The organism is Acidovorax sp. KPB24-07 (assembly GCF_057543315.1).
In genome coordinates, this window is the sequence record NZ_BAAJYS010000009.1 from 1 (window position 1) to 54,625 (window position 54,625).

The 54,625-nt window shown below is 62.6% G+C and carries 42 protein-coding genes and 6 pseudogenes; 12 read left to right on the forward strand and 36 right to left on the reverse strand.

The window, feature by feature from the left end:
- A pseudogene (locus AC27IQ_RS02630) lies at nt 1–456 on the reverse strand (dihydropyrimidine dehydrogenase); the annotation flags it as partial.
- 316 nt (nt 457–772) lie between these two features.
- On the opposite strand from AC27IQ_RS02630, the gene AC27IQ_RS02635 reads away from it, so the two are divergent.
- From AC27IQ_RS02635 to AC27IQ_RS02645, 3 genes are all read left to right on the forward strand, one after another.
- Nucleotides 773–1,501, forward strand: a complete 729-nt coding sequence (locus AC27IQ_RS02635) for a TetR family transcriptional regulator C-terminal domain-containing protein (RefSeq protein WP_487088013.1) — start codon at nt 773–775, stop codon at nt 1,499–1,501.
- Nucleotides 1,502–1,670: 169 nt separating this feature from the next.
- Nucleotides 1,671–3,668 carry a tetratricopeptide repeat protein gene (locus AC27IQ_RS02640; protein ID WP_487088016.1) on the forward strand — a complete coding sequence of 666 codons (1,998 nt, stop codon included), beginning with the start codon at nt 1,671–1,673 and terminating at the stop codon, nt 3,666–3,668.
- 74 nt (nt 3,669–3,742) lie between these two features.
- On the forward strand, nt 3,743–5,521 hold the full coding sequence (locus AC27IQ_RS02645; protein WP_487088072.1) for a glycosyltransferase: 1,779 nt from the start codon (nt 3,743–3,745) through the stop codon (nt 5,519–5,521).
- A gap of 61 nt (nt 5,522–5,582) precedes the next feature.
- On the opposite strand, the pseudogene AC27IQ_RS02650 reads toward AC27IQ_RS02645, so the two are convergent.
- From AC27IQ_RS02650 to AC27IQ_RS02750, 21 genes and pseudogenes are all read right to left on the reverse strand, one after another.
- Nucleotides 5,583–6,353 (reverse strand): annotated as a pseudogene (locus tag AC27IQ_RS02650) (acyltransferase family protein); the annotation flags it as partial.
- A gap of 37 nt (nt 6,354–6,390) precedes the next feature.
- A complete protein-coding gene (locus tag AC27IQ_RS02655) occupies nt 6,391–6,717 on the reverse strand; it encodes an acyltransferase family protein (protein ID WP_487088018.1) in 327 nt (108 codons plus the stop codon).
- A gap of 9 nt (nt 6,718–6,726) precedes the next feature.
- A complete protein-coding gene (locus AC27IQ_RS02660; RefSeq protein WP_487088020.1) occupies nt 6,727–7,806 on the reverse strand; it encodes a glycosyltransferase in 1,080 nt (359 codons plus the stop codon).
- Entirely contained in the window at nt 7,803–8,945 is a 1,143-nt protein-coding gene (locus AC27IQ_RS02665; protein ID WP_487088022.1) for a glycosyltransferase, read from the reverse strand. The genes AC27IQ_RS02660 and AC27IQ_RS02665 overlap by 4 nt, the downstream gene beginning before the upstream one ends.
- 4 nt (nt 8,946–8,949) lie before the next feature.
- The gene (locus AC27IQ_RS02670; protein WP_487088024.1) at nt 8,950–10,134 is read right to left on the reverse strand and encodes a glycosyltransferase family protein; all 1,185 of its coding nucleotides are present in this window, start codon (nt 10,132–10,134) and stop codon (nt 8,950–8,952) included.
- Nucleotides 10,112–11,998, reverse strand: a complete 1,887-nt coding sequence (gene asnB, locus AC27IQ_RS02675) for an asparagine synthase (glutamine-hydrolyzing) (RefSeq protein ID WP_487088026.1) — start codon at nt 11,996–11,998, stop codon at nt 10,112–10,114. The genes AC27IQ_RS02670 and asnB (AC27IQ_RS02675) overlap by 23 nt, the downstream gene beginning before the upstream one ends.
- Before the next feature lie 2 nt (nt 11,999–12,000).
- Nucleotides 12,001–12,966 (reverse strand): glycosyltransferase, encoded by a 966-nt coding sequence (locus AC27IQ_RS02680; protein ID WP_487088028.1) that lies wholly within the window; start codon nt 12,964–12,966, stop codon nt 12,001–12,003.
- A gap of 107 nt (nt 12,967–13,073) precedes the next feature.
- Entirely contained in the window at nt 13,074–13,937 is an 864-nt protein-coding gene (locus AC27IQ_RS02685) for an NAD-dependent epimerase/dehydratase family protein (RefSeq protein ID WP_487088030.1), read from the reverse strand.
- Nucleotides 13,934–14,881, reverse strand: coding sequence for a glycosyltransferase (locus tag AC27IQ_RS02690; protein WP_487088032.1), 948 nt, complete (start codon nt 14,879–14,881; stop codon nt 13,934–13,936). Before AC27IQ_RS02690 ends, AC27IQ_RS02685 begins: the two co-directional genes overlap by 4 nt.
- Nucleotides 14,882–15,203: 322 nt before the next feature.
- Nucleotides 15,204–16,724, reverse strand: coding sequence for a glycosyltransferase family protein (locus AC27IQ_RS02695; protein ID WP_487088034.1), 1,521 nt, complete (start codon nt 16,722–16,724; stop codon nt 15,204–15,206).
- Nucleotides 16,717–18,606: an asparagine synthase (glutamine-hydrolyzing) gene (asnB, locus tag AC27IQ_RS02700; protein ID WP_487088036.1), complete on the reverse strand. Its 1,890-nt coding sequence runs from the start codon at nt 18,604–18,606 to the stop codon at nt 16,717–16,719. The genes AC27IQ_RS02695 and asnB (AC27IQ_RS02700) overlap by 8 nt, the downstream gene beginning before the upstream one ends.
- 10 nt (nt 18,607–18,616) lie before the next feature.
- On the reverse strand, nt 18,617–19,612 hold the full coding sequence (locus tag AC27IQ_RS02705; RefSeq protein WP_284429877.1) for an NAD-dependent epimerase/dehydratase family protein: 996 nt from the start codon (nt 19,610–19,612) through the stop codon (nt 18,617–18,619).
- Between the two features lie 70 nt (nt 19,613–19,682).
- Nucleotides 19,683–20,786 (reverse strand): DegT/DnrJ/EryC1/StrS family aminotransferase, encoded by a 1,104-nt coding sequence (locus AC27IQ_RS02710; RefSeq protein ID WP_487088039.1) that lies wholly within the window; start codon nt 20,784–20,786, stop codon nt 19,683–19,685.
- Between the two features lie 25 nt (nt 20,787–20,811).
- The gene (locus AC27IQ_RS02715; RefSeq protein ID WP_284429875.1) at nt 20,812–21,396 is read right to left on the reverse strand and encodes an acyltransferase; all 585 of its coding nucleotides are present in this window, start codon (nt 21,394–21,396) and stop codon (nt 20,812–20,814) included.
- Between the two features lie 22 nt (nt 21,397–21,418).
- The gene (locus tag AC27IQ_RS02720) at nt 21,419–22,168 is read right to left on the reverse strand and encodes an ABC transporter ATP-binding protein (RefSeq protein WP_487088041.1); all 750 of its coding nucleotides are present in this window, start codon (nt 22,166–22,168) and stop codon (nt 21,419–21,421) included.
- 2 nt (nt 22,169–22,170) lie between these two features.
- Nucleotides 22,171–22,986, reverse strand: a complete 816-nt coding sequence (locus AC27IQ_RS02725; RefSeq protein ID WP_284429874.1) for an ABC transporter permease — start codon at nt 22,984–22,986, stop codon at nt 22,171–22,173.
- A gap of 4 nt (nt 22,987–22,990) precedes the next feature.
- Nucleotides 22,991–23,941: a Gfo/Idh/MocA family oxidoreductase gene (locus AC27IQ_RS02730; RefSeq protein ID WP_487088044.1), complete on the reverse strand. Its 951-nt coding sequence runs from the start codon at nt 23,939–23,941 to the stop codon at nt 22,991–22,993.
- A gap of 20 nt (nt 23,942–23,961) precedes the next feature.
- A complete protein-coding gene (locus tag AC27IQ_RS02735) occupies nt 23,962–25,257 on the reverse strand; it encodes a nucleotide sugar dehydrogenase (RefSeq protein ID WP_487088046.1) in 1,296 nt (431 codons plus the stop codon).
- A 119-nt stretch (nt 25,258–25,376) separates the two neighbouring features.
- A complete protein-coding gene (locus AC27IQ_RS02740) occupies nt 25,377–26,861 on the reverse strand; it encodes a mannose-1-phosphate guanylyltransferase/mannose-6-phosphate isomerase (protein ID WP_284429871.1) in 1,485 nt (494 codons plus the stop codon).
- Nucleotides 26,858–27,007, reverse strand: coding sequence for a DUF2304 domain-containing protein (locus AC27IQ_RS02745; RefSeq protein ID WP_487088048.1), 150 nt, complete (start codon nt 27,005–27,007; stop codon nt 26,858–26,860). Before AC27IQ_RS02745 ends, AC27IQ_RS02740 begins: the two co-directional genes overlap by 4 nt.
- Before the next feature lie 85 nt (nt 27,008–27,092).
- Nucleotides 27,093–27,302, reverse strand: a pseudogene (locus AC27IQ_RS02750) (hypothetical protein); the annotation flags it as partial.
- 291 nt (nt 27,303–27,593) lie between these two features.
- On the opposite strand from AC27IQ_RS02750, the gene AC27IQ_RS02755 reads away from it, so the two are divergent.
- The gene (locus AC27IQ_RS02755) at nt 27,594–27,884 is read left to right on the forward strand and encodes a co-chaperone GroES (protein ID WP_011804151.1); all 291 of its coding nucleotides are present in this window, start codon (nt 27,594–27,596) and stop codon (nt 27,882–27,884) included.
- Nucleotides 27,885–27,936: 52 nt separating this feature from the next.
- Nucleotides 27,937–29,589, forward strand: coding sequence for a chaperonin GroEL (groL, locus tag AC27IQ_RS02760; protein WP_272567476.1), 1,653 nt, complete (start codon nt 27,937–27,939; stop codon nt 29,587–29,589).
- A 128-nt stretch (nt 29,590–29,717) separates the two neighbouring features.
- On the opposite strand, the gene AC27IQ_RS02765 is transcribed toward groL, so the two are convergent.
- The 3 genes from AC27IQ_RS02765 to tal all read right to left on the reverse strand — a co-directional run bounded on the left by AC27IQ_RS02765 (nt 29,718) and on the right by tal (nt 34,600).
- Entirely contained in the window at nt 29,718–31,808 is a 2,091-nt protein-coding gene (locus AC27IQ_RS02765) for a TonB-dependent siderophore receptor (RefSeq protein ID WP_487088051.1), read from the reverse strand.
- Between the two features lie 245 nt (nt 31,809–32,053).
- Entirely contained in the window at nt 32,054–33,649 is a 1,596-nt protein-coding gene (pgi, locus tag AC27IQ_RS02770) for a glucose-6-phosphate isomerase (protein WP_487088053.1), read from the reverse strand.
- Between the two features lie 3 nt (nt 33,650–33,652).
- A complete protein-coding gene (tal, locus tag AC27IQ_RS02775; RefSeq protein WP_487088055.1) occupies nt 33,653–34,600 on the reverse strand; it encodes a transaldolase in 948 nt (315 codons plus the stop codon).
- A gap of 169 nt (nt 34,601–34,769) precedes the next feature.
- Here tal and zwf point away from each other — a divergent pair, with 169 nt between their 5' ends.
- The gene (zwf, locus tag AC27IQ_RS02780) at nt 34,770–36,236 is read left to right on the forward strand and encodes a glucose-6-phosphate dehydrogenase (protein ID WP_284410876.1); all 1,467 of its coding nucleotides are present in this window, start codon (nt 34,770–34,772) and stop codon (nt 36,234–36,236) included.
- Nucleotides 36,237–36,410: 174 nt separating this feature from the next.
- On the forward strand, nt 36,411–37,256 hold the full coding sequence (locus AC27IQ_RS02785) for a MurR/RpiR family transcriptional regulator (RefSeq protein ID WP_272551228.1): 846 nt from the start codon (nt 36,411–36,413) through the stop codon (nt 37,254–37,256).
- Nucleotides 37,257–37,341: 85 nt separating this feature from the next.
- On the opposite strand, the pseudogene fabF reads toward AC27IQ_RS02785, so the two are convergent.
- Nucleotides 37,342–38,609, reverse strand: a pseudogene (fabF, locus tag AC27IQ_RS02790) (beta-ketoacyl-ACP synthase II).
- On the opposite strand from fabF, the gene AC27IQ_RS02795 reads away from it, so the two are divergent.
- From AC27IQ_RS02795 to AC27IQ_RS02805, 3 genes are all read left to right on the forward strand, one after another.
- On the forward strand, nt 38,584–38,778 hold the full coding sequence (locus AC27IQ_RS02795) for a hypothetical protein (protein ID WP_487088074.1): 195 nt from the start codon (nt 38,584–38,586) through the stop codon (nt 38,776–38,778). The pseudogene fabF and the gene AC27IQ_RS02795 overlap by 26 nt on opposite strands.
- Nucleotides 38,775–39,371 (forward strand): TetR/AcrR family transcriptional regulator, encoded by a 597-nt coding sequence (locus AC27IQ_RS02800; protein ID WP_487088058.1) that lies wholly within the window; start codon nt 38,775–38,777, stop codon nt 39,369–39,371. The genes AC27IQ_RS02795 and AC27IQ_RS02800 overlap by 4 nt, the downstream gene beginning before the upstream one ends.
- Nucleotides 39,372–39,507: 136 nt before the next feature.
- Entirely contained in the window at nt 39,508–39,942 is a 435-nt protein-coding gene (locus AC27IQ_RS02805; RefSeq protein ID WP_487088060.1) for a DoxX family protein, read from the forward strand.
- A gap of 117 nt (nt 39,943–40,059) precedes the next feature.
- Here the strand turns inward: AC27IQ_RS02805 and AC27IQ_RS02810 are convergent.
- The 9 genes and pseudogenes from AC27IQ_RS02810 to AC27IQ_RS02850 form a co-directional block, all read right to left on the reverse strand.
- Nucleotides 40,060–41,134, reverse strand: a pseudogene (locus AC27IQ_RS02810) (ABC transporter ATP-binding protein).
- On the reverse strand, nt 41,131–42,108 hold the full coding sequence (locus tag AC27IQ_RS02815; protein WP_272567463.1) for an ABC transporter ATP-binding protein: 978 nt from the start codon (nt 42,106–42,108) through the stop codon (nt 41,131–41,133). Before AC27IQ_RS02815 ends, AC27IQ_RS02810 begins: the two are co-directional and overlap by 4 nt.
- A 9-nt stretch (nt 42,109–42,117) precedes the next feature.
- Nucleotides 42,118–43,029: an ABC transporter permease gene (locus tag AC27IQ_RS02820; protein WP_284405054.1), complete on the reverse strand. Its 912-nt coding sequence runs from the start codon at nt 43,027–43,029 to the stop codon at nt 42,118–42,120.
- Between the two features lie 108 nt (nt 43,030–43,137).
- Entirely contained in the window at nt 43,138–44,709 is a 1,572-nt protein-coding gene (locus AC27IQ_RS02825; protein WP_317352778.1) for an ABC transporter substrate-binding protein, read from the reverse strand.
- 53 nt (nt 44,710–44,762) lie between these two features.
- Nucleotides 44,763–45,983, reverse strand: coding sequence for a M20 aminoacylase family protein (locus AC27IQ_RS02830; protein WP_487088063.1), 1,221 nt, complete (start codon nt 45,981–45,983; stop codon nt 44,763–44,765).
- Between the two features lie 3 nt (nt 45,984–45,986).
- Nucleotides 45,987–46,965, reverse strand: a pseudogene (locus tag AC27IQ_RS02835) (ABC transporter permease).
- Between the two features lie 121 nt (nt 46,966–47,086).
- A complete protein-coding gene (locus AC27IQ_RS02840; RefSeq protein ID WP_487088065.1) occupies nt 47,087–48,667 on the reverse strand; it encodes an ABC transporter substrate-binding protein in 1,581 nt (526 codons plus the stop codon).
- Between the two features lie 261 nt (nt 48,668–48,928).
- Complete coding sequence (locus AC27IQ_RS02845) at nt 48,929–50,050, reverse strand: porin (protein WP_487088067.1); 1,122 nt, start codon at nt 50,048–50,050, stop codon at nt 48,929–48,931.
- Between the two features lie 209 nt (nt 50,051–50,259).
- Nucleotides 50,260–51,294 (reverse strand): porin, encoded by a 1,035-nt coding sequence (locus AC27IQ_RS02850; RefSeq protein ID WP_284396449.1) that lies wholly within the window; start codon nt 51,292–51,294, stop codon nt 50,260–50,262.
- Nucleotides 51,295–51,599: 305 nt separating this feature from the next.
- Here AC27IQ_RS02850 and coq7 point away from each other — a divergent pair, with 305 nt between their 5' ends.
- A complete protein-coding gene (gene coq7 / locus AC27IQ_RS02855) occupies nt 51,600–52,217 on the forward strand; it encodes a 2-polyprenyl-3-methyl-6-methoxy-1,4-benzoquinone monooxygenase (protein ID WP_284429859.1) in 618 nt (205 codons plus the stop codon).
- Nucleotides 52,218–52,265: 48 nt separating this feature from the next.
- Here the strand turns inward: coq7 and AC27IQ_RS02860 are convergent, their stop codons facing one another.
- Nucleotides 52,266–52,715, reverse strand: coding sequence for an OsmC family protein (locus tag AC27IQ_RS02860; RefSeq protein ID WP_284396445.1), 450 nt, complete (start codon nt 52,713–52,715; stop codon nt 52,266–52,268).
- A 306-nt stretch (nt 52,716–53,021) separates the two neighbouring features.
- On the opposite strand from AC27IQ_RS02860, the gene ilvA reads away from it, so the two are divergent.
- Entirely contained in the window at nt 53,022–54,587 is a 1,566-nt protein-coding gene (gene ilvA / locus AC27IQ_RS02865; protein WP_487088070.1) for a threonine ammonia-lyase, biosynthetic, read from the forward strand.
- Nucleotides 54,588–54,625 lie beyond the last annotated feature (38 nt).

The following is a 54,625-nucleotide window of genomic DNA, read 5'->3' on the forward strand; positions in this document are numbered from 1 at the left end:
CGCGCCCACCACGGCCACCCGGCGGCCCGTGGGCGCGGCGCGGGTGAACAGGGGCGCGCCCGGGTCGGCAAAGTACGCATCGGTGGCGTGGCGCTGCAGCGCGCCGATCTCCACCGGCTTGTCGTCATGCGAGTTGCGCACGCAGGCCTGCTCGCACAGCACCTCGGTCGGGCAGACGCGGGCGCACATGCCGCCGAGCGGGTTGGCCTCGAGAATCGCTCGGGCCGCGCCGCGGTCGTTGCCCTGGGCGACGCGGTGGATGAATGCGGGAATGTCGATGCCGGTCGGGCACGCCGTGGCGCACGGCGCATCGAAGCAGTAGTAGCAGCGCTCGGCCTCCACCAGAGCCTGCGCCTTGGTGAGCGGCGGATGCGCGTCGCCGAAGTTCACGGCGTAGTCGGCCAGGTTCAGGCGTGCGGCATGAATGCCGCACGCGCGGCTTGCGGTCGTTTCCATCGGTAGTCCTCGGGGCGAAGGGTCAGGGACGGGAGATCAGGGACGGGAAAGGGGCGCGCGAACGCGGCGTGGCGCGTGGGCGTGGCGCTTGCGGCGTTGGCGGGGCCAGGCGCAGGCGGCCGGGCGGCCGCACATCGGAACAGTCTGCAGAGGTTTCATCGGGGGGCCTCGCTGTCGTGGTGCAGGTGTCTTCGGCGGTGCCGTGCCCTGCTGGTTTTCAATTTACCAATCAGTAAAAATTTACCAATCGGTAAAATCCCCTAGTGCAAACACCGTGCCAGCGAAAACACCCCGCAGTCGTTCCACAATGGTGCAAATGAGCCCTTCGCCCAAGCCCTCCCGCCCCGCACCTGTGCGAACGCGCACCGCCCTGCAGCCCCCCGCGCCCGATGGAGCGCCCGCCGACCCGGGGCGCCCGCCCACCGCCTCGCGGCTCAAAAAGGAACAGGCCATCCTCACCGAGGCGGAGACGCAGTTTGCGCAGTTCGGTTTCGAGGGCGCGTCGCTGGAGAGCATCGCCGCGGCCATCGGGCTGAGCCGCCACAACCTGCTGTACTACTTTCCGAACAAGGAGGCGCTGTACCTGCGCGTGCTGGACGACGTGCTCAACCAGTGGCTGGCCGGCATGGAAGAGATGTCCCATGGCGATGATCCGCACGAGGCGCTGCGCCGCTACATCCGCGCCAAGCTGCGCTCGTCGCTGGAGCGGCCGAACGCCGCCAAGGTGTTCGCCAAGGAGGTCATCGCCGGTGCGCCGCGCTACGCGGGCGTGATCGCCGAACGCGTGGGCCCCGTGCTCAAGAACGATGTGCGCACCTTCGAGCGCTGGGCGCGCGAGGGCCGCATCGCCAAGGTGAATTTCACCCACCTCATGTTCATCATCTGGTCCGTGACCCAGGCCTACGCGGACCAGCAGGCCCAGTTCGCGCTGCTGCTGGGCAAGCCCGCGCTGACCGAGCGCGACTACGACAAGGCGGAGGAATTGCTCTGCCACCTGGTGCTGCGGGGCCTGGAACCCGGGCCGGCGGCGCCCGCCCAGGACTGAAATCGGGCCGCTGCGAGCCCCTGCGTGCCGCTGGAAAATGGTCGGGCCTGGAGGCATCCCGCATCCGGCGGTGCCAAGCGGGTGCGAAAATTCCATCGCTTAGACTTCCCGGCTGCCTGCGCGCACTGCCACGCACCGCTGCGCCCGTCCACCTGCTTTCTATCCGCCCATGGCCAAACCGTCCATTTCCCTTGCTGTATTCGGCATCGCCGTTCTGGCGGCCGTGCTGGCCATCTACCTGCCCGGCTGGAACCATGCGTTGCTGTTCGACGATCTGCGGCTTTCCGACGGCGCGATCTTCGGTAGCTACGGCAGCCTGCTCACCTTCAAGCAGCGGATGCTGTCATATGGCAGCTTCATCTGGGTGGACTCCTTGGCTGGCCCCGGCTGGGGCAAGCAGCGGCTCGTGAACATTGCACTGCACCTGGCCACGGTGGCCGCGCTGTATGCGCTGGTGCGTGACCTGCTGGCCCGCACGCGCTTCCCGGAGGAATTCGAATCGCAGCCGCATTTCGGCCTGTCGCAACAGGCGGCGGTGCGGGTGGGCGTGGCACTGTTCGCGGTCAATCCCATGGCGGTGTATGCCGTGGCGTACCTGGTGCAGCGCTCGATCGTCATGGCCACGCTGTTCTCGGTGCTGGCGTGCTGGTGTTTCGTGCGGGGCCTGTCCGGCCGGGGCGTGCTCTGGTATGGCCTGGCCCTGCTGAGCTACGTGGCGGCGGTGCTGTCCAAGGAACATGCGGTCATGGTCGCCGCGATGAGCGTGCCGCTGTATATCCATGTCCGCCGCCCGAGCTGGAAGACGGTCGCCACGCTGGCTGGCGCATCCGCCGCGCTGATCGCGGTGGCAGCGGTGGTCTTTTTCGGCATCTACGGCGAATTCATCGGCAAGCTCTTCGACCAGCGCTCGCTGGACTTCGCCCAGCAGCTGGAGCGCCTGAGCCCGGGGATCACGCAGCGCATGTACCCGCTCAGCATCCTGAACGAGGCGGCGCTCTTCTTTGCCTACGGGTTCCTGTGGTTCTTCCCCAACGTGATGTGGATGTCGGTGGACCTGCGGCCGGCGTTCCCGCTGTCGTATGCCGCGTTCCCGCAGATCCTGGGCATCTTCGGCTATTTGGCGCTGTGGGCCGCCGCGCTCTGGGCCGTGCTGCGCCGCCGCGGGGCGTTGAGCCTCGTGGGCGTGGCGCTGATGTTCCCGCTGCTGCTGTACGTGACCGAGTTCGCGACCGTGTGGGTGCAGGATCCGTTCGTGCTCTACCGCAGCTATCTCTGGGCCATCGCCGTGCCGGTGCTGGTCGCCATCGTGCTGACCGGCTTCAAGCCAAAAACCATTTACGTGCTGGGCTGCATGGTGGGCCTGGTGTTCAGCCTGCTGGCATTCGAGCGGGTGGAATCCCTGCGGGACGACTACGCCGCCTGGGGCGATGCGGCCGAAAAGATCGACCTGCAGGCATCGCCGAGCGCCGTGGGCCGCTGGCGTCCGTTCCTGAACCTCGGGGCCTACCACCTCGATCGCGGTTCGGTGGCCGAGGCCCAGAAGAGCTTTGCCACCGCCGAGGCGCTGGGATCGCTGCAGGGCTCCGCCCGCTTCAATATCGGCGTCGCGCTGCAGCAGCAAAAAAAGCACACCGAAGCCTTGGCGGCCTTCGCAGAAGCGGAAAAGCAGGGATTCACCGACCTGCCGCTGTACTACCACCGGGGCGAATCGGCCTTTGCGCTGGGGCAGTTCGCCGCGGCGTATGACGCCTTCACCCAAGGCATGACACGCGCAGCCGAAGGCATCACCGACAAGGAGGTCGAGCGCATGCGCGAATCCATGCGCATGCGCCGTGCCGAAGCCGCCATCGGCGCGCAACGGTACGACGATGCCATCAGCGATTTCACCGCGTTGATGAAGGCCAGCCCCAACAACCAGCGCCTGATGCTGGGCCTGGGCATGGCGCAGGTGGGCAAGGGCGATGCGAAGGCGGCGATCGCGCTGTTCGACCAGATCATCGCGCGCACCCCCAACGCAGCGCCGGCGTACTACGGGCGGGCCATGGCCCACCGCGCGGCAGGCCGCCTGGACGACAGCCTCAAGGACCTGGACCGCGCCATCGCGATCGATCCGCGCAATCCGCAGTACCCGCAGGTGCGTGCCCAGGTGGCGGCCCTGAAGAAATAGCCTGAGGCAGCGAGACCCCTGTGGCACTGCGCGTCCTGCACATCGGCAAGTTCTTTCCGCCCTATCTGGGCGGCATGGAAGTGTTTCTGGCCGACCTCATCGAGGCCCAGCGGGCCCAGGGCATCGAGGCGTTCGCGCTGGTGCACGGAACGCCCTTGCCGGACGACCCGACCTGGCTGGTGCGGGTGCCGGTGCAGTTCAACCTGGTCTATGCCCCCATCGCCCTGGGCTTTCGCTCGGCGCTGGGAAAGGCCATCCGGCACTTTCAGCCCGATGTGCTGCACCTGCACCTGCCCAACAACTCTGCGCTGTGGGCCCTGACACTGCCTGCGGCCCGCAAGGTGCCGTGCGTGGTGCACTGGCATTCCGACATCGTCGTCTCGGACATCAAGTTGTCCGTGGCGATGGCGTATTTTCTGTACCGCCCGTTCGAGCACGCGGTGCTGGACCGGGCGCAGTTGATTTTCGCCACGTCGCCCCCCTACCTGGAGGCCAGCCGGGCGCTGCAGCCGTGGCGCAGCAAGTGCGAGGTCATTCCGCTGGGCATCAACCTGCACCGCCCTCCCCCGCCCACCGCCTTGCGCAGTGGACTGCAATGGAGACCCGAAACCCAGCTGCGGCTTCTGTCCATCGGTCGGCTCACCTACTACAAGGGGTTCGAGACACTGATCCAGGCCGTGCAGGCCATGCCGGGGGTTGAACTTTTGATCGCCGGCGAAGGCGAGTTGCGGGTGTCGCTGGAGGCCCTGATCCGGGATACCACGCCCGCCGGCCGTGAACCTGCAGTGCGCCTGGTCGGCTCGGTGCTCGATGCGGAAAAACACGCCTTGCTGGAAGGCTGCGACGTCTTTTGCCTGGCGTCGCGCGAGCGCACCGAGGCGTTCGGTATCGTGTTGCTGGAGGCCATGATGCACAAGCGCCCCTGCGTGGTGACGGACCTGCCCGGCTCCGGCATGCCCTGGGTGGTGGCCTACGCCCGTGCCGGGCTGCATGTGCCCATCGAAGACGTGGAGAGCTGGCGCAGTACCCTGGCGCGCCTGCAGCACGACACGCGGCTGCGCATCCAGTTCGGCGAGGCGGGCTACCAGGCGCTGCTCCAGCATTTCGACATTGCCCAGTGCGAACGCGCACTGGCGCACCAATACCAATACCTGGCCCTGGGCAGCACGCCGGCCGCGCCCAATCCACGCGTGCTCGTGGTGATCTCCACCCGCAACCATGCGGCAAGCATCCAGCACCTCATCCAGCGCGTTCGCGCGCTGGTGGGGGCCGACGTGCTCGTGGTGGACAACCGCAGCACGGATGGCACCTGCCATCTGGCCGAAAGCACAGGAGCGCGGGTGCTGCGTCCTTTGCTGGCGATGACCACCTGGGGGAGCTTGCAAACGGGGCTTCGCTACGGACTGGCCCGCGGCTATGACGCGGTGATCACCATCGACGCGGAAGGCCGCTATGAGGTGGAAGAAATTAAAACACTCCTGGATCAGCGGTATCAGGGAGACGTCGTCGTAGGCTTTTTCCCAGCGCGCATGAGTTGGATTCGCCGACTCGCCTGGCAGTGGTTTCGCTGGATCACAGGATTTGCGCTACGGGATTTCGTGTCCGGCTTCCGGCTCTATAACCGTCGTTCACTGGAGGCAGCCACCTCGACAGAGGCCACTTTGCTCGACTACCAAGACATCGGAACGCTGTTGCTCCTGCGGCGCCGTGGTCTTCGCATTGCAGAAGTAGCGCTGTCCATGCAGACCTTGAAGGTGGACAAATCGAAGATTTTTCAATCTTGGGCGAACGCCGTTCGATACATAGCCGTATCGTCTCTGCTATCCATTGCGCACTGGCGCTCCAAGTCTTAATTATTGACCGACGGTAGGCCTTTGCGAGAACTGCCTGCGCAGTTCGATGGCATCCCGTCAATTAGACGGGCACCGCCCGCGCGGCGCCTTGCCACCGTTGTGCGAGAACGCGGCCTCGTTCGCGCAACGGCTTTTCAATGAGTTGATAAGACATTTCGGCAGCGACAAAGATCAACACTATCGTTCCAAATATCTGGTACTCCATTATTTTCTGAGGTGCCCAATGGGTCCCCAGAAGCGAGTCCGCACTGAGAAGCAAAAAAGCGACCGGAATATGGCACAAGTAAATCGCATACGATCGCTTACCCAGGTAGCCGAAGACCTTTCCTGCCCAGGCGCGGAATTCAAACGCCTTGAGTTGCAGCACTGAAATTGCAACGATCAAGCAACAACAAATATCCAACACCCCCACCATGAACCATACGCCCCGCATGTGAACAGGTATGGCCATGATCGCAAGAAGCAGCAGAATTTGAACGGCAAACAGCAACTGCGACCTATTTTCCAACCTTCCCCTCACATTCAAATAGTGGCTTGTGAACGTCCACAGATAGATAAAGCAACCCAGTATCAGCGCGTCATATCTCACCATGAATATTATTTTTGACTGGTCGACGGGACGAGGAAGCAAAAGCTGTACAACCGCCGCCACCAGCAAAACGGCAAACACCTTTTTTCTTGGCAAGAAGATCAGCAGAAGTGGAAGAATAATATAAAACTGCTCTTCTATCGACAGCGACCAATAAATTGACAGCTGCGGAATCACATCAAAAGTCAGATATATATTCTCCACAGAGAGAATGGATGCCCAAAAATGCCATATGACTTTTGAAACATCTCCAAATTTACCAACCCCCTGAAAATACCAACTAAAGAAGAGAACGACAGCCGCCCAGAAAAAAAGCCTGCGGAAATATTCTGAAAAATCGTTTTACAAAGAAAATCTTAAGCCCATCGGCGTTGGCGCTCCATCCATCGCCAACGCGCAACAAGGCATGCAGCTGCTTGGAGATGACAAAACCGGATATGACGAAAAACAGATCCACGCCACCCCAAAACTGGGCCACATTTTGAATGACATACGCATACCACTCATTATTTTCATGGGTAAAAAAACCCAGGTGCGCCACCAATGTCATGACAATGGCCACGGCCCTCAGGTTGTCAACCTCTTTAATATGGTGATTCGAACTCATTAATACCAGCTATCTCAAATGCTTTTTCATTGATTGAATGAACTGCCTTTCGCTGAACAATACCGCTCGCCGCCGGCACAGTTCCGAGAGCGTAGGCCCCACAGAAATTTCCATTTCTTCCACCGCGTCGATCAGCGCTTCGATGCTGGGCGGCGGATTCAATAGCAGTCCAGTCTCTGCCGGAACGACGGTTTCCAACAACCCCCCTTCGGCCACACCGATCACGGGTTTGCCTGCAGCCATGGCCTCCACTGGCGACATGCCAAAGTCCTCGTCCACCGGCAGGTAAATCACGCAGCGAGCGTTGCCTACCCAGCGCCGCAGCGCGTCATCGGCCTGCCAGCCGGTGAACCGGATGTTGGGCGACTCTCCGGCGATCGCTTTCAATCGCTCCAGCTCCGGCCCGCCAGAGAGCACCACCAGGGAGCGCTCGGGCATCTGAAGGAAAGCTCGCACGATCACATCCACCCGCTTGTTGGGCACCAGTCGTGCGGTAGAGAGGTAGTAGCCCTCATCGGCCAAAAACCGAAAGTGCTGTGTGGCCACAGGGGGGTAGACCACCTCGGCATCCAACCCGGTATACCGCTGGAGCCGTGCGCGAACGTTCTCCGAGTTCACAAAAATGCGATCCATCCGGCCGATGGCCGCTTCGTACTGCTTGCGAAACCACCGCACGAAGATTGCGTAGAACGGCCGAAGCCACCACGGAAAACCCGCCAGCGTGCTGTCGTACAGGTCGTAGGCGAATCGGGGGATGGTGTGGCAATAGTAAAAGCGCCGGCCAGACCGCTGCTGGTAGACCGCCAGCGGGGCATAGAAGCCGCTGTAGAGCACGGTGTGGGCATCGTGCAACCGTCCGGCCCGAAACCGGAAGCACCACATGCTTTCCAGAATGCGCGGCAGGCGCGCAGACCAGCCACCCCGCAACTCCTGCACTTGGGCAGTGGAGGCATCCAGCAAGGGTTGGGCGTCAGGGTAGCACCGGCTGACCAGGGTCTGAAAGTCCGGAAAGGCCTCAGCCAGCGTGAGCGTGACCCGTTCCGCGCCTCCGGCCACCTGCATGAAGTCGTAGAGAAGGTAGTTTTTCATGCCAGCAACATCTCCAGACGGGCCAGCATGGTCTGTGCGCGCGTACTCCAGTCGTGGGCTTGCACGAAGTCTTTCGCGAAGCTCGCAGGGCGAACCTGCGCCTGCTCCCGGGCCTGAACGATGGCATCGGCGAATGTCCGCGCATCGTTGCCGTAGCAGGCCAGATCACCCATTCCGTGGCGCAAAGCGCCCAGATCGGTGCTGGCCACGCCCAATCCGGCTGCGATGTATTCATAGAACTTCAGAGGGCGCTCGACATAGCGCATGCGGCCCTCGGCCTCGCAAAAAGGAATCAGACCCACTTCATGGCTTTGGAGAACCGCTGGCAGTTCCGCACGGCCAACGCTGCCGCGCCATTGGAGGTTGGGCGGCCATCCGTGCTGCGGGGGCGTACCAGGGGCGTACACCGCAAAGGTCCAATCGGGAAGCAAACGCGCGGCCTGGGCGAGCAAGCCGGTGTCCAGCCAAGCCGTGAGCCCGCCGACATAGACCGCGCTGCGCGGCTGTCGCGCCACAGGGCTTTGCGTGGCAGGCATCAAAAGACGGGCCTCTACCCCATTGGGAATGTGCACCACCTCACCCTGCGGGTTCAGCGCACGGGCATATTCCGCCAGGGGTTCAGAGACGGCCCACACTTCATCAAAATCGGGGCCACCCACCATGGAACCCAGCGCGTTGATGAGCACCGGGTGCAGATCGCGAGCGAACCCCTGCGGCCAATCGTTGAGGCGGCAGATCTTGGCGCGGGCCGTGATCTGGTGCAGCAGCAACATGTTGGGTGCGACATCGGCGATGCATGCGTCGAACGGCACGTCGCGCAATGGCGACGGGCAGCGTTGGCCATACGCCGCCAATTGCCAAGGCCAACGCAGAAAAAGCCGATGCGCGGGAAACATCGATTGAAGGCTCCACTCGGTGAGACCTTGCGAAATGCCCACTGCTCGCTGCGGCATCCCATGTCCCCATGCTCTCGCCAGCCGGGCATGGCGCTGGCGGCCCACCACGTCCAGCGGGGAGGAGAGCGTGGGCACATAGTCGACCGACCAGCCCGCCGCCGCCAGCGCGTGCGCCAGATGCTGAGAACCCACCTTGGTGCCGCCGTCGATGAACGACTGGGTTCCGAGAACAATCGCGCGCATGGCGTCAATGCACCGGGCAGGCACGGTCGGCCAGCAAGCCGCGCACCTCGTCACGAAGCCATTGGCGAGTGGCCGCCGCATTGAACCGCTGGCTGGCCAAGTCCGAAGCGCGCTTCATGGCATCGATGTCCTGGGGTGTGAGGCGCTGGAGATGCGCGGCCAAGTCTGCTGCCTCGAAACTGCCGCTGACCACGCCGCAACCAAGCTCGGTCACCAGCGCTTGCATCTCAGGCGACGGACCGATGGCGATGGCCAGGCGTGCCTGCATGAATTCGAAGAACTTGTTGGGCAGTGCATGCAGGTAATTGAAATTGGTGGGAGGCAGCAGGAACAACCCGATGTCATAGCCGTTGGTGTGCGCGGCAATATCGCGCATGGGCACTGGCGGAATGAACCGTATGCGCGAATGCGGGGCCGCCCGATGCTTCAACGCGGCGAGGTAAGCAGGATCTTGCTCCATCAGCATCAGGTCGAGGCTGAAGCGATCGTCCAGATGGTCCATGAGGTCGATCATCACCTCGATCTTGCGCGAGGCGATGGCTGCGCCGTGGTGGATCAGCCGAATACGGTCAGCATGCGTTGGCTTCACCGGCAAGTTCTCTGGCTCGGGGCAATTGGGCATGACGGATACCGCAACGCCGTAGCACCGCTCGTATTCGCGCGCGATGCCTGCACACACGGTGCTCATGCGCGCAACCCGTGGCAGCGCATCGCGGCAGGTGGCATCGAAGAAAGGCCCCAGCAACGTGCGCCACGCCCAAAGGTCTTCGAATTCCCGCGGCGCGTACTCGTGCGCGTCGAGCCACACGGGCGCACTGCCCGCCAACCGCAGCGCCATAGGCAGAGCCATGACATCGTTGGCCAATACCAGGTCGAAACCCGCTGGCACCTGCGCTGCGGCCTTTTCCAGCGCGCGGATCTGAGGGTGTTGCCAGTAATAAGCGTCGTAGCGTCGAAAGGCCAGACGCAGCGCATTGCGCAAAACCCCTTTGCGATCCGCACGAGGCTGTTCGACGGAGGTGAAATGCAGCATCCCGGGTGGGCATTCTCCGAACCCCAGCACATGGACTTCATGCTCGTCCTTCAGCGCCCCGTACTGGCGCATCACGCGGGGATCGGAGGCAATGGGTGAAAGCGACAACAGCAGCAGACGGGCCACGGCCACCTCATCCAGCAAAATGCCGCGCATGCCAGCGCGTGAAGTTGATCCAGCGCCACACTTGCCAACTGAACGGACGCTGCCCGGCAACGACCTGATCGAACGCTTTCAGCACCTCGTCCTGGCGAAAGAACGGCAAACCCAGCGGGTACCGCAACCATTCCCGCACCTGCGGCGCCATTTGCAAAAGCCACGCTTGTTCAGGCGTGGCGAAGCCGATCTTGTCCCGGCGATCCAGCACTTCCTGCGGCACCAGGCCACGCATTGCTCGGCGCAATAGATGCTTGGTCTCACCTTGGGGCGACACCAGGTATTCCTCAGGCAGCGTCAGCAGAAAATCGGCCAGCCCCGTCGTAAGGAACGGGACCCGGCTTTCCACCGAGAACCGCATGGAATTGCGATCACCATGGCGCAAAAGCCCAGGCAGGCCGACGCCATGCAGCGAGCGGGCCAACTCTGCCACCAAACGGCGTCCCGGTGCCGTCTGGGGAGGCAGTTCTCGTGGGAAACGCAGCGCCACGCCTGCATCGGCCAGTACCTGTCCATCCAGCCAAGGCGGGCAGGCCTTCGCACCGTTCACGCGGCGCAGCGTTTGGTAGGCGGAATCGCTGGTGTATTCCGCTACTGCAGCCTTGAACCCGTCCAGCGACGCCCTGCCAGGCCAACGCCCCCAATCCCGCAAGAACGCAGCCGCACCCAGCCACTGCCCTTCGTCCAGGAGACTGCGTACGCGCGGCCCAGGATAGCCGACATAACCGCCGCACAGTTCATCCGCGCCTTGTCCATCGAGCGTCACGGTCACACCGTGCTCCCGTGCCAGCTGAAACACCCGGTATTGGGCATAAATGCTGGTGCTGCCGAAGGGCTCACCCTGCGTCTCGATCATGTCGTCCAGATCGGCTGCAAGCTCCTGCGGCGTGATGCTCAGCTTGTGCGACACCGCACCAACGTGCGCAGTCATGCGGTCGACCCACTGCTCTTCCGAAACCGAGTCCCCGGCCGCAACGAAGCTGAACGTGTGGATGGTCGCTTCGGGCTCAAGGTGCCGCATGCAACCCACGATCGTGGAGGAATCCAGGCCACCTGATAACGCGGCCCCCAGGGGCACATCGCTGCGCAGATGAAGCCGCACGCTGTCCAACAGATGGCTGCGAAGCGCTTGCGCCGCGTCGTCGATCGTCAGCCGTTGAACAGGGGCAATTTTTGGCGACCACCAGCGCTGCAGATCCAGACGCTGGGAGTCCAGGTCGTAGGTGAAACGGTGTCCCGGTGGCAGCGCACGGACTTCGGCAAAGAAGGTGCGTTCGCCAGTGTCATAAGCACCATGCGCCAGATAGTCATAGGCGATCTGCCAGTCAAGTGCCGGGGTGAACGATCGCAATGCCTGGACCGCCGGGATTTCGGAGGCGAAACAGAAATTTCGATCATCCTGGTGGTAGTAAAGCGGCTTGATGCCAAAAGCGTCGCGGGCACCATGCAGCAAGTTCGTTTCGCGGTCGAAGATGACGAAGGCGAACATGCCGACCAACCGGGCAAGTGCTGCCTGCCCCCATTGGGCCCAAGCCTGCAGCAGCACTTCGGTGTCGGACGCCGAGTGGACATGGCGGCCAAGAGATTGAAGTTCTGAACGGAGCTCGCGATAGTTGTAAATCTCTCCGTTGAAGACCAGCAAGAATCGCCCGTCCCGGCTCGCCATGGGCTGGTGTGCTGCATCGGTCAGGTCGATGACACTGAGACGGGTGTGTCCGAGGTGCATTTGGCCATCGGGTAACCACACGCTCGACAACCCATGATCGTCGGGGCCCCGGCGCCCCAACTTCGAAAGGCCCAGCTTGAGCCTGGCCTCGGCCTTGTCGAGACGGCCAGCGCCATACAAACCAAGAATGCCGCACATGCTTATTTCGCCTTCAACGCTTCTTCGTACTTGGCCACGGTCAATGAAGCGACATGAACGGGGTCATGCCACCTGCGGGCATATTCAAAGCAGGCTTCTGCGTGTCCGGTTAACTTTGCGGGTGAATCCAATAACCCTTCAAGAACCTCTTCAATAGTGTTCGGATCTGCCTGAATGACGGCTTGCAAAAGCTCTTCGCGCATCGGTTCAGGCACCGCATGTGCATCCCGTGCATCTATCCGCACGACGACAGGCTTTCCCAGCATCATCGTTTCGACTGCGAATGCTCCATACCAGCCTATCAATAACTGGTCCACGATGACATCCGCGGCGCCATAGATTTCCAGCGCCTCGGCATGCGATTTGCCCTCGACCAACACAAGTTCGATGGCGTCGGGATGTCGCCTGTTAATTTGTTCCACCGCGTTCAGAAGAAACGCAGTGCCCTTGATTTCGCGGTTGGTAGGGGCATGCGCGACACGCAGGCGACGCCTGCCCTCGTTCCGCTGCGGCCTCGCTTTCTCCACAATGGGCACGGCATATGGAAGGAATCCAGACCGCTGGCTGGGCAAAAAGGGGAGCAAGTCGGGATTCAACGCCCAGAGGTGCTGGGCATGGCGTTCCATCTTGATGATTCCAGCCTCACGGCTTTTGTCGAGGGCTGGTCCGCAATCCCGGACAACGCAATGCTCACAGGCGCTAAAGCCCCCCTTGGCCAGCGTGGGCAATTTCTGACGGGCATCGCACCCGTTATAGGTCGCAAACAAGGCCGCTGTGTCAGGGTAGAAAGGCAGTTCAAGGTGCTGCAGATTGATCCCACGCATCGTGAACAATGACGAGCCCCAGTTGAAGTGAAATACGTCATAGCGCGCTCTCACAGACAGGAACGCCTTGAGCAGGAGGTACCACCTTCCCAATGCCGTACTGGAACCGCTGAGATCGACGATCGAGTCGGCAGGGTAGTCCAAATAGGACGTCTGAGTCACCAAAGTATCGCTGTGCACACCCAATGACCGTTCACCCCTGGACAAGGCCCAGGCATTGTTGCCAATAGAGGTGGGAAGGTGAAGAACCCTCATTGCGAGGCTTCTAGCACCTTTTGAATGCCCTCTTTGAATGGGGTCAGCGGAGGGGTGTAGTGAGAGCGGAACAGGGACGTGTCCCCGATCAGATCTCCTGCCCGCTCACGATCGCTCACGGCCACCTGCGGCGAGGTACCAGCCACCTCGCCAATGATTTCCACCATCTGCCGGATCGAAAGCACTTCATCGCCTGCAAAGTTCATGACCGGCACACCGCGAATCCCAGCCACCATTTCGATGGCCCGCACAGTGTCATCGATATAGATGGGATTGGTTCTCAACCCTTCAGGCTGGGCCTCCGCAGCTGAGGGCTGGCGATCGACGGTCACGGTTTCACCCCGTGTCACGCGCGCTATGAGATTGGGGATGAGCTTGTCTGCTTGGCCGGGCCCGTACACGCCGAAAATCCTAAGGCATGTCAGGTCCATTCCACCGGCGGCCAGGCGCAAACCTTCCTCGCCCATTATTTTCGATAGCGAATACCAATTCCCACGTTCCAGCGTGGAATGCTCTTTGAATGCATCGAAAGATGCTTGGTAGACGTTTCCCGTCGATGCGTAAATAAACTTGGAAACGTTCGATGCCTGAGCAGCGATCGCAACATGGACCGCACTGACGCAATTGACCGCCAGAAGATGGGGGGCCCGCTGAGGTAACTGCCGATAGAACGGCGACTGAGCCAGATACACCACAACGTCGACCTGTGCCAAATCCAACTCGGGCAACAGTCCTGTGGTTGGGTCGATGCCTCCTGCCAGCGAGGAGCTAACCTTGTCGACAGAGTGCCCCTGTTTGATCAAATGCTCGCAAAGAAACCGGCCTATATAACCACCAGACCCGACAACACAATATCTCATTTAGACACTCCAAGCTCTGTATATGCCTTGCCCAAGCGTTTGGCAAAAGCATCCACAGAATAATGCTTTTCAATAAAATTGCGGCCCTGCAGGCCCCGATTGAGACGTTCCGACCGACTCGCATTCACCCATGATCGGAGTACCTCTTTGATGTTCTCCGGATTGGCATTAATAATGGGAGAGTTTTTTGCATCAATAAGATAGCGCTCCGGTTCGCGAATGAAACACACGACCGGCTTGCTCATGGCCATTGCCTCAAGAGCAAAAAACCCATGAAAACCCACCATGACTTGATCCACAATAATATCCGCCGTTTGGTAGATCTTGAGGGCCTGCTGATTTGGAACCCTCTCAACCAGCACGAGCTCCACAGCCAATCCTTCGGCAGATAATTCAGAAACAGCCGCCTCTATGAATCTCGTGCCCTTGAACATCCGATGGTTGGGAGCGTGGACAATCCGCACCAATGGCGGATTCAATTCAGAAACAGTATGGATATTTTTATATTTTTCATCACCAATATCCAGCGGCCAGAAATATAGTGTATTTACGCTTCCAGGAGTGTACTCAATCATGTCCCCCATCGAGAAAATTGCCACGCATTTATCTCGCGCATAGTCATATCGAGGTAGAAACAAGCCTTCATCACAAATACATGCTGAATTCTGAGCGGTGCAATCCGTGCAGCAGTTCGGGGCTCCCAGCGCCCGGGTGATGCGCTGGGTGCGGCAATCTCCACCATAGGTCCACGCAAACACATCTACTGCCAACAATTTATAGGTGAAAAGCTCCAATTTGTTGAAGGATCGCATCTTCGCATTCGGCAAGATACCCCCATCCAAATAAATATGGACACGATCAGCGATCAAACAAATGATCCAAAAAGCAATGTATCTATATTGCGTGTTAAAAAACTCGCCCAAGAGGAAGCCTTTGAAGATCAAAATCGAATTTATTGGTAATGAAATAGGTATGAGCAACCACCGAATAAGACTTGGCACCTGTCAACCTCTCCGCGCTGGAGTTGATTGCCATATTTAGGATGGGTGCACCAGTCCAAATACTGACAGGCGCTTGCCCTCGCACCCACTTCAATGACATCCTCAGTGCCGCAATCAAGGGCAGCAAAAGAATGGAAACCGAATTGAGGAGAAAAATCATTCCTCCACGAAAAATATACATCGGCCAACCTAAAGATCCTGAATCGACACGAACATCATGGCAATATAGCCACCTCTGCGGTCAATGAATAACTATTGCCCGGATTTATGCGGCAATTTCTTTAATCAATCCAACGAGGCGCTCGGCGATCAATCTATTGGAATGATGCTGCAAATACCATTCTCGAGATTCATTCTCAACGCCATTGCGATAGGAAATATCACTCGCGAGTTGTTGTAAACGAGCGGCAACATCAACATGCGACTCCACGCTGATGAGCGGAGGAATGACATCGAAGCAAGCCCTGTGCGGCTCCGGGTCAATATGACACAAGGTCGCCTTTCCACACATCAACGATTTAGCGGCCAAGCTCCCGAAAGCACCTACACCGATTTGATCCACCACGACGTGAGACAGACTGATCATTTCAATCATGTGCTGATTGGGTAGGACCGGTATCCACACCACGGCATCTTCAATACCCAATTTTTTGATAAGCCGTCGGCTATTCTCTATCGTCAACCCCCATTCAGTAAGGACCAAGACAGTTTTGACACTGGTTGCCTTTTTAAATCTTGCAAAGCCTGCGATGATTTTGTCATTTCCCTTTTCCCAACTGGGATCGCGATGCCTATCCCAATGGTGCCGGGCGGGATGAAAGACAATGAATTCCTGTTCGTTAAGGCGTTCGGTACAACTGGGCGGAAGCTGCACCTTCTGAACCTCCTCATTGATAGGATGAGGTATAAATCGATAGTCTTTTAGCTGCAACTTCTTTGCAGCCTTGACGTTGTCGCAGTTGGTGATAATTACTTTATCTGCGGCTTTATAAACGGCTTTGCAGATTCGCCCCAGAGCATCATCGACAAACGGAATTTTCCTGATCGTTCCATGCTCAAAGGCAATGTATTTTTTATTGCATATCAGTGGATAAATTCCATCTATGGAATATCCGATAACCGCATCATATTTCTTAAAAACCCGTTCCCACAAAGCTTGATGAAAAAAATAAGGGACTGCCTCTGAGCGCCTCAGGTCACATTTGGTACGTCTTTTGATCTGATCCAAAGTAACGCGTATTTTTGCGAACCGATCCCCTCCATTTTTTTTCAAGGCAGATTCAGCATAAAAATGCAAGCGACACATGACATGCAGAATTGGAACCGAAACCCTGGTCAGCAGGTTGACCAAGGATTTTTGTTTGTATCCGAAAAGATTCGTCCAAGCATCATTCAAAAGAAGCTCAAGTGTTCCCCCAAATGCGTGGCTGTGCGCTGTCCCGATGATTCGCGATAGACGCCCCATCTTCTGCTCTGGAGCCGCAGCGTCTCCAGCCAGTTCAGCCAGGATTTGACCTAAGGCACCCGAATGAAACCAATTTGGCCTTTGAAATCCTTGCAAATCCAGATTGGCCCAATCCGGATTGAAGTGATCGATTCCCTCAAAATCAAATACCGCATCCTCCCATTCTGGGGTGCCCATGATATGGTAATAATCTGCGCAAATTACATCTGATTCAACGCCGTGCCGAAGAAGCAATTTCGCATTCAGATAAGCATTATTAGCAATATTGCCAATATGCAGCACTTTATAGGACCTCTCTGTGGAAAGAATTCTCTTACTCATTTTTTATAAATTGTCTGATCATGGATTCCAGACTGATCAGCGACCAGATCTGCAAGCGGTGATTCATTTCCCCACTGCCGTGCTGCCGAACGATCTCATTCACATAATCACGATTCAAGTATTGATGGGTCAAAGCATTAGGGCTGAGCAAAGTACGCTTGACATAATCAATGCTTTCACCTTTGAACCAACTCGCATCTGGAGCAGAGAACCCCTGCTTTTCACGATCCGTTATCACAGGTGGCAACAATCGCTGCATCACCTGGCGTAAGAGCAGCTTTCCATCTTTGGTTTTCTGAAAATATTTGGCGGTCTTCGCCCCGGGTTCATTTTCATTCAACTTGACGACTTCACCCAAATTTCCAAGCTTCATGCGCGCTGGCAATTGCATTGAAAAATCCACGAGATCATTGTCGAGGAATGGGACTCGCGTTTCGATCCCATGGGCCATGCTCAATTTGTCTTCAACTACCAGTAACCCGTGGAGGAATGTCCTGGCCTCGAAATACAGGGAGTGATTGATATAGTCTTCCGGCCGGCCAATGTTCTGGGGCCGTTGATGAAAGACGGATTTGAACAGGTCTCGCGAATCAATGTGCTGAACCTCCGCCCATACCGGAGCCAGTGCGGTGGACATTTTCCCCTGGGGAATCAGACGCTGCCAGAAAGCGTGGTATTTATCTATATAGTGATCAAAATCATTATTGACTACCGCTCTATAGTATCGCCACGGATATCCACCGAAGAGTTCATCACCACCGGCACCAGACAGCACAACTTTGACAAATTTACTGGCCAGTTGAGCCGCATAATAATTCGGATAACTTTGTCCTACGCGCGGCTCTTCGATGTGCCACGCCAACTTGGGCATGACTCGCTCCATATCTCCCGCCTTGAGCACCATTTCATAATGCTCAGTTTTGAAGAGATAAGACATATATTCAGCCGTCGGGCGTTCATCAAACCCCAGTTCAATCCCTGAAGCCGAATTCAAATCGAAGCCGCAGGTGAATGTTTTCATGTATGGGATTTGCTGAGCGGCGACTGCTGTGATGGACCCGCTGTCCATCCCACCACTCAAATAAGATCCAATGTCTACGTCACTGACCAGTTGCCGAGAGACAGCCTGCACGAACAGGCGATCCAGTTCTTCTGCATACTCCTCCAATTTTCGCGGCGATTCAGGCTCAACGAATTGGTAGTCCCAATAACGGGTGAAACTGGCTTCCACAGATCCAGTACTGCCTCTTCTAACCGTTGCAAACGTTCCAGCAGGAAAAAGACTGATGCCGCTGAATATGGTTCGATCAGCAAGAAAATTTTGAAAACTCAAATATTCTAACAGCCCGATGGAATCGACTTTAGGATCGACAACGCCGTGTGCAAAAATGGCCTTGATTTCAGAGCCAAAAACAAATGATTTTCCAGAATTGTGATAATAAAGCGGCTTGACCCCGTAGCGATCGCGCGCGAGCGTCAAAGTCCTTTCAGCATTGTCCCAAATTGCCAATGCGAACATGCCGTTGAGGCGGCTGAAACATTTCACGCCCCACTCGACAAATGCATAAAGCAGGACTTCTGTATCGCTGTGGGTATGGAAATGGCGGCCCAAGCTCTCCAGTTCCATACGGATTTCTTTGAAATTGTAGATTTCCCCGTTGTAGGTGATAACGTATCGGCCATCTTCGGAGGCTTTGGGCTGGTGCCCCCCGGGCGAGAGGTCGATAATGGCAAGACGTCGGTGGCCCAAGGCCAACGCTTCATGAACGTAACTTCCTTCGCCATCTGGTCCCCGATGCGCAATCGCATCGGTCATGCGTTTGATCACCACCGCCGAGGCTGGGTATTGGTCCGTGTTGTAATAACCCGCGATGCCGCACACGTTGGATACCTCAGAGGCCGACGGAAGCGCGACGAGCAGCCACCTCTGCTTTATGTGACGCACGCCAATCGATCAGCTTGCGCAAGCCTTCGTCGAGATCGATCTCTGCATTGAATTGAATTTCTTTGCGAGCCTTGTCAGGACTCCCAATGCGGTTGCGCACGAGCGTGGCCTGACTACGGGGTGCATAAGTGATTTCCTTGGTTGAGCCGGTGATACGCAGAAGCTTTTCTGCCAACTCCTTCAACGACGTCCGCTTGCCGGTACCGACGTTGTAGAAAGCGTCAGTCGCGCTGGCCTTCATCGCACAGACGTTAGCCAACGCACAGTCTTCCACGGCAACAAAGTCGAACGCCTCGGAACCATCGCCCATGATGGTAGGGCTATTGCCGCTGTCGATTGCATCGAGCATTTTCATGATCACGGCAATATAGGCACCATGATAATCTTGACGGGGGCCATAAACATTCATGTATCGCAGCCCCACATAATCCAGGCCGTAGCGATGATGGTAAGCCCGCAAAAAAGCCTCACCTGCAATTTTGGTGGCTCCATAGAAATTCTTGTTATTGAATGGATGGTCCTCCGTCATGGGCTCCTCCACTGCATCGCCATAGACAGAAGCTGAAGAGGAATACACCAAGCGCTTCACCCCATTCCTCACACACGCGTCCATTACATTGAAAGTTCCCCGAACATTGGTTTCGAATGCGGTCCTGGGATATTCATGGCATTGAAGGAGCCAAAGCGCCGCCAGATGAAAAACCCCGTCGACGCCCTTGAGAGCAGCATCCAATATGTCTGTCTGCAGAATATCGCCGCCAGCTTCAAAGATTTTTACCCGTGGATCTTTGAGCGACTCCGTTAAATTCTCCATTCGACCGCGTACGAAGTTATCGTAGATCACCACTTCGGCTACGTCTTCTTTCAGTAGCCGGTCAACGGTATGGGATCCGATCAAGCCGCCACCACCGATGATGACGAAGCGTTTGTTTTTGATGTCCATGATCATTCTTTCTAACAATTGATTGGGCCTGCCGATAGGCTTCGATGCGAGGCGACTCCCGACGACGAAATCAGGCAGAGGGGTTTTCGAAATAAAACTGCTGAATAGCCCGGGCTACCAGGGACTGATCCGAGTCGCTCAGGTAAGGGCCCATGGGAAGACTTAAAACTTCATTGGCCAGCTGATCGCCAATGGGGAGTTGCTTGCTGCCATCTTCCACTGCAGGCTGCTTGTTCAGGGGCAACGGATAATGCACCGTGGTGGGTATGTCTAATTTTTTCAGTGCTTGCTGAAGGTCATCGCGATGATTCGACCGGATCGTGTATTGGGCCCAGACGCTCAGGTTGCCATTTTTGATGGATGGACAAGCTATTTGAGGAATTGGCAGCAATTTGCTTGCGTATTGATCCGCGATCATTTGGCGCTTGGCAATCTCTTCATCGAAAACCACCAGCTTTCCCAGAAGAACTGCCGCTTGCAATGTATCGAGACGGCTATTCACACCTACGCGAACGTGGTGATAGCGGCGATCCTGTCCATGACGCGAAATCTGACGGAGGACCCGAGCCAATTCCTCGTCACTAGTGAAAATGGCTCCGCCATCTCCATAGCAGCCTAAAGGTTTGCTGGGGAAAAAGCTGGCGCAAGCCAAAGTGGTGAGGTTGCAACTCTTGCGCCCTTTATAGTTGGCACCAAAACTTTGAGCCGCGTCCTCAATGACAGGAATTCGGTATTTGGCGGCTATTTCATTGATATGATCAAATTCAGCGCATTGCCCATACAGGCTGACCGGAATGATGGCCTTCGTACGGGGCGTGATGGCGGCCTCGAGTAATGAGGGATCCAGGTTGTAGGTATCCGGCGACACATCTACATATACGGGCTTCGCACCAAGCAGCGCGACCGTCTCGGCAGTGGCGATATACGTGAAACCGGGGGTGATTACCTCGTCTCCAGGCCCAATGCCCAGAGCCATCTGGGCAATTTGAAGCGCATCAGTGCCATTGGCTACCGTAATGCAATATTTGGCTCCGGTGTATGTCGCCAATTGCTCTTCCAGTTCATGCACTTCCGGGCCCAGGATGTACTGGCCATGATCCAGTACTTTCTGAATGCGCACGTCGATATCAGACTTGAGCCGACGGTATTGCGCTCTTAGATCGGTGAATTCCATTACAACTCCATGCGATGGGTGGGGATCAAGCTCGCTGCAGCTCACCATCGATCAAACGATATAAATGACCGGTTTGCGGACAATGTGCTTGCGCGTCTCCAGTCAAGGGAAGATCGAGACGCTCCCCGTGTTCGCTCATCCATCCGATTTGCCGAGCAGGCACGCCTGCAACCAGTGCATAGGCCTTGACGTCGCGTGTGATCACCGCACCAGCGCCGACGAATGCGTGGGCACCAATGGTGGTGCCACAGACCACGGTTGCATTGGCACCGAGCGTGGCCCCCTTGCAAACCCGGGTTCGCCTGTACTCGTTTTTACGCACGACGCTGCTGCGAGGGTTGTACACATTGGTGAAAACAACGCTGGGCCCGCAGAAAACATCGTCTTCCAGCGTGACCGCATCGTAGACACTGACATTGTTCTGAACCTTGACGTTGTTGCCGATCATCACGTCGTTGCCGACATAGACGTTCTGCCCGAAAGAGCAAGAAAGGCCAATCCGCGCCCCCGCTGAGATATGCACCCAGTGCCAGATGCGGGTCCCCGCGCCAATTTGCGCCCCTGCATCGACGATCGACGTCGGGTGTGCGGTATAGGATGTTTCGCTCATGCTGCCCAAAATAATAATGAAGCTAGTTGCCGTGATAGGCAGCCAGACAGTCTTCGATACTTCCCTGCATGCGGATCTGGCCCTCGTTGAGCCATATCCCTGTATTGCAGAACGTTTTCAAGATCGAGTCGTTGTGTGAAGCAAGTACCAGGATCTTGACCTTGCTCATCATGTTTTCCAGCCGAATACGTGCCTTATCAATGAATTGCGCGTCGCCCACCCCAATCATCTCGTCCATCAGTAAGATATCGGGCGCGACGGCTGTCGACACTGCGAAGGCGAGACGGAGCATCATTCCGGAAGAGTACGTTCGCACGGGCAGATGCAGGTAGTCGCCCAGTTCGGTGAACTCCTCTATATCGGGGACCAGGTCCTTGGCTTCTTTGCTTCCAATTCCCATCACGACGCACCGTGTGGCAATGAACTCGTAGCCACTGGCATCGGGATCCATGCCCAACATCAGGTCAATCAGGGAAGAGATGTGGCCATCCGCCCTCATCACGCCAGCGGTGGGTTCATACACGCTGGACAGCACCCGCAGCATGGTGGACTTGCCAGCCCCGTTACGGCCGATCAGGCCCATCCGATCCCCATCCTTGAGAGACAGCGTGATGTCTCGCAATGCACGCACTGCGATTGCGCCATGCCCGATGTCTTCGATTCGTCCCCGGTGCCCTTGTGCCTTCCCGAGCAGAGTGTTCAGCAATCCGCGTGAGCGTGATGAAAACAGCGGGAAGTCGACATTGACTCGCTCCAGTTCGATGCTTGCCATGATCAGAGCCAATACACAAGCCTGCGACGGCTCTGCAAAAACACGGTGAAAAATGCCAACAGCAATGCGAGAAAGGTGGCACCGGCCATCAGATAGCTGTAGGGATTGACGGATTCGCCCAAAACGGGGGCCCTCACCAAGTCAAGAAACGCAGCCAAAGGATTGACGTGCACGATCAATTGGGCCCGCTCACTGAGTTGCGATGCCTGCCACATGACCGGCGTGAGAAACATCGCAATCTGCATCAAGCTCGTGACAATCATGGGTATGTCGCGAAAACGCGCGCACAGGGCACCCAGGATGCAGGAAACGAGTACCGCGCACAACACCGTGAATGCGAGCCCAAACAAAAATGGGATGGGCCTCACATCATCCAGGCGCCCAAACGCCAGAAGAACGATCAAGGCAATCGGAATGTTGTGCCCCATCATCAACAGGTTGCGCCATATGACTCGCAAACCGAATGCAGTCTTGGGATAAGGTGTTTGTTTCAGGAATGCGCTGGAGCCAATAAACGTCTGGCAACTGTCGGAAATGCACTGTGAGATAAACAAAAACAGAACATGGCTGACACAGAAGAATGGCAGGTACGTCTGGATATCTATCTTGAAGACCTGCGATCCGATCAAGCCGAATGCGCCGATGAAAATAGCCGTGTTGATCGATATCCACACGGGTCCGAGAAACGAGCGGCGGTACTGCTTGAGGATGTCTTCCAATCCCAGATGCAGCCAGAAGCGCCAAAGCTTGAGCGCGCCCCGCACATCCCCGACCAGCAATTCGAACTGGGAAAGCGGCTTCAAACCAGAAGCTTGCATGCTCTCAATACCCCTTGTTGCGCACGAAGGGATGCACACGCTCATCCCCATCGGCCGCAATGGACGCGCTGCGAATCACGTCCACCGTTTCGATGCAATGCCGCGCATCCGCCAAGCCGTACCCTCGGCCCGCCAGGATTTCGCGGTAACTGGTAGTGTGCAGATCGGTGAAGCCTTCGGAAAACTCGAGTTGCTCACCGCTGACATCGATGTTCCGGTACGTGGGCTTCTTGCCTTTGACTTCTTCCGGTAGATCGCTGGCATCGATGGACAAAAACCATCGCACCCGGGCGCGTTCGTATTCCAGATAGCCGGCGGCCTTCGTTTCCTCGCTCAGGTGGATGCGATTGTCCTGAAGCTTGCCGAAGATGAAGTGCAGCATGTCGAAGAAATGCACGCCGATGTTGGTGGCCACGCCAAACGATTTGCGCGGGTCGCCCTTCCAGCTCTCCAGGTACCACTTGCCGCGCGATGTGATGTAGGTCAGTTCGACATCGAACTTGGTGTCCTTGGGTGCCGCAGCCACTTTGTCGCGCAGCTTCAGGATCGCTTCATGGTGGCGCAACTGGAGAATGTTGAATACCCGCCGGCCCGTTTCCTGTTCGATGCGCGCCAGTTCGTCCATCAATTGCGGCGTGGGAACGAGCGGTTTTTCGCAGATCACATCACATCCCAGGCGCAGGCCAGCAGCGATGTGGGCATGGTGCAGGTAGTTGGGCGAGCAGATCGACACGTAGTCAAGTGCGGTGGCTGGATCGCGCTTGAGCTGGTGCGCATGCTCCGCAAACCGTTCGAACTCGGTAAAGAAGTCGCTCTGCGGCGAAATACTGTCGATGATGCCGACCGAATCGTTGATGTCGTAAGCCACGGCCAGATGGTTGCCGGTGTCCTTGATGGCACGCATGTGGCGCGGCGCGATGTAGCCGGCGGCGCCGATGAGGGCGAAGTTTTTCATGGCGGATCCGAAGGGGAGAATTAGAGGCGAAAAACGGTGAAGCCGGCTTCGGCAGCCCGCTCGCGGTGGTAGAGGCTTTTGACGTCGGCCAGGACAGGCTGTGCGCCACGGCAGTACGTGCGAAGCTCCGCGGGCGTGGCCTGCCGGTATTCGTTATGGCCGACCGCCACCACCAGGGCATCGACCGGATGGTCGGCATCGACACGACCCAACGCCAGGCCGTACTCGTGGTCCACCTCTTGTGCGCTGGCCCAGGGATCGGCGATCACCACGTCCGCGCCCCACGCCAGGAACTCGCGCACCATGTCCACGACCTTGCTGTTGCGGATGTCCGGGCAGTTTTCCTTGAACGTGATGCCCAGGATGCCGATGCGGCAACGGGGCACGTCCATGCCGTTCTTGAGCATGAGACGAATGGTGTTGCGCGCCACGTAGCGCGCCATGTTGTCGTTGATGCGCCGCCCGGCCAGGATGACCTGCGGGTGATAGCCCACTTCCTCGGCCTTGTGGGTCAGGTAATAGGGGTCCACACCGATGCAGTGGCCGCCCACCAGTCCCGGCCGGAAGGGCAGGAAGTTCCACTTGCTGCCCGCAGCCTCCAGCACGTCGAGGGTGTCGATGCCCAGCCGCTCGAAGATGACGGACAGCTCGTTCACCAAGGCGATGTTCAAGTCGCGCTGGGTGTTTTCGATGACCTTGGCCGCTTCGGCCACTTTCAGGCTGCTGGCCTTGTGGGTGCCGGCCGTGATGATGCTGCCGTACAGCGCATCCACCGCGTCGGCCACTTCGGGGGTGCTGCCGCTGGTGATCTTCTTGATCTTCGTGAGGGTGTTGACCCGGTCGCCCGGATTGATGCGCTCCGGGCTGTAGCCGCAGAAGAAGTCCGTGTTGAAGGTCTTGCCGCTGAGCCGTTCGAGCACCGGCACGCACACTTCTTCGGTCGCGCCAGGGTACACGGTGGATTCGTAGATGACCACGGCGCCGTCCGGCATGACCCTGCCCACCGTTTCACTCGCCTTGACCAGGGGCGTCATGTCGGGGCGGTTGGCCTTGTCCACCGGGGTGGGCACCGTCACTATGAAGACCTTGCAATCGCGCAGGTCCTCCGGGTTGGCGCTGTATTGCAGGTGGCTGGCGGCTTGCAGGTTTTCCGGGGTCACTTCCAGCGTGCCGTCCTCGCCCGATTGCAACTCGGCGATGCGTGCGGCATTGATGTCAAAGCCGATGACCGGCCGCTGGCGGCCGAACTCCACCGCCAAGGGCAGGCCCACGTAGCCGAGCCCGATCACGGCAATCCTTGCTTGTTCTAGATTCATGTTTTTATGTTGGAAGAATGGGGAGGGTCAAGTGCAGGTGCCGCACTGCTCGCACGCCGGGAAATGCGTGCGCGCGGGCCTGGCAATCGTCACGCCGGTCGCGAAGGCAATCCAATCCATCATGAAACGCCTTCGGCACCGGTAGAGCGCCCGTAGATGTCGTCGAACCGGACGATGTCGTCCTCACCCAGATAGTCGCCCGATTGAACCTCGATGATTTCGAGAGGCGTCTTGCCCGGATTGGCCAGCCGATGGCGGCGGCCCACCGGAATGAACGTGGACTCGTTCTGTGCCAGCAGATAGGTGTCGTCGCCATTGGTGATTTCAGCGGTCCCCCGCACCACCACCCAATGCTCAGCGCGGTGGTAGTGCATCTGCATGCTCAGGCGCGCGCCCGGGTTCACCACGATGCGCTTGACCTGGAAGCGTTCGCCGCTGTCGACAGCGTCGTACCAGCCCCATGGCCGGTGCACCTTCCGGTGATGGTGGGCCAGCGCGTGCCCCAGCTGCTTCAGCCGGGCCACGATCCTCTTGACGTCCTGGGTGCGGCGCTTGTCGGCCACCAGGACCGCATCGGGTGTTTCGACGACCACGATGTGGTCGAGCCCCACGCCGGCCACGAGCCGGTGGGTGGACATCAACAGGGTGTCCTGGCTGTCTTCCAGCAGGGCATCGCCCACGGTGGCGTTGCCTTGGCCGTCGCGCGGCAGCACGCCCCACAGGGCATCCCAGGCACCCAGGTCGGACCAGCCGGCCTGCAGCGCGACCGCGAACGTGGGGATGCCGATCTCCGGCATCAGCGGCAACCGTTCCATCACGGCATAGTCGATGGAATCCGAAGGGCAGGCCTGGAAGGCGGCCGCGTCAGGCCGGATGAAGTCGAGATCACGCTGCGCCCCCGCCATCGCGGCCTCGCAGGCCTGGAGGATGTCGGGGCGGCAAGCACGCAGAGCGGCCAACCACTGGCTGGCGCGCACCATGAAAAGGCCGCTGTTCCAGAAATAATCACCCGCATCGAGATAGCGCTGCGCGGTCGCGGCATCGGGCTTCTCGGCAAAGCTGGCAATGCGGTGGATGCCCGCACCCTCCGGGCCCGCCGCATGGCACTGGATGTAGCCGTAGCCGGTTTCCGGCCGGTCCGGCACGACGCCGAACGTCACCAGTCCGCCCGACAGGGCCATGGAATGGGCCCGCCGGACCGCGGCGTGAAACGCGGGCAAATCCTTCACCACGTGATCGGCCGGCATGGCCAGCATGATCGGATCATCGCCTCCAGCGCATGCCTGCAAGGCGGCCAGCGTCAGTGCGGGCGCGGTGTTGCGCCCCTCGGGCTCCAGGAGTACGCGTGCCGTCCGGATGCCGACTGCCAGCAACTGGCTGGCCGCGATGAACCGGTGCTCGGTGTTGCAGACCAGGATGGGATCGGGCGCGACGCCGATCTCCGGCGCCCACCCCTGCAGCCTCAGTGCCGTGTCCTGGAGCATGGTGCGGGGACCGGCCAACGCCAGAAACTGCTTGGGATAGGCCTCCCGCGACAGGGGCCACAAACGCGTGCCCGACCCGCCGCACAGGATGACCGGCAACAACGGCTGCGCCAAGGTCATGGCTGCGTTCCATCGCCCATCACGCGCGCGCGCAGGCTTTCATTGTCGGCCTGCAACAGGGCCAGCCGCTGGTTCAGACGGCGGACATCCCTCTCGATGCGGGTGTTCACCATGTCGGTGTGCAACGACTTCACCAGCAGCACCATGCTGGCCAGCAGCAGCAGCAGCGCAGGGGGGATAGCTGATGCCCAGCAGCTTGGCCAGACGATCGATCAGTCCCGGCCAGGCCCCCAGCAAGGCAGCGGCCCCAGCCACCACCACCCAGAACAGGCCGTGCATCAGATACAGGTGATCCCTGCGGATCAGGTAAAGGATCAGCACCGCCAGGCCGATGCCCATCAGCGCGGTGGTTGCTTGCAAAGACGCCATTGGACTCCCGAATCTATGGATCTGACCCGCATCGGGCGTTTGATTGAGAGCACCGCCGGGAACAGCGCCCATCCCTGCTTGGGGACCAAGCGGACTGCGGGCGCCGAATCACCTCCGGCCTCAAGGAGGTCGGTATTGTAGGTGCACGCCTCATCCATCCCTCAGCCGCCGTCCTTCCTGTGGGCGCGCCGCACTCCCACTGCCAGTCCCCCTCTTGAAATGCGAAAGAATGCCCGTATCATTAGCACTCGACGCGACCGAGTGCTAGCAACGCTGGCGCCAAGCCGCTGAAGTCAGAAAGCGCCCGCACCCTGCGGGCGTGTTGTTGATGTCGCAATCCTTTTTTGAACCAGGAGAGATGCAATGAACCTTCGCCCCCTGCACGATCGCGTGATCGTCAAGCGCATTGAAAGCGAAACCACGACCGCTTCCGGCATCGTGATCCCCGACAACGCCGCTGAAAAGCCCGATCAAGGTGAAGTGCTGGCCGTCGGTCCCGGCAAGAAGAACGACAAGGGCGAGCTGATCGCCCTGAACGTGAAGGTCGGCGACCGCGTTCTGTTCGGCAAGTACTCTGGCCAGACCGTCAAGGTCAACGGCGACGAGTTGCTGGTGATGAAGGAAGACGACCTGTTCGCAGTCGTCGAGAAGTAAGCCTTTCGGCCCTTTTCCCGAACATCCTGTTTACTGAATCCGGAGAAATCAAATGGCAGCAAAAGACGTAGTTTTCGGCGGCGAAGCCCGCGCCCGCATGGTCGAAGGCGTGAACATCCTGGCCAATGCGGTCAAGGTCACCCTGGGCCCCAAGGGTCGCAACGTGGTGCTGGAGCGCTCGTTCGGCGCCCCCACCGTGACCAAGGACGGTGTGTCCGTGGCCAAGGAAATCGAACTCAAGGACAAGCTGCAGAACATGGGCGCCCAGCTCGTGAAGGAAGTGGCTTCCAAGACGTCCGACAACGCCGGTGACGGCACCACGACCGCCACCGTGCTGGCACAGGCCATCGTGCGTGAAGGCTTCAAGTACGTGGCCGCGGGCATCAACCCCATGGACCTCAAGCGCGGCATCGACAAGGCTGTGACGGCCCTGGTGGAAGAGCTGAAGAAGGCTTCCAAGGCCACCACGACCTCCAAGGAAATCGCCCAGGTGGGTTCGATCTCCGCCAATTCCGACGAAACCATCGGCAAGCTGATCGCTGACGCCATGGACAAGGTCGGCAAGGAAGGCGTGATCACCGTGGAAGACGGCAAGTCCCTCGAGTCCGAACTGGACGTCGTGGAAGGCATGCAGTTCGACCGCGGCTACCTGTCGCCCTACTTCATCAACAACCCCGAAAAGCAATCCGCGATTCTGGACAACCCCTTTGTGCTGCTGTTCGACAAGAAGATCAGCAACATCCGTGACCTGCTGCCCACGCTGGAGCAAGTCGCCAAGGCCGGCCGTCCGCTGCTGATCATTGCCGAAGAAGTCGAAGGCGAAGCCCTGGCGACGCTGGTGGTCAACACGATCCGCGGCATCCTGAAGGTCGTGGCAGTGAAGGCCCCTGGCTTCGGCGACCGCCGCAAGGCCATGCTGGAAGACATCGCCATCCTGACGGGCGGCAAGGTCATCGCCGAAGAAGTGGGCCTGACGCTCGAGAAGGTCACCCTGGCTGACCTGGGCCAAGCCAAGCGCATCGAAGTGGGCAAGGAAAACACGATCATCATCGACGGCGCCGGCGCCGCTGAAGACATCGAAGCCCGCGTCAAGCAAGTGCGCGTGCAGATCGAGGAAGCCACTTCCGACTACGACCGCGAAAAGCTGCAAGAGCGCGTGGCCAAGCTGGCTGGCGGTGTGGCGGTGATCAAGGTCGGCGCTGCCACCGAAGTCGAAATGAAGGAAAAGAAGGCCCGCGTGGAAGACGCCCTGCACGCCACGCGCGCAGCGGTGGAAGAAGGCGTTGTGGCTGGTGGCGGCGTGGCACTGCTGCGCGCCAAGCAAGCCGTGGGCAACTCGATCAAGGGCGACAACGCCGATCAGGACGCCGGTATCAAGCTGGTGCTGAAGGCCATCGAAGCCCCCCTGCGCGAAATCGTGAACAACGCCGGCGGCGAAGCCTCGGTCGTGGTGAACGCCGTGCTGGCCGGCAAGGGCAACTACGGTTTCAATGCCGCCAACGACACGTATGGCGACATGCTGGAACTGGGCATTCTGGACCCCACGAAGGTCACCCGCACGGCCCTGCAGAACGCCGCGTCCGTGGCCTCCCTGCTGCTGACGACGGAATGCATGATCGCTGAAGCCCCCAAGGACGACGCACCGGCCGGCGGCGGCATGCCCGACATGGGCGGCATGGGTGGCATGGGCGGCATGGGCATGTAATTGCCAGCCGCACCGGACGGGATGCACTCCCGCCCGGCTGCTCCATCAAAAAACCCCGCAGGCTGCAAGGCCTGCGGGGTTTTTCTTTGGCGGGGCCGTGGGTACGGCCCGCAGGATCGAGGGGCCGCTCAGAAACGGTAGGTCGCGCTCAGCACCACGTTGCGCCGGGGCGCCCACCAGCAATCGCCGCGCGACAGGCAGGTGCTCATGTACTGCTTGTCGGCCACGTTGTTGATGTTGAGCGCGTAGCGCCATGCCTGGCTGTCATAGGCCAGCAACGCATCTCCGACGAGCGACGATGGAACGCGCGGGCCGGAACCATCGCGGAACGCGGAGAGATACCGCACCCCGGCCCCGGCCGAGAAGCCGCGAATCCCCGCGACGGAAAATCGATACAGCCCCCACACGGCCGCCTGGTTGCGGGGCAGTCCTTCCAGGGTCGGATCCACATCGGTGTAGTTGTAGTGGGCGATCAGATCGAACGCGGTGGTCACGCGGGTCTTCAGTTCCAGCTCCAGCCCCTTGTTGCGGGTCTGGCCGGCCTGCAGCGTGTTCATCGGATTGGTCGGATCGGTGACCTTCTGGTTCTTTTCCTTCAGGTCGTACACCGAGGCGGTGAACGAGGTCGCGCCGCCTTCGGGCAGGTACTTCACCCCCACTTCGATCTGCTCGCCTTGCAGCGGCTTGAAGCGGGCCCCCGAGGTGTTGGTGCCGCTTACCGGGCTGAACGACTCCGCATAGCTGATGTACGGCGTCCAGCCGCCGGCCAGTTGGTACATCACGCCCAGGCGCTTGGTGGTGTCGCTGGTGCGGTCATCGGCCGAGCCGGCCAGGGCATTCGCCACGCGGTCATGGCGCAGGCCGGCGATGAAGATCCACCGGTCCCACTTCATCTGGTCCTGCACATAAATGCCGGTCTGGCGCTGCACGTTCCGGGGCTGCGCGGTGAGCGGCCGGTCGGTTCGCCCGCTGTACACCGGCGCGAACGCGTCGATGGGCGAATCGTAGGCATCGCCGGATTCCGCCTTGTCCTCCGACTGGCGATTCCAGTCGAGGCCCAGCAACAACTGGTGCTGCACGGCGCCCGTGGTGAGCCGGCCCAGCAGGTTGGTGTCGACCGCGGCCATGCGCGTGCGGGTCACGTTCTGCCCATACAGCCGGCCGATCAGGCGCTGGTTGACCGGGTCGGCGCCCCACCCGCCCGGATCGGTGAAGAAGTCCGCATAGTGGTAGCCGCCCCGGTTCTCGTTGCGGGCCCAGCGCAGGTTCTGGCGCGCCGTCCAGGCATCGTTGAAACGGTGTTCGAACTGGTAGCCGATGGATTGCCGATCGGTGTCGTAGTAGTCGCCCGGCTCGCCGATGAACCGGCTGGTGGGCAGCTGCCCGTTGGGATTGGGAAGCAAGGTGCCCGACCAGGGCAGGAACTGCGACGTGCTGCCCGAGCGGTCCTGCTGCCAGTGCGCCTGGAGCAGCAGCGACGTCGCCGCATTGGGCCGCCACATCAGCGACGGCGCGATCAGGCGGCGGTCGTCGGGCACGTGGTCCACCTGCGTGTCGGCGTCGCGGGCCAGCGCCACGAGGCGGTACGACCATTGGCCATCGGCCGTGAGCGGGCCGGTCAGGTCGGCCTGCAGCTGCTTGCGGTTCCAGCTGCCGATCTGCACGCCCACTTCGCGCTGCGCTTCCTGCAGCGGGCGCTTGCTCACCATGTTGACCACGCCCGCCACGGTGCCGGTGCCGAACAGCATGCCCGAAGGACCGCGCAGCACCTCCAGGCGCTCCAGCGTGTACAGCTCCGCGGGCGTGGTGCTGGTGTAGTAGTTGTAGCTCTGGCGCAAGCCATCGAGGTAGATGTCCGGGTAGCTGCCGCGCACGCGCACGCTGTCGGAGCGGCTGTCCAGACCATAGGCATCGCTGCGCACGCCCGCCGCATAGAGCAGCGCGCCCTGGAAGGTCGTCGCGCCCTGGTCGACCATCTGGTCGCGCGTGATGACGGTGACCGATTGCGGCGTTTCGCTGAGCGGCGTGTCGGTCTTGGTGGCCGTGGTGGCGCTGCGGGCGCGGTAGCCCACCACGGGGCCGGTGGCGGATTCCTTTTCTGCGTTGGCATCCACCCGCACTTCGGACAGCGTGGCGCCCACGCCCTGTGCATGCGCCCAAGGCACCAACCCCAGGGCGGCGGCCACGCAGGCAGGGCCCCGCAGATCAATGAATTTCATGGCAAATATAAATAGTATTGATAACGATTCCCATTTTAAAAATCGATCGCCTATTCGTAAGCCATTTGTTGCAATCGGGCGACATCCCGGCGCGGCATTCCCGGCATGGTGCGCAACCGCCGGCCAGGCGCCTGCCCCGCCGTTCGCCCACGAAAAATCCCCGCCGGTCTTGCAACTTGCGGGGATAGGGGGAGGCGCGGTGGATGGCAGCGCCGGCAGCAACCGCGCAGCGCCGGCCGTTCAGGTCAACGCAGTTGGCGCAACAGGCCGGCGGTCGAAGCGTCCAGCCCGTCGGTGTCTCCCGAGGACAGGCGGGGCTCCAGCTCCCGGGCCAGCACCTTGCCCAGTTCCACCCCCCACTGGTCGAAGCTGTTGATGCCCCAGACCGCGCCACTCACGAACACGCGGTGCTCGTAGAGCGCGATGAGCGCGCCCAGCGATGCGGGTGCCAACTGGTCCAGCACCAGGAACGTGCTGGGGCGGTTGCCGGTGAAGTGCAGGTGCCCGGACTCCTGCGGCCGGCCCAGCATCAGCGCCTTGGCCTGGGCCAGGGCGTTGGCCACGAGGCGCGAATGGTGGTGCGGCAGGTCGCGCGCGCCCTTGCGCAGCGCGATGAACTCCACCGGAATCACGTCGGGCCCCTGGTGGACCATCTGGAAGAACGCGTGCTGGCCGTTGGTGCCGGGTTCTCCCCACACCACGGGCGAGGTCTGCACCGCCAGCGGCCGGCCTTCCCAGTCCACGCCCTTGCCGTTGCTCTCCATCTCCAGCTGCTGCAGGTAGGCCGGCAGCCGGCGAAGGCCGTGGCTGTAGGGCGCCACGCAGCGGCTGGCGAACCGGTGGAAGTTGCGGTACCACACGTCCAGCAGGCCGAGGCGCACCGGCAGGTTGCGCTCCAGCGGCGCGTGGCGAAAGTGCTCGTCCATCGCGTGGGCGCCGGCCAGCAGGTCGCGGAAATGCGCCGCGCCGATGGCGATGGCGATCGGCAGGCCGATGGCCGACCACAGCGAATAGCGCCCACCCACCCAGTCCCAGAAGCCGAGCGTGGTGTCGATGCCGAACTCCGCCGCGGCTTCGACGTTGGTCGTCAGCGCGACGAAATGGCGCGACACCGACACGCGCCCGGCCTGCCGCGGACTGCCGCCGTGCGACAGGAACCAGTCGCGCGCCGCATGGGCGTTGGACATGGTCTCGGCGGTGGTGAACGTCTTGGAGGCGATGAGGAACAGCGTGCTCTCGGGCCGCAGGGTGTGCAGCAGCGTGCCCAGTTCCTGCCCGTCGACGTTGGAGACGAAGTGCAGGCGCTTGTCGCTCTGGCGCAGGTCGTCCAGCGCCTTCACCACCATGGAAGGCCCGAGGTCCGACCCGCCGATGCCGATGTTCACGATGTCGGTGATGGCGGTGTCGGCACGCACGCGCTCGGCCAGCGCCAGCATCGCGTCGAGCGTGGTGTGCACGTCGCGCAGGCTGTTTGCTACGAAATCAGTAGCACCAAGGGCATGGTTTTCTAGGGCATCGGCCGGATTTCGCAACAGCCAGTGCATCACCGCGCGCTGCTCGGTGTGGTTGATCGCCTCGCCGGCGAACATGGCGTCGCGATAGGCCTCCAGACCGCATTCGCGCGCCAGCTGCATGAGCAGCGCCTCGGTCGGCCGGTCGATGCGGTTCTTGGACAGGTCGGCGAACAGGTGCGGCGCCTCCTGGCTGAAGTCCTCGAAGCGCAGCGGGTCGGTGGCGAACGCCTGGCGCACGTCGAAGGTGCGGCCGTTGTCGTCGTAGCGGGCCTGCAGCGCCGCCCAGGCGGTGGTGTGGTCGCAGCGGATGCGTTGGGGCATGGTCATGGGTCAGGCGGCCTGCATCATGTGTTCGAGCTTGGCCGCATCGGCCGCGAAGGCGCGGATGCCTTCGGCGAGCTTCTCGGTCGCCATGGCGTCGGCATTGAACGCGTAGCGGAAAGCGGGCTCGTCGTATTCGACGGCCGGCAGGTCCAGCGCGCGCGCGGCCTCGGGGTCAAGTGCCCGGGTCAGCGGCGCATCGCTGGCCGCCAGCTGCGCGAGCAGGTCGGGGGCGATGGTCAGCAGGTCGCAGCCGGCCAGCGCGGTGATCTGCCCCACGTTGCGAAAGCTCGCTCCCATGACCTCGGTGGCGATGCCGAAGTGCTTGTAGTACTGGTAGATCTGGCGCACCGACTGCACGCCAGGGTCATTGGCGCCGGCCATGGCCGCCTCGTCCCACTGGGCGCCGGCCTGCTTCTTGTACCAGTCGTAGATGCGGCCGACGAAGGGCGAGATCAATTGCACCTTGGCGCGGCCACAGGCCACGGCCTGCACGGGCGAGAACAGCAGCGTGAGGTTGGTGTGGATGCCGCGCTCTTCCAGGATGCGGGCGGCTTCGATGCCCTCCCAGGTGGCGGCGATCTTGATGAGCACGCGGGCGGTGTCCACGCCCTCGGCCTGGTACAGCTCGATGATGCGTTCGCCCCGCGTGACGGTGGCCATGGTGTCGAACGACAGGCGCGCATCCACTTCGGTGGAGACGCGGCCGGGAATGAGGGAGAGGATTTCGCAGCCGAACCGCACGATCAGCCGGTCCATGATTTCTTCCACCGGATGGCCCTTCCAGCGGATCACGGCCTCTTGCAGCAGGGGGGCGTAGTCGGGCTTTTGCACCGCCTTGAGGATCAGCGAGGGGTTGGTCGTCGCATCCTGCGGCTGGTAGGCGCTCAGTTGGCGGAAGTCGCCCGTGTCGGCCACCACGGTGGTGACCTGTTTGAGGGCGTCGAGTTGGTTCATGCAATGCTCCCGTGAGGTGGCGTGCGGGGGCGCTCGGGCGGGCCCCGTCGGCACGGCAACCGCAGAGTGTATTGCGCGGTAACCCGGGTTCCTGTCAGTCGCCGCCTCATCATGAAACTCGGTAACATGCCCGGCAGCTTAATTACCAATTTTCTGGGACGCGACAACGATGAGTTTCGATCTGGTTCTGTTCGGCGGCACGGGCGATCTGGCATGGCGCAAGCTGCTGCCGGCCCTTTTCCAGGCGTTCCGCCACGGCTCGCTGCCCGCGGGCGGCCGCATCATCGGCGTGGCGCGGGACGACCTGACCGACGCCGCCTACCGTGAACTGATCGCCAGCCGTTTCGCCGCTGTGGTGGACGACAAGCGCCCGAGCGCGGAGGAGTTCCAGCAGTTCGCGGCCTTGCTGCAGTACCAGCGCATGGACCTGTCCAAGCCCGAGGACTACGCCCGGCTGGCCGAGCGGCTGGGCGAGCGGCAGGCCGACACCGTGGTGATGTACCTGGCCACCGCCCCGGGCCTGTTCACCACCGCCTGCGAGCAGCTCGGCGCCGCCGGGCTGGCCACCCCGAACACGCGCGTGGTGCTGGAAAAGCCGCTGGGCCACGACCTCGAATCCAACCGCGCCATCAACGCGGCGGTGCGCACGGTGTTCAACGAGTGGCAGATCTTCCGCATCGACCACTACCTGGGCAAGCCGTCGGTGCAGAACCTGCTGGCGCTGCGCTTCGGCAATGCGCTCTTCGAGCCCCTGTGGCGCCGCGAGACCGTCGCCAGCATCGAGATCACCATGGCCGAGAAGCTGGGCGTGGAAAAGCGCGGCGCGTTCTACGACGGCACGGGCGCCCTGCGCGACATGGTGCAGAACCACGCGCTGCAGCTGCTGTGCGCGATCGGCATGGAGCCGCCCATCAACGCCCATGCCGATGCCATCCGCGACGAAAAGCTCAAGGTGCTGCGCTCGCTGGTCCCCTGGACGCCCGCCACCCTGGCACGCGACGTGGTGCGCGGCCAGTACACCGCCGGCAGCCTGAGCGGCGAGCGCGTGAAGGGCTACGCCGACGAGGACGGCGTGGCACCCGGCAGCCGCACCGAGACCTTCGTGGCCCTGCGCACCGAGATCGCCAACTGGCGCTGGGCCGGCGTGCCCTTCTACGTGCGCACCGGCAAGCGACTGGCCTCGCACGAGGCGCACATCGCCATCAACTTCCGGCCCACGCCCCACCCCATCTACCGCTCGCCGATGGGCGCGGCCAACCGACTGGTGATCCACCTGCAGCCGCGCGACGGCGTGGCGCTGCACCTGTTCGCGGCGGGCCAGGAAAAGCGCGGTACCCGCGTGTCGGAGGCGCAGGCGCTCGCCCCGGTGCACCTGGACCTCGACTTCGAGCAGCGCTTCGGCACCGAGCGCGTGGGCGCCTACGAACGCCTGCTGCTGGACGTGATCGGCGGGCGCCTGAACCTCTTCGTGCGGGCCGACGAGCAGGAAGCCGCCTGGCGGTGGGTGGAGCCCATCATGCAGGCCTGGCGCGACTCCGACGACGGCCCCCGGCCCTACTCCGCCGGCAGCTGGGGCCCCAGCGCCGCCAGCGCCATGGTGGCGCGCGACGGCCACACCTGGATGGAGGAGACTTGAGTCGCCCCCTTTGTCGCCTGCGGCGCCTTCCCCCGGAGGGGGACGACGCCCGTGGCCTGGCAAAGCCAGTTCCACGGCGTCTGCTGGCGTGGCCTGCTCCGCGGCCTTCTGACGGTCAAGGCCGCGTCGGTGGCTTGCAGCGCGCGCGCTGTCTGGCCATGAAGGCCCCCAGTCATGCTTGAACGAATCACCGCATCCCTGCCATCCCTGGCCCCGGCCGAGCAGCGCGTGGCCCAGCTCGTGCTGGACGACGCGCGGGCCTTTGCCCGGCTGCCGGTGCGCGAGCTGGCGGCCCGCGCCAGCGTGAGCAAACCCACCGTGGTACGGTTTTGCCGCAGCATGGGCTACGACGGCCTGGCCGACTTCAAGCTGAAGCTGGCCGGCAGCGTGAGCGAAGGGGTGCCCTTCATCCACCGCAGCGTCGACGCTGACGACAAGACCGGCGACGTGCTGGTGAAGGTGGTGGACAACGCCGCAGCCGCTTTCCTGCAATACCGCAACGCCGCCAGCACCGGTGCCATCGAACGCGCCGCCAAGGCCATCGCGGACACCTGGCAGACCGGCCGGCGCATCGAGTTCTACGGCGCCGGCAATTCGGGCATCGTCGCGCAGGACGCGCAGCACAAGTTCTTTCGGCTGGGCATCACCAGCATCAGCACGAGCGACGGCCACATGCAGGTCATGAGCGCCACCCTACTCGGTCCGGGCGACTGCGCGGTGATCGTCTCCAACTCAGGCCGCACGCGCGACCTGATGGACGCAGCCGACATCGCGCGCAAGAACGGCGCCACCACCATCGCCATCACCGCGAGCGGATCGCCCCTGGCCCTGGCCTGCCACATCCACCTGGCGGCCGACCACCCCGAGGGCTACGACCGCTACAGCCCGATGGTGTCGCGCCTGCTGCACCTGCTGGTGATCGACGTGCTCGCCACCTGCGTGGCCCTGCGCATCGGCGAACCCCTGCAGCCCCGCCTGCAGCAGATGAAGGACAACCTGCGGGCCAAGCGGTACACCTGATCCGGCCCGCCCGCCAGGAGGCGGAGGCTTTCAGGCCTCCAGCGCAATATCCACTAGGGCATTTAGCTATTATTTTTATAGCGTTTCAGGATATCCATCGGCGGAACACCAGCGAGGCGTTGACACCGCCGAAGCCGAAGCCGTTGACCAGCGCATGCTCCAGCGCCATCGGGCGCGCCCGGTGCGCCACGATGTCCAGCCCTTGGGCGAGGTCATCGGGCTGGTCCAGGTTCAGCGTGCCGGGCACGACCTGATCGCGCAGCGCCATCACGGTGAAGACCGATGCCACGGCGCCCGCCGCCCCCAGCAGATGCCCCGTCGCCCCCTTGGTGGAGGCAATGGCCACTGCGGCCCCTTCGCCGAACAGGCGGCGGATCGCCGCCAGCTCGCCCCGGTCGCCGACATAGGTGGACGTGGCATGGGCATTGAGGTGCTGCACCTGCGCCGGCTGCAGCCCGGCCTGCGCCAGCGCCGCCTGCATGCTGCGCAGGGCACCGTCGCCGTCTTCCGGGCCCGAGGTGATGTGGTGCGCGTCCGCAGAGGTGCCGTAGCCCACCACCTCGGCCAGCGGCACGGCCCCGCGCGCCAGCGCGTGCTCCAGCGCCTCCAGCACCAGAACACCGGCGCCCTCCCCCATCACGAAGCCGTCGCGCGCCGCATCGAACGGGCGCGATGCGGCGGCAGGGTGGTCCGCGAAGCCGGTGGACAGGGACTTGGCCGCGGCGAAACCGCCCAGGCTGACGCGGTCGATCGCGGCCTCGGTGCCGCCGCACACGGCCACGTCGGCTTCGCCGCAGCGGATCATGCGCACGCCGTCGCCGATGGCCTGGATGCTGGCGGCGCAGGCCGTCACGGGTGCGCCGATGGGCCCTTTCAGGCCATGCCGTATCGACACGTGCCCCGCCGCCAGATTGACCAGGAACGATGGCACGGTGAAGGGCGACAGGCGCTGCGGCCCCCGCGTGTCGGTGGTGCGCACGGCCTCGGCAATGGCGCCGAAGCCGCCGATGCCGGAGGCGATCACCGTGGCCGTGCGGTGGGCCGCGTGGGCATCCGCCGGCGCCCATCCGGCCTGCGCCAGGGCTTGCTGCGCCGCGCCGAGGGCGAAAGGGATGAAGCGGTCCATCTTGCGCGCATCCTTCGGGCCCACCACCGTGCCGGGGTCCCAGCCGCCCTCCGGGTCTTCCGTGGTCGTCGCACCACGCCGCCCACCTTGGCGGCCAGGCCCTCCACGGTGGATTCCGGCAGGCGCCGAAGGCCCGAAGCGCCCGACAGCAGCCGGCTCCAGGCCCGCTCCACGCCGCAGCCCAGCGGGGACACCAACCCCATGCCGGTGACGACCACGCGCCGCATCACGGCGCTCCGTTCGAAGGCAGGCAACTCGGGTTCATTCTTGGGATTCGCCATCATGGGCCTCGCTGGTATGTGCGCGGACGGCCGCGCATTTAAGATTACGGCCGTCATCATAAATGCATGGCCATTCTTTGCGTACGGTCGCAATCAAAAAGGAATTTCCCCATGAAAGTCTCCAAGGCCCAAACGGCAGAAAACCGGCAGGGCATCCTCGATGCCGCCGCGCGGCTGTACCGGGAGCGTGGCCTGTCGGGCGTGGGCGTCGCCGACATCACCCGCGATGCGGGGCTGACGCACGGCGGCCTGTACCGGCATTTCGCCTCCAAGGACGCGCTGGTGCGCGAGGCCTGCGCGCTGGCCTTCGACTGGTCGATCCCCGCGCTGGAGGGCAGCGAGGGTGACACCCCCCTGGCATCGCGGGTGGCGAGCTACCTGTCCCCGGCGCACCGCGATCGCCCTGGCGAGGGCTGTCCCGTGGCGGCGCTGGCGGTGGATGCGGCCCGGGCCGGGGGCGGCCTCTCCGAGGTGTTCGCCCAGGGCATCGAACGCAACATCGACCGCTTCGCCCGGGTGATCGAGGGCCTGGCGCCCGCCGACAGCGCCCCCAGCGCCCAGGGCCGGGCGCGCGCCATGGCCATGCTGGCCACCATGGTGGGCGGGCTCGTGCTGGCGCGGGCCACGGCGGACGGACGGCCCGCACTCTCGGACGAGATCCTCGCCACGCTGCGGGAACAGCTGGCCGCGCCATCCCCCGGCGCGTGACGAACGCCGCCCCTGCCGGGCAAGGGGCGCGGCCGCATGCACGGCCATCTCCCGGACGCAAAGTTGTGCGAAAACGCACTGACAGCCCGGGCGCGTCCCCGCATACTGCGATTTTTGACCTGGAGAGGAGAACCCCATGAACAACGCATCCCGCCACCCCGCCCCCGCCGCCGCATCGGACGATGCCGGCAAACTCGTCCTGCGTGTCGCCGTCGGCGTGCTCGTGCTGCTGCACGGCATCTTCAAGCTGCAGAACGGGGTGGGCTTCATCAGCGGCATGCTGGAGCGAGCCGGCCTGCCGGGCGCCCTGGGCTACCTGGTGTTCGTCGGCGAAATCCTGGCGCCGGTGCTGATGATCGTCGGCCTGGCCACCCGCGCGGGCGCCGCCATCGTGGTGGTCAACATGCTGGTGGCGTTCGGCCTCGTGCACATGGCCGACCTGTTCGCGCTCAACAAACAGGGCGGCTGGGCGCTGGAACTGCAGGGCCTGTACCTGTTCGGCGCGTTGAGCGTGGTGCTGCTGGGCGCCGGGCGCTACAGCGTGGGCGGCGTGAACGGCAAATTCAACTGAACGGGGGATGGGCGGTGGCGCCCACCGCCGCTCACCCGAATCCACCCGAGTCCCTTTTTTGCTATAGAAAATATAGCTAACAGGGCATTGCTTACTAGGGCATCGGCCCGATTTCGATCAAACCGCGGCGGGAACGGGCACCGCCACCAGCAGAATGCGCCCTTCCTCGATGCCGTGGCAGGCCACGCGGGCGCCGCCCTGGTTCAGCAACTGCGGGCGCTCGGTGCGGCACCGGTCGTTGGCGTGCGGGCAACGCGGGTTGAACGCGCAGCCGGGCGGCGGGTTCAGCGGATTGGGCACCTCCCCCTGCACCGGCGTGCGCGAGCGGCCGGTGTCGTGCATCTTGGGGATGGCGTCCAGCAGCATGCGCGTGTAGGGGTGGCGCGGCGTGGCGAAAAAGCTCGCGCTTGTCGGCCAGCTCCACCAGGCGCCCCAGGTACATCACGCCCACCTGGTCGCTCACATGGCGCACCACCGCGAGGTTGTGCGAGATGAACAGGTAGGTCAGGTGCCGCTCGCGCTGCAGGTCCTTCATGATGTTGAGCACCTGCGCCTGCACCGATACGTCGAGCGCCGACGTGGGCTCATCGCACACGAGGAATTCCGGCTCGGTGGCGAGCGCCCGCGCGATCGAGATGCGCTGGCGCTGGCCGCCCGAGAACTGGTGCGGGTACTTCACCATGTCCAGCGGCGACAGGCCCACCGACTGCAGCAGCTCGCCCACGCGGGCCTTCAGCTCGGCCTTGTCGGTGATGAGGCCGTGCTCGCGCAGCGGCTCGCCGATGATGTCCTCGACCAGCCAGCGCGGGTTGAGGCTGGCATACGGGTCCTGGAAGATCATCTGGATGCGGCGGCGCATGGCCTGGGCGTCCTTGCCCTTGAAGGCCGCGTGCGCGTCCTGCCCGTCGAAGGTGAGGCCGCCGCGCGTGGGCTCGTACAGGCCCACCAGCAGCCGCGCCACCGTGCTCTTGCCGCAGCCGGATTCGCCCACGAGCGCCAGCGTCTTGCCGCGCTCGATCTCGAAGCTCACGCCGTCGACGGCGTGCAGCAGCGTGCGCGGCTTGCGCTCCAGCACGCGGTTGAGCCAGGGGGCGGACACATCGAACGTCTTGGCCAGGTCGTGCGCCTGCACCAGGGGCTTGCCGGCGGCGGCGTTGGCGCTGGCCGAAGGGGTGGGAGTGTGGGCGCTCATGCGGCGGCTTTCTTGGGCAGGTCGTGCAGCCAGCAGGCGGCTTTCGTGGCGCCGGCCTGCAGCAGTTCGGGGCGCTCCACCTTGCAGCGGTCGAAGGTGTGGGGGCAGCGCGGATTGAAGGCGCAGCCCTGGGGAATGGCGTTCAGGCGGGGCATGGCGCCGTCGATCTGGTTCAGGCGTTCGCGCTCCTGCTCCATGTCGGGGATGGACGCCATCAGGCCGGCCGTGTAGGGGTGCGCCGGGTGGTTGATGACCTCGTGCACGGGGCCGATCTCGGCCACGCGGCCGGCATACAGCACCGCCACGCGGTCGCAGGTCTCGGCGATCACGCCCATGTCGTGGGTGATGAGCATCACGGCCGCGCCGCGCGATTTGCAGATGTTCTTGAGCAGCTGGATGATCTGCGCCTGGATCGACACGTCCAGCGCCGTGGTGGGCTCGTCCGCCACGATGAGTTGCGGCTCGGCCGCCAGCGCCAGGGCGATCACCACGCGCTGGCGCATGCCGCCCGAGAACTGGTGGGGGTAATGGTCCACGCGCTGCTCGGCGGCTGGGATGCCCGTGTCCTTGAGCAGGTCGATGGCGCGGCGGCGCGCCTCGGCGGCGTTCACCGGCAGGTGGGCCTGGATGGTCTCGACGAGCTGCTGGCCCACCGTGTACAGCGGGTTCAGCGAGGTCAGCGGGTCCTGGAAGATCGCGCCGATGCGCCGGCCGCGGATGTGCCGCATCTCGCGCGACGACAGGTTGTCGATGCGCTGGCCCTCCAGCACGATCTGGCCGGAGGCCACCCGCCCCGGCGGCTCCAGCAGGCCGATGATGGCCGCGCCCGTGAGCGACTTGCCGGCGCCCGACTCGCCCACCACCCCCAGGATTTCACCGGGCGCGATGGAAAAGGAGATGTCGTCCAGCGCGCGCAAGGTGCCGCGGCGGCTGGGGAATTCGACGACGAGGTTCTTGACTTCGAGAAGGCTCATTGGGTGCTTTCAGCGGAGGCGGGGGTTGAGCGCGTCGCGCAGCCAGTCGCCCAGCAGGTTCACCGACAGGGCGATCAACACCAGCATGGCGCCCGGAAACACCGTGATCCACCACTCGCCCGAGAACAGGTAGTCGTTGCCGATGCGGATCAGCGTGCCCAGCGAGGGCGAGGTGGGCGGCGCGCCCACGCCCAGGAACGACAAGGTCGCCTCGGTGATGATGGCCGTCGCCACCTGGATGGTGGCCAGCACCATCACCGGGCCCATCACGTTGGGCAGCACGTGCTTGCGCATGATGCGCAGCGAGTTGACGCCCGTCACGCGCGCGGCCTGGACATATTCCTTGTTGCGCTCCACCAGCGTGGAGCCGCGCACGGTGCGCGCATATTGCACCCAGCCGGTGAGCGAGATCGAGATGATCAGCACCCCGAACGCCAGCGACTCGTGGGCGTTGGGAAACACCGCGCGGCCCACGCCGGCGATCAGCAGCGCCACCAGGATGGCCGGGAACGACAGCATCACGTCGCACAGGCGCATGAGCACCGCATCCACCCAGCCGCCGCGAAAGCCCGCCAGCAGCCCGAGCGCCACGCCGACCACCACCGACAGCACCACCGAGGCGAAGCCCACGATGAGCGAGATGCGCGCGCCGTAGATCACCGCGGACAGGATGTCGCGGCCCTGGTCGTCGGTGCCCAGCAGGTACTTGGTGGATCCTTCAGGGCTCCAGGCCGGCGGCAGCCGCGCATCGCCCAGTTCGAGCGTGGTCAGATCGAACGGGTTGTGCGGCGCGACCCAGCCCGCGAAGAACGAGCAGAACACGCAGATGAGCGCGATCACCGCCGCGCCGATGGCCACGGGCGAGGTGCGAAAGCTGTGGCCGACATCGCTGTCGAACCATCGGAAGAGCGTTTTTTTCATCGTGTTTGGAAACCCCAGGAAACTCACTGCGGCGGCGCCGGCTGGCCACCGCCTCGGTCGGGCACCTTGCCGGCGCGCCCTGCTTGGTTGGCTACGCCGCTGCGGCACTCATTTGACGATGCTCATCCATTTGAAGGGCATGAAGTTGTCGGCCATCTGCACCAGCCTGACCTTCTTGCTCACGCCCCAGGCCAGCGCCTGCTGGTGCAGCGGCACGTGGCCGATGTCGGCGGCGTGGATCGCGAACGCCTCGCGGATCATGGCGTTGCGCTGGGTCTTGTCGGTTTCCGCCTGGATCCGCCGGGTGAGCTCGTCGACCTTGGGGTTGCAGTACGCGCCCAGGTTGAACTGGCCGGCGCCCTTGTCGTCCACGCACGTCATGAGGGCGTTCAGCGCGTTGTGCGCATCGTAGGTGGCGGGCGACCAGCCCAGCATGTAGAAGCTCGTGTCGCGGCGCAGCACCTTCGGGAAATAGGTGCCCTTGGTCTCGGCCTGCAGATTGATCTTGACGTTGATGCGCGCAAGATTGGCCGCCACCGCCTGGCACACGCGGCCGTCGTTCACGTAGCGGTCGTTGGGGCAGTTCATCGTCAGCTCGAAGCCGTTGGCGTAGCCCGCCTCGGCCATGAGCTTCTTGGCCGCATCCACGTCGTAGGGCAGCCGCTTCATGTCGGCCTGGAAGCCGTTGATGCCGGGGCCGACGAGCTGGGCGGACGGGTTGGCCGCGCCGCGCATGACGGTCTTGCGGATGCCCTCGATGTCGATGGCCTGGTAGAACGCCTGCCGCACCCGCTTGTCCTTGAAGGGGTTCTTGCCCTTCACGCTGGAATACAGCAGCTCGTCGCGCTTTTGGTCCATGCCCAGGAAGATGGTGCGCAGTTCGGGGCCCGTCACGGCGCGGGTGTTGGGGCTGGTGTTGACGCGCTCGATGTCCTGCACCGGCACGGGCTCCATCACGTCCACCTCGCCCGACAGCAGGGCCGCCACGCGAGTGGCGTCGTTGCCGATCGGCGTGTAGATGATCTCGCTGGCATTGCTCTCGATGGCGCCCCAGTAGCTGCCATTGCGCGTGAACACCGTGCGCACGTTGGGCTGGCGCTCGCGCACGCGGAACGGCCCGGTGCCATTGGCACGGAACGACGCGGCGTTCTCGATGCCCTTGCGGCGGTCCACCGGCGTCGTGGCCTGGTTGGTCTCGCACCACTTCTTGCTCATCATGTACACGAGCGTGAGCACGTCCGGCAGGATGGGATAGGGCGAGCGGGTCTCGATCTCGACCGTGTAGTCGTCGATCTTGCGCACTTCCTTGAAGTCGTTCGTGTAGCTCTTCATGTCCGAGCCCTCGACCTGCGTGCGGCCCAGCGAGAACAGCACGTCGTCCGCCGTGAACGGGGTGCCGTCGTGGAACTGCACGCCGCGCCGCAGTTCGAAGCGCCAGACCGTGGGCGAAGTCATCTTCCAGCTGGTGGCCAGCGCGGGCGCCAGGCTCAGGTCCTTGTTGCGCCCCACGAGCGGCTCGTAGACGTTGCCGGTCACGCTCAGCTGCAGCGATTCGTTGAGCGAGTGCGGGTCCATCGACAGGGCGTCGCCCTGGTTCGCCACGCGGATGGTCTGCGCCCCTGCGACGGACACCATGGCGACCATCGCCAGGGCCAACGCCGTTTTTGTCTGGAATTTCATGGGGACTCCTGAGGAAGAAAAGGGGGATGTGCGCACACGGGCCGATGCGGGCGTCAGGCGCTCGCCAGCGGCATGGCCTGCTCGACCAGGCTGGCATGCAGCGCGGCGCCCAGCGGCAGGATGTCGTCGTTGAAGTCGTAGCGGTTGTTGTGCAGCGCGCTGTTGCCCGGGCCCGTGCCCTGGCCGATGCGCAGGTAGGCGCCGGGCTTGTTCTGCAGCATGAAGGAGAAGTCTTCCGCGCCCATGCTGGGGTCAATGTCGCGCACCACGTTCTCGCCGCCCACCAGCGATTCGGCCACGTCGCCCGCGAACTGCGCATGGCTTTCGGTGTTGATGGTGGCCGGATAGATGCGTTCGTAGCGCACCGTGGCGGTGGCGCCGAAGCCGAGCGCAATGGCGCTGCACAGCTCCTGGATGCGCCGCTCCACCATGTCCTGCACCACCGGATCGAAACTGCGCACCGTGCCCACCAGCGTGGCCGTGCCAGGCAGCACGCTGAAGGCGCCCAGATCGCCCGCCTGGATCGCGCACAGGCTGATCACGGCGCTGTCGATGGGGCGCACGTTGCGCGAGACGATGCCCTGCACCGCGGTGATGATGTGCGCCGCCACCAGCACCACGTCCACCGTCTGGTAGGCATGGGCGCCGTGGCCGCCCCGGCCGGTGATCTCGATCGTCACGCGGTCGGCCGCGGCCATCATCGCGCCCGAGTTCAGGCCGATGGTGCCGGGCTTCATGGCGGGCCAGTTGTGCATGGCGTACACCGACTGCACGGGAAAGCGTTCGAACAGGCCGTCCTCCACCATCACCCGCGCGCCGGCAAAGCCTTCTTCGCCGGGCTGGAAGATCAGCACGGCGGTGCCGTCGAACTGGCGCGTGGCGGCCAGGTAGCGCGCCGCGCCGATCAGCATGGCGGTGTGCCCGTCGTGCCCGCATCCGTGCATGAGGCCGGACTTGCAGGACTTCCATGCGAAATCGTTCTGCTCGGTCATCGGCAGCGCGTCCATGTCGGCACGCAGGCCGATCATGCTGCGGCTGCCGCGGCCCTGCCCCCGGATGACGGCGACGATGCCCGTGCGCCCGATGCCGTCGTGGATCTCGTCCACGCCGCAGACCTTGAGGGCCTCTTTCACGCGGGCCCCGGTGTACACCTCCTCGAAGCCGAGTTCGGGGTGGGCGTGCAGGTCCCGCCGGAATGCGGTGAGTTCGGGGTGGTACTGCGCGATGTGCGCGAAGGCCCGGCCCCCGGCCTTGAAGCGAAGCGCCTGCGCCATGTCTCAGTGCCCTCCAGCCTTGCCCACGCGCAGGCGCGGATCGACGGCGAAATACAGCAGATCGACCACGAGGTTGATCACCACGAAGATCAGCGCGATCAGGCACAGGTAGGCCGCCATCACCGGAATGTCCGCGAAGGTGACCGCCTGGATGAACAGCAGGCCCATGCCCGGCCACTGGAACACCGTCTCGGTGATGATGGCGAAGGCGATGAGGCCGCCCAGCTGCAGGCCGGTGATGGTCATCACCGGCACCAGCGTGTTCTTGAGGGCATGGCCGAAGTGGATCGCCCGGTCGGACAGGCCGCGCGCGCGGGCGAACTTGATGTAGTCGGTGCGCAGCACCTCCAGCATCTCGGCGCGCACGAGCCGCATGATCAGCGTGAGCTGGAAGATCGCCAGCGTGATCGCCGGCAGCGTGATGTGGTGCCAGCCCTTGGGGGTCAGCAGCGCGGTGCTCCACCAGCCCAATTGCGTGACGGGCCCGCCCGAAGCTCGGGAACCAGCCCAGGTGCACGGCGAACACGAGGATCAGCAGGATCCCGATCAGGAAGGTGGGCAGCGACACGCCGAGCAGGGACAGCGTCATGAACAGCTGGCTCGCGAAGCTGCCGCGCCGCAGGGCGGCATACACGCCCATCGGCACGCCGATCAGCAGCGCGAGCACGGCGGCCACGAGGGCCAACTCCAGCGTGGCGGGAAAGCGCTCGGCGATCAGCCGCGACACCTTCGCGCCCTGGCGCAGGCTGAGGCCGAACTCGCCCTGCGCGGCGTTCACCAGAAAGTGCCAGAACTGCACGATGAAAGGTTTGTCCAGACCGAGCGCCGCGCGCAGCTCACGGATCTGCTCGGGCGTGGCATCCTGGCCGAGCAGGAAGGTGACGGGATCTCCGACGTACTGGAACAGCATGAAGGAGATGAAGGCCACCGCGATCATCACGATGACGGCCTGAATCAGGCGTCGCAGAATAAAGGCAAGCATCAGTGAACCGTGAGTGAATCGGGCATGCTAGCAGGGGGATGGGCCATCGCCGCGAATACCCCCCGGCCGGCAGTTGGGCAAGCGCCAGGCCGGGTTGGCAGCCTGGGCAGGATCGCGTGCATCAATTGATCTTGACCATGCGCATGTCCACGCGGTTGTCGGCCCGGTGGACCACGTCCACCGTCTTTTTCATGGCCCAGGGAATGACCTGGTCGTACAGCGGAATGTGCGAAACCGTGTCGTTGGACAGCTGCAGCGCCTCGGTCAGCATGCGCGAGCGCACCGGTGCATCCGTCTCCGCCTTGATGCGGTCCACGAGGTAGTCCATGCGCTCGTTGCTGTAGCGGCCCACGTTGTAGTTGCCGTCGCCGCCCGTGCCGACGGTGCGCACCAGCGACTGCAGGCTGTAGAGCGAGTCGAACGTCGGCACGCCCCAGCCGAGCATGTAGATGCTGGCCTCGCTGCGCTGGATCATCGGAAAGTACGTCACCTGCGGCAGCGTGCGCAGCTTGGCTTTCACGCCGATGCGCGCCCACATGGCCGTCACGGCCTGGCAGATGGCCTCGTCGTTGATGTAGCGGTTGTTGGGGCAGGCGAAGTCCACCTCGAAGCCGTCGGCGTAGCCGGCGTCCGCCATGAGCTTCTTCGCGGCCTCGACGTCATAGGGCATGCGCTTGCCTACCGCTTCGGTCCAGCCCGCGACCTGGGGCGCCACCAGCGTGCCGGTCGGTTTGCCCAGGCCGCGCATGATGCTGCGGGTGAGCGTGTTCACATCGACGGCCTGGTAGAGCGCACGGCGCACGCGCACGTCCTTGAACGGGTTCTTGCCCTTCACGCTGGAGCCCACCAGTTCCTCGCGGAACTGGTCCATGCCGAGAAAGATGGTGCGGTTCTCCACGCCATCGACCACCTTCAGGTCGGCGCCGGAGCGCAGCCGTGCCAGGTCCTGCGGGGAGGGATCGAGCACCATGTCCACCTCGCCGGAGAGCAGGGCCGCCACGCGCGTGGACGCGGATTTGATGGGCGTGTAGATGATCTCCGTCACGTTGCCTTCCATCGTGCCCCACCAGTTCGGGTTGCGCTTGAACACCATGCGCACGTCCGGCTGCCAGGACTCGAGGGTGTACGGCCCCGTGCCCATGGCATTGCGGTGCGCGAAGTTCTCGTCGGTGCCCTTGATGTCCTTGGGCTCCACGGACTTGTTCTTTTCGGCCCAGGCCTTGCTCATGATGCGCAGCTCGGTCAGCTGGCGCAGCAGCACGGGATTGGGCGACTTGAGGAAGATGTCGAACGTCTGGGCATCGACCTTCACGATCCGGTCGAAACCTTGTACGAACGGCGTGTAGTTGGAGGTCTTGGCCATGGCCCGGGAGAGCGAATACACCGCATCGTCGGCCGTGAACGCCGAGCCGTCATGGAACTTGACGCCCTGCCGCAGCGTGAAGCGCACCTGCGTGGGGCTCACCTCGCGCCACGCAGTCGCCAGCACGGGTTCGATCTCGAAGGTGCGGCTGTTGTAGTACGTCAGCGTTTCGTACACGTTCGCGTGCAGCCCGTTCTGCAGGGCATTGTTCTGCGAGTGGATGTCCCAGGTGGAGATTTCGCCTTGGCTGGCCCATTTGAACGTCTTGGAATGAGCCAGGGGCGACGCGAGGATCGCACAGGCGGCAGCGCCCGAAACAATGGCAGTGATGAGCTTCATGGAACCCTCTTGGATAAAGCGTGGAACATGCCGCTTCCTTTTTGAGGAATGCGGAAGGTCGCTGGAAGCCGGGGTCTGGCCGGCCCAGGATCTGGCATGAGCGGGAAACCCATGCAAGGAAGGTGCCAGTCCCCGCCCTGCGCGGATCGGCGCTGGCGGGCCACCCGGCCCTTCGTGTGCACTCCGTGCAGACAGCCTCTTTCGAAGAGACTGGTGCTCGCATCGATGAACGGCAGCGCCTGGGCGCGCAGCCAGTGCCCGTCAGAAGCGGTGACGCAGGCCGATCGTGTAGCCCGTGCGGCTCTTGGCGCCATTGACCTGGCCCGCCGCGTTGCTCAGGCTGATCTGGTCGCCCTTGAGCTTGGTGTGGTCGAGTTCGAGGTACGCGTCAGTGCGTTTGGAGAACGCGTAGTCGAAGGCCATCGTGAAGAAGTCCGCCTTGCCCTTGGCGGCCGCCGTGCTGCCCTTCTGCTCGGCACGGAAGTAGTGCGCACCGATGTTCAACTGGGGCGTGATCTGATAACCCGCACCGATCTTGTAGATGGTGCGCTTGTTGGCAGCCAGGAAGGCCGGCCCACCGAAGCCGCCGTTGATCGTGCCCTGCCACATGGCGCCCAGCACAGCCCGGTCGACCGCCGTGAGGCCGTCATCCACCTTGTTCTGGCCGTAGCCCGCATTGAAGTACCAATCGCCCAGGCGGTAGGAGCCACCGACGGTCCAGGCATCGACCTTCTTGCCCGAAGCGAACTCGTAGTTCTGGTACCCCAGGCCAGCAGCCAGGCCGCCCGCTGCATAGCGCAGGTAGCCCCCGGCCGTCTTGCCACCGGTGGGGCTCTTCTCATCAAACGAATACTGCAATGCGCCCCGCCATGGACCGACCTCGGCCATGTACTTGAGCATGTTGTCGGCCCGCGCGCCCAGTGCGAAGCCGATTTCCGGCTTGTACACGTCCATGTAGGGGGAGTAGGGATAGGAGGCGTAGGTGCTCGTGACCAGGTCGAACAGGATGTTGTATTGGCGGCCCATGGTCAGCCGTCCGAAGCCTCCCTGCACGCCCACCCAGGACTGCTGGAAATAGGGCGTCGCCGGGGTTCCCGTGTCTGCCCCGAATCGGTTCTCCAGATTGACCAGGGCCTTCAGACCACCGCCCAGGTCCTCGGTCACATTGATGCCCCAACGGCTTTGAGACATGCCGCCGCCCACCATCTGGTTCAGCGAGCCCCCGGGACTGCCGGCCGGGCCTTCGTTGTTCGTGTGGCGATATGCCATATCCACAATACCGTACAGCTGCACGCTACTGGTATTGGCCTGGGCGAAAAGCAATGGCGAGGCCACACCCAGCGCTGCAGCAGCGATGGTCTTTGTCACAAACGAAATACGCATGTGTTGTCTCTTTCTGCTTGGAATAAGGGAAATTCATTTTAGAAATCCCGGTTTTTGCAGAACAGAGCGTATGGCAGCATACCCACAGGCGTTTTCCCTAGTCTTTTGTTACATACGCGACACAGGGGACACCAATGCAAAAAGCCGCCGACCCGAAGGTCGGCGGCTTTTTTTCTTCTCAAGAACCGCTGACTTGCGTCAGCGCCCTATTAGAAGGAGTGGCGGATACCAACTTGGTAGCCGTTGACGTTCTCGCCAGGCAGAGCGGTAGCGCCGGTCAGGCCGTTGCTGGCCAGAACACGCGTTGCGCCGCCCTTGTTTTGCATGTGAGCGATCGTGCCGTACACAGCGGTGCGCTTGGACAGGTCATACACGTAGCCCAGAGCCAGCACGCGGGAATCGGCGCTGCTGTTCTTCAGGTCCAGGTTCGCGAACGAAGCCTTCACCGTGCCAGGACCGACAGGAGCGGTCAGGCCGATCAGGTACGTGCTGTACTTCGTTTGCACAGCAGCGTTGTTCTTTTCTTGGTGCCAGATGAAGATTGGCTTCACGACGCCCAGATCGTACGAACCAGCGATGGAGTACGTGGTCACGTCTTGAGGAGCCGTAGCACCGCGCAGCTTGTCAGCTGCCAGGGTCACGCTCAGAGGACCGTTTTCGTAGCCACCGGCCAGGCCGAGGTAGTTGCCAGCCTTGTCATAGGCAGCGTTGGAAGGCGTTTCGCCGAAAGCGTAGTGCACGGTACCGAAGAAGCCACCCAGGTTGCCAGGGGTGCGGTAGCTCACGCCGTTGCCGATACGGAAAGGTTGACCGCCGATGCCGAAGCCCAGGAAGTTACCCACGCCGACTTGGCCGAACGGATCGTACGAGCTGGGCTTGTCGTAGCCAGCCGTCAGTTCACGACCCAGACGAACTTCACCGAAGTTGCCCATCAGGCTGACCGTGGAACGGCGCTTGAATTCGAAGCCAGGACCCGTAGCGCCGCCGCCAGCACCGGTGCCGGTGTCGTTCTGGATAGCGCCTTCGAGCCAGAAACCAGCCTTCAGACCGCCACCGAGGTCTTCAACGCCGCGGAAACCCAGACGGCTGGTTGCATTGCCGCTGTTGTACACGCCGGTCACGGAATTGTCGGCGGAGATGCGGCCAACGCCTGCATCAACGATACCGAACATCGTGACGGAAGATTGAGCCATTGCAGCGCCGGAAGCAGCCAGCACAGCCAGGGCAATCAGGGATTTTTTCATTGCGAGTTACTCCAAGGTTAAACGAGGGCGCCGGTTCGGGGGGCTGAGATGCACAAGCGCAGTCCGCCGGATCCCCGGGCCAACCTCCTGGTGGGGAAGTTGTCCTTATTGCAACAGAGCCACGTCCGTTTCGCAAAGGAATTCCCTCACAATTGCACCGAAAGGCCCAAATCGTTGCTGTGTTGCAACAACCCTTGGGGCGTCACGGAACTGACTTATCGCGGCGCCCAGCGGGCAAAGGATGCTCGCATTTTTGTATCCATTCGAAAATTTTGTAGCGCTTTCGAACTTCACCCGATTTTTCCATGGATCCACTTCTGACGGCGGTCGATACCGCACTGCGCACCCTCTTCGCCAAGCCCCGGGCAGGGGAGCCCTCACCGGCACGCGCCCATTCTGAAGCCAACCTCTCGCCCGCGGAAAAACGCTTGGCAGGCGCGCTCATGCGGGTGAACCACGTGGGCGAAGTGTGTGCCCAGGCACTCTACACCGGCCAGGCCGCCGTGACGCGCGATGCGCACCTGCGCGCCCACCTGCTGGAGGCGGCGCGAGAGGAAACGGATCATCTCGCCTGGACCCGCGAGCGGCTCGACGCCCTGGGCGACCGGCCGAGCCTGCTCAATCCGCTCTGGTTCGCCGGGGCGTTCGCCATCGGATGGACTGCCGCCCAGGTCAGCGACCGGGTGAGCCTGGGGTTCGTGGTGGAAACCGAGCGGCAGGTGGCGCAGCACCTGCAAAGCCATCTGGAGCGCTTGCCGGCGCAGGACCTGGCGTCCCGCTCGGTCGTGGCACGCATGAAGAGCGACGAAGAGCGGCACGCGAGCGGCGCCCTGGCCGCGGGCGGCCAGGAGTTGCCGGCCCCGGTGCGCCTGCTGATGAAGGCCGCCGCCAAGTGCATGACCACGGTGGCGCACCGCATCTGAAGGAATGCCCTCGGTGCAGTGGCCGCCGTCAGCGCGCCGCCAGGCCGATCACCCCTCGACGATGTCGAAGCCCGTGGTGATCTCCGCCATCTTGCCCAGCATGATGCTGGCGGAACAGTATTTTTCGTGGCTCATGGCGATCGCACGTTCGACCGCCGCCGCAGGCAGCGCCTTGCCCGTCACGGTGAATTGCATGTGGATGCGGGTGAACACCTTGGGATCGACCGGCGCGCGTTCGGAGGTGAGCTTGACGCTGCAGCCGCGGACATCGTGCCGGCCGCGCTTGAGAATCAGCACGACGTCGTAGGCCGTGCACCCCCCCGTGCCGGCCAGGACTGTCTCCATGGGGCGCGGCGCCAGGTTCTGCCCCCCGTTGGCGGGGTTGGCAGCATCGGGCGCGCCGTCCATGGCCAGGACATGGCCGCTGCCGGTTTCGGCGATGAATCCCATACCGGACCGGGTGCCCGTGGCGCCCGTCCAGGTAACTGTGCATTCCATGTTGTTTTTCTCCATCAAAAAAAGCGAAAAACCGCGTTTCCATCCTGGGATGATCTATCAATTTTGCTGCAACGCAGCATGGTTTGGGCTACACTTCGCACCATGCGCTGCCCGAAAGGGTGGACAGCAAGCCCAAACGGCTTGTTCGCACCCATTGTCTCCTCCATCTCCTCAAAGGATGGATTCGGCCCCGGACTTCACAGTCCGGGGCCGTTTTTTTTGCCCTGCGCACGACGGCAGCAGCGTCGGGCCACCGCCTATGATGGCGGCCCTGCCCGCGACCGGCGCGGCAACGATCCGCACGACATGACCCAGCACCTCACGCCCCTGGACTACCTGAAGAAGATCCTCACGGCCCGCGTTTACGACGTGGCGGTCGAATCGGCCCTGGAACCCGCCAAGGCGCTGAGCCGCCGGCTCCACAACCAGGTACTGCTCAAGCGTGAGGACCAGCAGCCGGTGTTCAGCTTCAAGCTGCGGGGCGCCTACAACAAGATGGCGCACCTGTCGCCCGAGCAGTTGCAAAAGGGCGTGATCTGCGCCTCGGCTGGCAACCATGCCCAAGGCGTGGCGATGAGCGCGCACAAGCTGGGGACCCGCGCCGTCGTCGTCATGCCGACGACCACGCCCCAGCTCAAGGTGGATGCCGTCCGGACGCTGGGCGGCGAGGTCGTGCTGCACGGCGACAGCTATTCCGACGCCTATGAGCACGCGGCACAGCTGCAGGCGGCCCAGGGCCTGACCTTCGTACACCCCTTCGACGATCCCGACGTGATCGCCGGCCAAGGCACGATCGCCATGGAAATCCTGCGCCAGCTGCAGAGCCTGGGCAGCAACCGGCTCGATGCCGTGTTCGTCGCCATCGGCGGCGGCGGGCTGGTGAGCGGCGTGGCCAACTACATCAAGGCAGTGCGCCCCGAGATCCGCGTGATCGGAGTGCAGATGAACGATTCCGACGCCATGGCGCAATCCGTGGCGTCCGGCAGCCGGGTCACACTGGCCGACGTGGGCCTGTTCTCCGACGGCACGGCCGTCAAGCTGGTGGGCGAGGAGACCTTCCGCGTGGCCAAGGGCCTGGTGGACGAATTCATGACCGTGGACACCGACGCCGTGTGCGCCGCGATCAAGGACATCTTCGTGGACACGCGCAGCATCGTGGAGCCGGCCGGCGCCCTGGCCGTGGCCGCCATCAAGCAGTACGTGGATACGCACAAGACGCGGGGCGAGACCTACGCGGCCATCCTGTGCGGCGCCAACATGAATTTCGACCGCCTGCGCTTCGTGGCCGAGCGCGCCGAGGTGGGCGAGGAACGCGAAGCCCTGCTGGCGGTCACCATTCCGGAAGAGCGCGGCAGCTTCAAGCGGTTCTGCGAGGTGGTGGGGGAACTGCCCGGCGGCCCGCGCAACGTGACCGAGTTCAACTACCGCATCAGCGACGCCGCGCGCGCCCACGTGTTCGTGGGCCTGACCACGCACGGCAAGGGCGAGTCGGAAAAGATCGCCCGCAACTTCCAGCGCCACGGGTTCGAGGCGCTCGACCTCACGCATGACGAACTGGCCAAGGAGCACCTGCGCCACCTGGTGGGCGGCCGCTCGGCGCTCGCGCAGGAGGAGCGGCTGCTGCGCTTCGTCTTCCCTGAGCGGCCGGGGGCGCTGTTCAAGTTCCTGAGCCTGATGCAGCCGAGCTGGAACATCAGCCTGTTCCACTACCGCAACCAGGGCGCCGCCTACGGGCGCATTCTGGTGGGCATGCAGGTGCCGCCGGGCGATGCGGCGGCGTTCGACGCTTTCCTGGCCACACTGGGCTACCCGTACGTGGAAGAAACGCTGAACCCGGCTTACCAGTTGTTCCTGCAGGCCGGGCGCGCCTAGCCCGAAGGCTTGGCACCAAAAACGGCCTCCAGCGCAAT

Bases quoted from the DNA above. Each gene is read 5' to 3' on its own strand.
- AC27IQ_RS02840 (WP_487088065.1), bottom strand. From the start codon at position 48,667: ATGAAGCTCATCACTGCCATTGTTTCGGGCGCTGCCGCCTGTGCGATC.
- AC27IQ_RS02720 (WP_487088041.1), bottom strand. From the start codon at position 22,168: ATGGCAAGCATCGAACTGGAGCGAGTCAATGTCGACTTCCCGCTGTTT.
- AC27IQ_RS02805 (WP_487088060.1), top strand. From the start codon at position 39,508: ATGAACAACGCATCCCGCCACCCCGCCCCCGCCGCCGCATCGGACGAT.
- groL (WP_272567476.1), top strand. From the start codon at position 27,937: ATGGCAGCAAAAGACGTAGTTTTCGGCGGCGAAGCCCGCGCCCGCATG.
- ilvA (WP_487088070.1), top strand. From the start codon at position 53,022: ATGACCCAGCACCTCACGCCCCTGGACTACCTGAAGAAGATCCTCACG.
- asnB (WP_487088026.1), bottom strand. From the start codon at position 11,998: ATGTGCGGCATTCTTGGTTTGTATGGCGCTGGCCGTCTCGACAAGGCC.
- AC27IQ_RS02785 (WP_272551228.1), top strand. From the start codon at position 36,411: ATGCTTGAACGAATCACCGCATCCCTGCCATCCCTGGCCCCGGCCGAG.
- AC27IQ_RS02845 (WP_487088067.1), bottom strand. From the start codon at position 50,050: ATGCGTATTTCGTTTGTGACAAAGACCATCGCTGCTGCAGCGCTGGGT.
- AC27IQ_RS02850 (WP_284396449.1), bottom strand. From the start codon at position 51,294: ATGAAAAAATCCCTGATTGCCCTGGCTGTGCTGGCTGCTTCCGGCGCT.
- AC27IQ_RS02800 (WP_487088058.1), top strand. From the start codon at position 38,775: ATGAAAGTCTCCAAGGCCCAAACGGCAGAAAACCGGCAGGGCATCCTC.
- AC27IQ_RS02665 (WP_487088022.1), bottom strand. From the start codon at position 8,945: ATGCGCGCGATTGTTCTCGGAACCCAGTCGTTCATCGACGGCGGCACC.
- AC27IQ_RS02670 (WP_487088024.1), bottom strand. From the start codon at position 10,134: ATGCGCGGCATTTTGCTGGATGAGGTGGCCGTGGCCCGTCTGCTGCTG.
- AC27IQ_RS02795 (WP_487088074.1), top strand. From the start codon at position 38,584: ATGCCGGTGACGACCACGCGCCGCATCACGGCGCTCCGTTCGAAGGCA.
- AC27IQ_RS02710 (WP_487088039.1), bottom strand. From the start codon at position 20,786: ATGGAATTCACCGATCTAAGAGCGCAATACCGTCGGCTCAAGTCTGAT.
- AC27IQ_RS02860 (WP_284396445.1), bottom strand. From the start codon at position 52,715: ATGGAATGCACAGTTACCTGGACGGGCGCCACGGGCACCCGGTCCGGT.
- AC27IQ_RS02705 (WP_284429877.1), bottom strand. From the start codon at position 19,612: ATGGACATCAAAAACAAACGCTTCGTCATCATCGGTGGTGGCGGCTTG.
- AC27IQ_RS02745 (WP_487088048.1), bottom strand. From the start codon at position 27,007: ATGGTGCTGCTGGTGAAGTCGTTGCACACCGACATGGTGAACACCCGC.
- AC27IQ_RS02740 (WP_284429871.1), bottom strand. From the start codon at position 26,861: ATGACCTTGGCGCAGCCGTTGTTGCCGGTCATCCTGTGCGGCGGGTCG.
- AC27IQ_RS02640 (WP_487088016.1), top strand. From the start codon at position 1,671: ATGGCCAAACCGTCCATTTCCCTTGCTGTATTCGGCATCGCCGTTCTG.
- AC27IQ_RS02725 (WP_284429874.1), bottom strand. From the start codon at position 22,986: ATGCAAGCTTCTGGTTTGAAGCCGCTTTCCCAGTTCGAATTGCTGGTC.
- AC27IQ_RS02815 (WP_272567463.1), bottom strand. From the start codon at position 42,108: ATGAGCCTTCTCGAAGTCAAGAACCTCGTCGTCGAATTCCCCAGCCGC.
- zwf (WP_284410876.1), top strand. From the start codon at position 34,770: ATGAGTTTCGATCTGGTTCTGTTCGGCGGCACGGGCGATCTGGCATGG.
- pgi (WP_487088053.1), bottom strand. From the start codon at position 33,649: ATGACCATGCCCCAACGCATCCGCTGCGACCACACCACCGCCTGGGCG.
- AC27IQ_RS02825 (WP_317352778.1), bottom strand. From the start codon at position 44,709: ATGAAATTCCAGACAAAAACGGCGTTGGCCCTGGCGATGGTCGCCATG.
- coq7 (WP_284429859.1), top strand. From the start codon at position 51,600: ATGGATCCACTTCTGACGGCGGTCGATACCGCACTGCGCACCCTCTTC.
- AC27IQ_RS02830 (WP_487088063.1), bottom strand. From the start codon at position 45,983: ATGGCGCAGGCGCTTCGCTTCAAGGCCGGGGGCCGGGCCTTCGCGCAC.
- AC27IQ_RS02730 (WP_487088044.1), bottom strand. From the start codon at position 23,941: ATGAAAAACTTCGCCCTCATCGGCGCCGCCGGCTACATCGCGCCGCGC.
- AC27IQ_RS02735 (WP_487088046.1), bottom strand. From the start codon at position 25,257: ATGAATCTAGAACAAGCAAGGATTGCCGTGATCGGGCTCGGCTACGTG.
- AC27IQ_RS02820 (WP_284405054.1), bottom strand. From the start codon at position 43,029: ATGAAAAAAACGCTCTTCCGATGGTTCGACAGCGATGTCGGCCACAGC.
- AC27IQ_RS02685 (WP_487088030.1), bottom strand. From the start codon at position 13,937: ATGAGATATTGTGTTGTCGGGTCTGGTGGTTATATAGGCCGGTTTCTT.
- AC27IQ_RS02695 (WP_487088034.1), bottom strand. From the start codon at position 16,724: ATGAGTAAGAGAATTCTTTCCACAGAGAGGTCCTATAAAGTGCTGCAT.
- AC27IQ_RS02645 (WP_487088072.1), top strand. From the start codon at position 3,743: ATGGAAGTGTTTCTGGCCGACCTCATCGAGGCCCAGCGGGCCCAGGGC.
- tal (WP_487088055.1), bottom strand. From the start codon at position 34,600: ATGAACCAACTCGACGCCCTCAAACAGGTCACCACCGTGGTGGCCGAC.
- AC27IQ_RS02765 (WP_487088051.1), bottom strand. From the start codon at position 31,808: ATGAAATTCATTGATCTGCGGGGCCCTGCCTGCGTGGCCGCCGCCCTG.
- AC27IQ_RS02715 (WP_284429875.1), bottom strand. From the start codon at position 21,396: ATGAGCGAAACATCCTATACCGCACACCCGACGTCGATCGTCGATGCA.
- AC27IQ_RS02655 (WP_487088018.1), bottom strand. From the start codon at position 6,717: ATGAGTTCGAATCACCATATTAAAGAGGTTGACAACCTGAGGGCCGTG.
- AC27IQ_RS02635 (WP_487088013.1), top strand. From the start codon at position 773: ATGAGCCCTTCGCCCAAGCCCTCCCGCCCCGCACCTGTGCGAACGCGC.
- AC27IQ_RS02755 (WP_011804151.1), top strand. From the start codon at position 27,594: ATGAACCTTCGCCCCCTGCACGATCGCGTGATCGTCAAGCGCATTGAA.
- AC27IQ_RS02660 (WP_487088020.1), bottom strand. From the start codon at position 7,806: ATGAAAAACTACCTTCTCTACGACTTCATGCAGGTGGCCGGAGGCGCG.